This window comes from Curtobacterium sp. MCPF17_018, from assembly GCF_003234135.1.
Lineage (GTDB): Bacteria > Actinomycetota > Actinomycetes > Actinomycetales > Microbacteriaceae > Curtobacterium > Curtobacterium flaccumfaciens.
The window spans coordinates 1-54595 of record NZ_QKSJ01000016.1 but is presented as its reverse complement, the minus strand read 5'-3'; the positions used below and the strand labels follow the sequence as shown (position 1 = coordinate 54595).

The following is a 54595-nucleotide window of genomic DNA, read 5'->3' as shown; positions in this document are numbered from 1 at the left end:
AGCAGCGCGTCCCAGGTGTCCGGGGCGGTCGCGGCGAGGGGTGAGATCGCACCGATCCCGGTGACGACGACGGTCTTCTTGGTCATGGGACGACGTGTTCTTTCGTTGGGGTGAACAAGATGAGCGCCGTGGCCCGCAGGGGTCCGCGGGCCGCGGCGCTCAGGAAGCTCGTGTCAGGCCTGGGCCTTGACGATGTAGTCGACCGCGTTGCCCACGGTCTTGAGGTTCTTGACCTCTTCGTCCGGGATCTTCACGTCGAACTTCTCCTCGGCGTTGACCACGATGGTCATCATCGAGATGGAGTCGATGTCGAGGTCGTCCGTGAAGGACTTGTCGGCGGCGACGGTGTCGGTGGCGATACCGGTCTCGTCGTTGATCAGCTCGGCCAGGCCGGCGAGGACTTCTTCGTTGGACAGGGCCATGAGTGTTCTCCTTGAAGGGGGGTGTCGTTTGACCGTTGACCAGCCTAGGGCACGCGGGGTCCGGGTGCGCGGAGGCTCGTCGGGATGGGGACCGGGCGCGCGGTTGCGCGACCGGGCGGGGATCAGGGGAGGACGACCACCTGCGCGCCGAAGACGAGTCCGGCGCCGAAACCGATCTGCAGGGCGAGGCCGCCCGACAGGTCCGGGTGCTCCTCGAGCAGGCGGTGCGTGGCGAGCGGGATGCTCGCGGCGGAGGTGTTGCCGGTGGTGGTGATGTCGCGGGCGATCGTCACGGTCTCGGGCAGGCCGAGCTGCTTGGCGAACTCGTCGATGATGCGGATGTTCGCCTGGTGCGGCACGAAGGCGGCGAGGTCCTCGGGGCGGACCCCGGCGGTCTCGAGCGCCTGGCGGGCGACCTTGACCATCTCCCAGACGGCCCAGCGGAACACCGTCTGCCCGGCCTGGCGCATCGTCGGACGGGGGGCCCCGGCCTCCCACTCGTTGTAGGTCGCGGTCATGCCGATGGCGTCCCACTTCGAGCCGTCGGAACCCCAGATGGTGGGGGCGATGCCCGGGAAGTCGCTCGGGCCGACCACGGCGGCGCCGGCACCGTCCCCGAGCAGGAACGAGATCGAGCGGTCGGTCGGGTCGACGACGTCGCTGAGCTTCTCGGCCCCGACGACCAGCACGTGGTCGGCGAGCCCGGACTTGATGAACGAGTCGGCCTGGGCGATGCCGTAGGCGTACCCGGCGCAGGCGGCGCTGATGTCGTACGCGGCGGCCGGGGTGGCGCCGATGCGCTCGGCGAGCAGCGACGCCATCGACGGGGTCGCGACCGTGTGCGTGACGGTGCTCACGAGCACGACGCCGATCTGGGACGGCTCGATGCCGGCCTTCTCGATGGCCTCGCGCGCGGCGGCCTCGGCGAGGTCGACGGCCTCGACGTCCTTGCCGGCTCGCTTGCGGGTGATGATGCCGGTGCGCTGCCGGATCCACTCGTCGGACGAGTCGATCGGGCCGACGAGGTCGTCGTTCGGCACGACGTTCTCGCCGCGGGCGGCGCCGAACGCCAGGATCCGGGTGAACTCGTGGCCGCGGCGCTGCTGGAGCAGCGGGCGCGCGGACCCGGTCGGGAGGCCCGTGGGGGCGTCCGTCGGGGTGGTCGGGTCGGTCATGCGGTTGCGTCTGCTTCCTGGCCCGCGCGCTGCAGCAGGTCGATCGCCGCAGGCAGGTCGTCGGGGGTCTTGATGGCGACGGTCGGTGTGCCGCGGAGGCCGCGCTTCGCCAGGCCGACGAGGGCACCGGCGGGTGCGAGCTCGATGATGCCGGTCACGCCGGCGGTGGAGAAGGACTCCATGACCGCGTCCCAGTGCACGGGGTTCGCGATCTGCTGGACCATCAGGTCGACGAAGCGGCGACCGTCGTCGACCCGGGAGCCGTCGGCGTTCGTCCAGATCGGCAGGGTCGGGTCCTGCACCGTGGCGGTCGCCGCGACCGGGGCGACCCGCTCGACGGCGGGGGCCATGTACCGCGTGTGGAACGCACCGGCCACGGCGAGCGGGATCACTCGGGCCTTCGCGGGCGGGTCGGCGGCGAGGGCCGCGATGGCGTCGGCCGCACCGGCGACGACGGTCTGGCCGCCACCGTTGTGGTTCGCGGGCACCAGGCCGTGCTCGGCGAGGGCTGCGGTCACGGCGTCGGCGTCGCCACCGAGGACGGCGGCCATCGAGGTGGGCTCGAGCGCTGCGGCGTCAGCCATGGCCCGGCCGCGCTCGGCGACCAGGGCGACGGCGTCGGTCGGCTCGAGGATCCCGGCGACCGCGGCGGCGGTGAACTCGCCCACCGAGTGTCCGGCGACCCCGCCCACCAGGGCACGACGGCCCTCGGCGAGCAGCGCGTCGGCGGTCACCAGGCCGGCGGCGACGATGAGGGGCTGTGCGAGCGCGGTGTCCTTGATGGTGTCCGCGTCGGAGTTCGTGCCGTGCTCGGCGAGGTCGACGCCGATCGACTCCGACCACTGCCCGACTCGTTCACGAACGGCGGCGTCCTCGAGCCAGGGGGCGAGGAAGCCGGGGGTCTGGGAGCCCTGTCCGGGCGCGACGACGACGATCACCGGACAATCCTCGCGTTCTCGCCCCGCGGGGCCCGTGTGGACTTCCCACACGAATCCCCGCGCGACATTGTCGGGTCTCTACCGTCCGGCGGGTTCGGCCGGCTGGCGATCTGCCGCGGGGCGCTCCAGCGCGGGGTGCGCTACCGCCGTGGGGTGCTCCAGCGCCGGGGCGCGCTACCGCCGTGGGGTGCTCCAGCGCCGGGGCGCGCTACCGCCGTGGGGTGATGCGGCGGCGTCCGGTCGCGGACTCGGACATCGCGCCGAGGATGAGCGCCGACTGCACGATCAGGGCGTCGCGCGCGTGCGTGGCGTCCCACCCGATGATGTCGGCGACCCGGCGCAGGCGGTAGCGCACGGTGTTCGGGTGCACGAAGAGCTCGCGCGCCGTGGCCTCGAGCGAGCGGCCGGTGTCCAGGTAGCACCACAGCGTCTGCAGGAGCTCGGTGGACTGGTCCTTGAGCGGGACGTAGATGCGCTGCACCAGGGCCGACCGGGCGAGCGGGTCGCCGGCCAGGGCTCGTTCGGGCAGCAGGTCGTCGGCCAGGGCCGGGCGGGGCACGCCGCGCCAGGCACGCGCGACGGCGAACCCGGCGAGGGCGGCCTTCGCGCTGGTCGACGCGTCGACGACGCCGGGGACCTCGTTGCCGAGCACCAGGTGGCCCTCGCCGAACAGCGGTTCGAGGGCCTGCGCGATGGTCGTGAAGGAGACGGGCTCCTCGCCCTCGGGGACGTCGTCGCGCGGGGTGGCGCGGCCGATCACCACGACGAGCCGCGATCCCTGGACCCCGACCAGCACGTCGGCGTCCATGTGCCGTGCGGTACGGCGGACCTGGTCGACCTCGAGCTGCTTCGGTGCGGTGCCGACGAGCACCGCGACCTCGCCGTGGCCGTGCCACCCGAGGGCGGCGATGCGGGACGGCAGTTCGTCGTCGTACTCGCCGGAGAGGATCGAGTCGACCACGAGCGCTTCGAGCCGGGCATCCCACAGGCCACGGGCCTCGGCCGCGCGGGCGTAGACGTCCGCGGCGGCGAACGCGATGTCGCGGGAGTACTTGAGGATCGCCTCCTGCAGCATCTCGTCGTCGGCGGCGCGTTCCTCGACCACGGTCACCACGACGCGGATGAGCTGCAGTGTCTGCTGCAGGCTCACCGAGCGCAGGAGTTCCCGCGGGGCGGACCCGAAGACGTCGGCTGCGGCGATCCACGGCGTCGACGCGGTGCCCTCGAGCCAGCTGATGAACGAGGTGATGCCGGCCTGGGCGACGAGGCCCACGGCGGAGCGACGCCCCGGCGGCATCTCGCTGTACCAGGGGAGCGTGTCCTCGAGCCGTTTGATCGTCGCGGTGGAGAGTTCTCCGGACACCTGACGGAGCCAGGAGAGCGCACGCTCGCGCGCGCTCTCCTGGCTCTCGTGGTCCGGGCGGACCGTCGTCACGGGTTGATCAGCTCTCGCCGCCCGCGCTGCCGGTGGTGCCGGCGGTCACGTCGTGCAGGCGGTACTTGTCGATCGCCTGCTGGACGAGCGCGCCGTCGACCTTGCCCTGGCGGGCGAGCTGCTGCAGCGTCCGCACGACGACCGAGGGGCCGTCGATGTGGAAGAAGCGGCGAGCGGCCGGACGGGTGTCCGAGAAGCCGAAGCCGTCGGCGCCGAGGGTGGCGTAGTCGGTCGGCACGAACGGGCGGATCTGCTCCTGCACCAGGTGCATGAAGTCGCTCACGGCGACGACCGGCCCCTCGGTGTCGAGCAGACGCTCGGTGACGAACGGCGTGCGGGCGGGCTCGTTCGGGTTGAGGAACGCCTGCTGCTCGGCGGCCACACCATCGCGGTACAGCTCACCCCAGCTCGTGACGCTCCAGACGTCGGCCGACACGCCCCAGTCCTCGGCGAGGAGCTGCTGCGCCTCGAGGATCCACGGCACGGCGACACCGGACGCGAGCAGCTGGGCCTTCGGGCCGTCGTGCTCGCTCGGCTTGAGCAGGTACATCCCCTTGAGGATGCCCTCGACGTCGACGCCCTCGGGCTCGGCCGGCTGGACCAGCGGCTCGTTGTAGACCGTCAGGTAGTACATGACGTTCGGGTCGGCGTGCTTCGGCGAGCCGTCCTCGTTCGTGCCGTACATGCGGTCGAGGCCGGCCTTGACGATGTGGCCGATCTCGTAGCCGTACGCCGGGTCGTACGAGACGACGGCCGGGTTCGTCGTGGCGAGGAGCGGCGAGTGGCCGTCCGCGTGCTGCAGACCTTCGCCCGTCAGCGTGGTGCGCCCGGCGGTCGCGCCGATCATGAAGCCACGGGTCATCTGGTCGCCAGCGGCCCAGATGGCGTCGCCGGTGCGCTGGAACCCGAACATCGAGTAGAAGACGTAGACCGGGATGAGCGGCTCGCCCTGTGTCGAGTACGAGGTACCGACCGCGGTGAACGCCGCGAGGGCGCCCGCCTCGTTGATGCCGACGTGGATGATCTGGCCCTGCGGGCTCTCCTTGTAGGCCAACAGGAGCTCGCGGTCGACCGACGTGTAGTGCTGGCCGTTCGGGTTGTAGATCTTCGCCGACGGGAAGTAGGCGTCCATGCCGAACGTGCGTGCTTCGTCCGGGATGATCGGGACCACGCGGTCACCGAAGTCGGGCGAGCGCAGCAGGTCCTTCAGCAGGCGCGCGAACGCCATGGTGGTGGCGACCTCCTGCTTGCCGGAGCCCTTCTTGACGACCTGGTACTTCGAGTCGTCCGGCAGCGTGAACTGCGTGTACTTCGTGCGACGTTCCGGCACGTAGCCACCGAGCGCGCGACGACGCTCGTGCATGTACTGGATCGCCTCGTCGTCGTTGCCCGGGTGGTAGTACGGCGGCGTGTAGGGGTTCTCTTCCAGCTGCGCGTCGGAGATCGGGATGCGCATCTCGTCGCGGAACTGCTTGAGGTTGTCGAGCGTGAGCTTCTTCATCTGGTGGGTCGCGTTGCGGCCCTCGAAGCTCGGGCCGAGGCCGTAGCCCTTGACCGTCTTCGCCAGGATGACGGTCGGCTGGCCCTTGTGCTCGGTCGCGGCCTTGAACGCGGCGTAGACCTTGCGGTAGTCGTGGCCACCGCGCTTGAGGTTCCAGATCTGGTCGTCGGTGTAGTCCTTGACGAGCTCGAGCGCCTTCGGGTCGCGCCCGAAGAAGTTCTCGCGCACGTAGGCACCGTTCTCGGCCTTGTACGTCTGGTAGTCGCCGTCCGGCGTCTGGTTCATCAGGTTGAGGAGCGCGCCCTCGGTGTCACGGGCGAGCAGGTCGTCCCACTCGCGGCCCCAGACGACCTTGATGACGTTCCAGCCCGCACCGCGGAAGAACGCCTCGAGCTCCTGGATGATCTTGCCGTTGCCACGGACCGGACCGTCGAGTCGCTGCAGGTTGCAGTTGATGACGAAGTTCAGGTTGTCGAGGCCGTCGTTCGCGGCGACCTGGAGCTGCCCGCGGGACTCGACCTCGTCCATCTCGCCGTCGCCCAGGAACGCCCAGACCTGCTGGTCCATGGCGTCCTTGATGCCGCGGTTCGACAGGTACTTGGCCTGCTGCGCCTGGTAGATCGCGTTGATCGGACCGATGCCCATCGACACCGTCGGGAACTGCCAGAAGTGCGGCATGAGGCGCGGGTGCGGGTACGACGACAGGCCGCCGCCGGCGTGCGACTTCTCCTGCCGGAACCCGTCGAGCTGGTCCTCGGAGAGGCGCCCTTCCATGTACGCGCGGGCGTACATGCCGGGGGACGCGTGGCCCTGGAAGAAGACCTGGTCGCCACCGGAGGGGTGGTCCTGCGCGCGGAAGAAGTGGTTGTAGCCGACCTCGTACATCGCGGCGCTCGACGCGTACGTCGAGATGTGCCCGCCGACGGCGATGCCGGGACGCTGCGCGCGGTGCACCGTGATGGCCGCGTTCCAGCGGATCCAGCGGCGGTACCGGCGCTCCAGCTCTTCGTCGCCGGGGAACTCCGGCTCGTTCTCCGGCGCGATGGTGTTCACGTAGTCCGTCGTCGGGACCATCGGCACACCGAGGTGCAGTTCCTTGGACCGCTTGAGCAGGCTCAGCATGATCTCGCGACCGCGCTGGTGTCCGTGGGTCTGGACCAGCCCGTCGAGGGACTCACGCCATTCGGCGGTCTCCTGCGGATCCTGGTCGTTCGCCCCGGTGCTGTACGGGTCCTGGTCGTTCACCGTCACCCTTGACCTCGTTCGTTCTCGTGGTGGTGGACATGGTGGCTCCGGTGGTCGGGTCGCGACCGGCTGGGGCCCCGTCCACTCTAGGCCCCAGGACCGACGCTGATGCTGATGGTGACGTGCAGGTGGACGGGTGCTTGCATTCGCGTGTCGTCGGCGTAGCATGGCCGATCGTGCACAAGCGATCTGCGGCGCACGGACCCGACGGGCACACCCCACGCTCGAGGAAGAAGCACACGTAGCGATGGCACTGGAGATCGGCTCACTCGCGCCGGACTTCGAGCTCCCGAACCAGTTCGGCGAGCACGTCCGACTCAGCGACTTCCGCGGCAACCGCCCGGTCGCACTCGTCTTCTTCCCGCTGGCGTTCTCGTCCGGCTGCACGAACGAGCTCTGCACCCTGCAGGACAACATCACGATGTTCCAGGACCAGCGCATCGAGCTCCTCGGCATCTCGGTCGACTCGAAGGCGACGCTCCGGTCGTTCGCCGAGACGAACGGCTACGACTTCGAGCTGCTCGCCGACTTCTGGCCGCACGGCGCGGTCTCGAAGGAGTACGGCGTGTTCCTCGAGAAGAAGGGCTTCGCCACGCGCGCGACCTTCGTCATCGACGTGCAGGGTCGGATCAAGGCCTCGATCATCACCGAGCCCGGCCTGCAGCGGGACGTCGCCGAGTACAAGGCGGCCCTCGACCGGCTCGCCGCCTGCTCGGCACCCGTCCCCGTCGGCTAGCGTTCCGAACCCCTCCTGACGGACGCGTCCGCGTCGACGGTCGGACAGGAGGCCCGGTGCACGCCATCGACACCGACCCACGTGGTCACGGCGTCGCCGCTGATGCGTACGCCCCGTACCCGGTGCGCGTCACGCCCGGCGCCTGGGGGCTGACCCGCACGGTCGTGGAGGCCCCGACCGGGCCCGTCGTGGTGCACCACCGCGCCGGCCCGGACCCCGTCCTGCTGCTGCACGGCGTCGCCGGCTCCTGGTCGACGTGGACGCCGCTGCTGCAGGCCGCACAGGGTGTCGGCGTCCGCGGGCTGGTGCTCGTGGACCTGCCGGGCTGGGGGTCCTCGCCGGCTCCGGACGGTCCGCTCGACCTCGACGTCGTCGCCGAGGCGCTGACCACCGTCCTCGACACGCTCGGGGTGCACCGCGTGGACGTCGTCGGGCACTCGCTGGGGGCGTTCGTCGGCATGCACCTCGCCGTCGTGGCGCCCGAGCGTGTCCGCTCCGTCGGCCTCGTGTCCGGCACCACGGTCGCGACCGCCGCCGCCGCCCGTCACCCGCTGCGGGGGCTCCGGACCCTGCCGGCGTTCACGCTCCTGCGCGCAGGACTCACCGTCACCGGTGAGGCCGCTGGGCGCATGCTCCGCGGACTCGCGCGGGTCGGGCTGCTGCCGCTCGTCGCCGCGCCGGTCTTCACGCACGTGCGCCGGCTCGACGCGAGTGTCCTCGACGCCTTCGTCGAGGAGCTCCGGCCGACCCGCTTCACCGACGCGGCGCGGGCGGCGGGCGAGTACGACCTCCAGCGCTGGCGGTCGGTGTCCTGTCCGGTCACCGCCATCGCCGGGCGCGACGACGTGTTCGCGCGGGTCTCGGACCTGGAGGCCCTGCGGGAGATCGTGCCGCAGGTCCGGACGGTGCTGCTCGACGACTGCGGGCACTTCGCCCACGTCGAGCACCCTGCCGCGGTCGCCAGGACACTCGCCCTCGTCTGACCCGCATTGCATGCGTGTGCATCTGGCGACAGACCACGAGTCGTTCGACACGTGGATCGTCGGAACCTGCACCCGCACGGACTGCCCGCCGGGCGGCCCTCGTCAGGTGTGGACGGGGAACGTCGCCGCGACGCGGGAGCGCACCTCGGTGACGACGGCCTCGCGCATCGTCGGGGAGAACAGCGCGTGGTCGCCGTCCTCGACGCGGACGACGGACACCGAGCCGCGACGGTCGTCACCGGGCCAGCGCCGGACGGCCTTCTGCCCGCCGAGCCGGTCGAACAGGGCTGCGTCCTCGGGAGCGACGATCACGACGACGTCGGTGCCGTGCTCGACGAGCGGGCGGACGTGGCCGACGACCCCGCCCATCCGGTCGCGACGGGCGATCCGGTCGCGGACGGCCTTCGGTACGAACCGGTTGTACCGCTCGCGCACCCACATCCGGGCGGGCGACGGGGCGTCGACAGCCCGGACCCCGTCGGCGTACGAGCCGGGCTCGGCCGGGACGCGACGGTAGTCGTTCGGGCTGATCTCGACGACCAGGCGCGGGGCCTCCTCGACGGCGCGGCCCGCGACCCAGGCGCCGGCGCACATGCCGACGAGCACGAGCCGGTCCGAGGGCGTGGCGAGGGCGGTGACGACGGCGGACTGGTCCTCGACCCACTCCTGCGCGAACAGGAAGCTCCGCTCGTCCTCGTGCACGCCGGTGCTCTCGCCGGTGGCACGGCGGTCGACCCGGACGACCCGGGCGCCGTCGCGGGCGAGGGCGCGGGCGAGTTCGACCTGGTAGTCGGTGGCGCCCACCCGGTGCTCGGCGCCGCCGCTGTGGAGCACGACGACGGGGGCGTCGTGGTGCTGGGCGGACGAGACGGTCTCGATCCCGAACAGCCCCTGATCGCCGAGGTGGACGATCCGCTCCGACACGCGGCCGTCGACGTCGAGGACCTCGTCGAGGACGGGCACGCGGACGGGCACCGCCGTCTCGGGTGCCCAGGTGTCGAGCCAGGCGACGACGGTGTCGACGGCGGCTCCGGGGATGCGGGCGTGGATGCTCGTGCCGTCGAGGAGCTCGGCGTTGCCCGTGACCTCGGTCACGTCGACGCCACCGAGGGCCTTCGGCGGCCGGGCACCCGGACGGACGAGCGCGACGGTGGGCCCGGTGCGCGCAGCGAAGGCGAGGTCCGAGAGTGCGGCGGCCTCGTCCGGCTCGACGTCGAACCCGATCAGGCTCTCGACGCCGTCGACCACGCGGTCGGCACCGATCGTGATGGTCGCGAGGGCGCGCTGCCGACGGAGCCACCCCTTGCCCGATGCCGGGGCGTCCCAGACGACGAGGCCGTCGGTGTCAGCGGCCGCGTTCGCCGCGACGAGGGCGGCCGAGGCCAACCCGACGAAGGCGACGTGCTGCACCCCCGTCGAGCGGAGCACGGCGGCGGCGTGGCGCGCGGACCGGACCTGCGCGTCCGGTGTGGTGTCGGGGGCGCCGTCACCACGTCCCGACGGGTCGTAGCGCACCGAGGCGATGCCACGGGCCTCCAGGCGGTCGGCCAGCAGACGGAGCGTGCGGTACGCGATGACGCCCTCCTGCCCGAGCGGCGGGCAGATGACGACGCCGGCGCGCGCGGCGGCGTCGGGGAGCTGGACCGCGGCGCGGATCGCCGGCGATCCGGACCAGCCGTGCAGCGTGGTCACAGGGCGAGGGCGGCGCGGGCGGACGCCGGCCAGGCGTCGAGGTCCGTGCCGTGGGCGGCGAACAGGGCGATGGTGATGCGCTCCAGGCCGAACGCGATGCAGGCGCTGTGCGCGACCTGTCCGTCCTCGGTGCGGAGGCCGAACGAGGTGCCGAAGTGGTCCTCGTGCAGGTTCGCGGAGCTGATCGCGGTGGCGTCGTGGTCGGGTCCGTAGACCTTCGTCACGAACTCGAACTTGAGCGCCTGCTCGACCTGGTTGCGGGCGAGCATCTGCCCGACGCGGCCGAAGAAGGGGTCGTTCGCGGGGACGACGTCGATCTCGAGCCCGAACGACTCGAGCAGCGCGCGCATCACCGGGATGCTGCCGTCCCGGTGGGCCGCCGCGGACGCGGAGGTGCCGACGTGCACGAACTCGTGCATGTGGAAGGCCTGCAGGCGCATCGGGTCGAGCGAGGGCTCACGGCGGAAGGAGTCGCCGAGGACGTCGAAGGCCCGGCCCTGCTGGGGCACGGTGTCGCCGATCAGGCCGTAGACCGGGTGGCAGACGGCGGGGGTGAGCATGAGGTCGGCCGGCTCGAGGAACCCCTCCCAGCGCTCACCGCGCTCACGGGCGGCGAGCAGTGCGCGGTGGGTGCGGTCGTCGCCGGTGAACCCGGAGATCGACGCGGCGAGGTCCGGGAACGACGCGATGTAGTCGGTGCGCTCGAACGACGCGAGCGGCTCGACCGGCGGGAAGCGCAGCACCTCGGCGCCGAGGTGCTGCTGGCTCCGCACCGCTGCGGCGTCGACCGCGGCGTAAACGCGCTCGAAGACCCCGGTGCGCCCGTAGAGGCCGGGCGTGCCGAGGTCGAGGAGGACGCCGTCGGTGAGCAGGCGGGCGCGGAGGGCGGCGCGTGCGGCGTCGAGTGCGGCGGCGGTGTCCGCGGTGGTGGTGTCCGTGATGGTCACAGGATCACTCCCGTCATGATGGCCAGGTCGGCGTCGTTCTTGAGGAGACGGTCGTTGCTCACCATGACGGCGGCACCGTGGGCGTCTCGGAGGTGTCGGGCGATGCTCATCGGACCCGAGGCGGCGTAGCCCGCGATCCCGACGATGCGCAGCGCCTTCGTGACGATGTCGGTGACGCGCTCGGACGCACCGATCTTCAGGGCGTTCGCGGCGAGGGCGTACGCGCTCGAGGCCAGCACGTCCGGGTCGTCGGCGGCGGCGTCGAACCGTTCGGCGGCGTGGCGCACCGAGTCGGCCAGGGCCTGCAGGTCGACCAGGAGCTCGGCCAGCCGGAGGGCACCGGGCGGGGTCGTCCCGACGGCGGCGCGGGCCTGCTTGCGGACGGCGCTGCGGGCACGTTCGGCGGACGATACCGCGATGCCGAGCCAGACCGAGGCCCAGAGCACGTGCGACACCGGCAGGACGGTCTGGGCGGAGATCGTGGCGTAGTCGTCGCGGAACACCCGGTCGGTCGTCGTCTCGGTGTCGAGGATCCACCCGTTGCTGCACGTGCCGCGGAGCCCCATGGTGTCCCAGGTGGACGTCTGCGACAGGACCATCGTGTCGGTGCGGCAGATGAGCAGTCGCTGGTCCGACGCCGGGGCGTCCGGGTCGCGGCGGGCGGTGACGAACACCGCGTCGGCCTCGGTGGCGTACGAGATCACCGGCGCGTCCTTGCGCAGGCGGATCCGGCCGTCGTCGGTGGGCTCGATGGAACAGGTGGAACGCCGGGCGTCGCCGCCGACGCCGCGCTCGGTGGTGGCCGATGCGACGAGCGCCCCGTCACGGACGGCCCCGATGGTCTCGAGCACGCCGGCACCGTCGCCGCCGTGCCGCCAGAGCGCCATGACCTGGCCCTGGTGCATCGCGAACACCATGCCGGTCGCGGCACAGGCCCGGCCGAGTTCGGTCGCGATCGTGGAGAGCTCGGACACGGAGGCACCCTCGCCACCGTGCTCGGTCGGCACCGCTGCCGCGAGCAGGCCGTACTCCCGCATCGCGGCGATGGCCTCGCGCGGGGGCCGGGCGTCGCGGTCGACCTCGTCGGCGAACTGTGCGGCGACCTCGGCCACCGCGCTCGCACGCTCGGCGAAGCGGTCGATGACCGACGGTGCGGGCAGGACCAGGGTCACGAGGCGAGCTCCGCGGCGGCGGTGATCGACTCGACGCTCGCGAAGGTGGACCGGTTCAGCACGGAGTCGGGGAACTCGACGTCGAGGTCCGACTCCACCGCGAGCATCACGTTGACGGTGGCGTGCGAGGTCAGGCCGAGGGCGTAGAGGTCGGCGATCGACGCGACGTCCCACGCGTCGACCGTCAGCCGGCCGTGCTCGGCGAGGGCGCGACGGACGGCCCGGTCGGTGGCCGGGTCGGCGATCGTCGCGGTGGTGCTGGAGGGGTTCGGGTCCTGTTCCATGACGGCAACCATAAAGAGGAACGGCCCTCGGGAAACCGCCGTGCGGGTGCGGGAAACCGCACCCCTGTCCGGAGCACCGGGTCAGCGCTCCGAGAGGGCCACCGCCGTCGCCACCGCGAGCCCCCGTTCGTGTGCCAACGAGACCGCGATCGGGCCGCACCCGATCGACTCCGCCAGGGCCGCGGCCGCCCCGGACAGCTCGACGGTCGGGGCCCCGCCGGCATCGAGCACGACGGCGACGTCACGCAGCGGGATCGCCTGGTCCGGAGCCGGCCGCAGCAGCTTCACGACGGCCTCCTTGCCCGCGAACCGGGCAGCGAGCCGCTCCGGGTCGTCGCCGGTGTCGGTGCGCTCCCGAAGGGTGAACACCCGGTCCAGGTACCGCTCGCCGTGCGCCGTCACGGCGTCGACGACGTCCTCGACCGCGGCGAGGTCGGTGCCGGTGCGGATGGTCATCACGAGGAGCAGGCTACGCACGAGTTCTCCACAGCGCATTCCCCGAGGGGCATGGGGCGCCGAGGGGATTCGTATGATCGTCGCCAGGGACCACCGAGGGGGAACGATGGCATCACCGTGGACGGGCATCATCGAGGACGCGCGGCACTACCCGTCGCCGCACAACTCGCAACCGATCGTCGTGCGCGTCGAGGACGACCGCACCGCGACCGTGTTCTACGACCTGCGACGGGGGTTGCCGGCGGAGTCGTTCGGCATCCCGTTCGGGCACGTCTGCGCCGGGGTGTTCCTGGCCGGGCTCGACGTGGTGGCACGGGCGCACGGGTTCACCGTGCAGGAACGGCTCGACCACGCCGAGATGGACTTCGGTCGGCTCAGCGCGGGTCCGGGTGACGACGGTCCGGGGCACGACGGGACGGCGGACGACCACCTGCACCGGCTGGGCACGGTGACGTTGCGTCCGCACGTGGTCACCGCGGACGACCGGGAGGCCCTGGCCGGCTTCCTCGCACGGCGCACCTCGCGCAGGCCCTACGACGCGACGCTCGTCGACACCGACGCGATCGAGGCCGCGTCCGACATCGCGTCGGCAGCCGGGCAGCGCTTCCGGACCACCGACGACCGGGCCACCGTCGACGAGATCGTGCGCGTCAACCAGGAGACCCTGTTCGACGACCTGCAGCACGACGCCGTGCACCACGAGATCCTGCACTGGCTGCGGTTCTCGAAGCGACAGGCAGCGGCCACCGGCGACGGGCTGTCCGCCGAGACGATGCTCATGCCCGGCCCGGTGCTCCGGTTCGCCATGGAGCACCGCGGACTCTGGCAGGCCCCGGGCATCGGCGGGGTCTTCCGCAGGGTGTACCTGTCCACCATGCGGGGCGTCCGACAGCTCGCCTGGCTCGAGGGACCGTTCAGCACCCCGGCCGAGTACGTCGAAGCCGGACGGGTCTTCATGCGCATCTGGCTCGAGTTCTCCGCACGCGGCATCGCCGTGCACCCCTTCGGGACCGTGATCACCAACCCGCGGTCACACGCCGCGTTCGTGGAACGCGCGGGCGTCGACGAGTCCGACGGGCGGATGGCCTGGATGCTGTTCCGCTTCGGACACAGCGACCCGCCACCCCTGGCACACCGCCGACCCGCAGCAGCGATGACCGTCGGGCGGACCCGGTGAAGCGCGCCGCGGTGTTCTCGGTGGTGAGGATCGTCGAGACCTTCGTCGCGCTGTTCATGCCCCGCGTCGGCACCCACAAGCTCCTGCTCACACCGGGCATCGAGCCGCTCCGCTGGACCCTCGGACGCTGGCGCGCATGGCGAACCGCGGAACGGGCTGCGAAGCGGGTCCCCGCGTACCGCGCGTTCCTGGCGGAGTCCGGACGCGCCTCCCGGCTCGACACCCGTGGCGGGATCGCCGCGGCGATCTCGGGACTCCCCGAGATGGACAAGGACTCCTACGTCAAGCGCTGGAGCATCCCCGAGCGCTGCATCGACGGACGCCTGCCCCGACGCGGAGTCGTCGTCGACGAGTCCAGCGGGTCGAGCGGCACCCCGACCAGCTGGGTGCGCGGCCCCGACGAACGCCAGGCCACCCGACAGCTGCTGCAGCTCGGGTTCTCCCGCACCGCGAAGGACCTGTCGAAGCAGCCCTTCGTGCTCAACGCCTTCTCGCTCGGGGCATGGGCCACCGGGATGAACGTGACCGCCTCGCTCACCGAGTCCTCCATGATCAAGTCGATCGGCCCGGACCGCGACAAGATCGTGCAGACGATGCGCGAGTTCGGCACCGACTTCACCTACATCATCTGCAGCTACCCACCGTTCCTGAAGGCCCTGTTCGAGGACGACCGGCTCGACTGGAGCCGGTACACGATCGTCGCCGCGTTCGGGGGCGAGGGCATCAGCGAGAACATGCGCGCCCACATCGAGCAGTACGCGCAGGCCGTGCTCGGCTCCTACGGGGCGAGCGACCTCGAGATCAACCTCGGCATCGAGACACCGTTCAGCGTGCAGCTGCGCCGGGCGATCGCCGCGTCACCGGAACTCTCCGCCGCCCTGACCAAGCAGGGCGAGTACGGGGTGCTGCCGATGGTCTTCCAGTTCAACCCGTTCGGCTACCTGATCGAGACGAACGACCTCGGCGAACTCGTCGTCACCATCGCCCGCTCCGAGAACATCAGCCCACGCATCCGCTACAACATCCACGACCGCGGACACGTGGTGCGGATGAAGGAGCTGCGGTCCGTGCTGCGGGCGACCGGACACGCGGCGCTCGCCGCCGAGGCCGAGCTCGACCTGCCGTTGCTGTTCCACTACGGCCGGTCCGACCTGTCGGTCGACTACAACGGGGCCGTCGTCGCACCCGACGTGGTGCGGGACGTCGTGTACGGCGACCCGGAGCTGCTCGAGGCCGTCGAGAACCACCGGCTGATCAGCTACGAGGACGACCGCGGTGACCGGCAGCTGCACATCGCGTTCCAGCTCGCCTCGGGTGCTGGCGGGTTCGACGCGGATGCCGCCCGGGGTGAGGTGATCGCGGAGCTGCGCCGGCTGAACAAGGACTTCTCGAACGCGATCCGCACGGCGCCGCCCGGCACGCTGCCGACGGTGGCGTTCTACCCGTACCGGACGGGGCCGTTCCGCGAGGACGGCAAGAAGCTCAAGAACGAGTACGTGTGGCAGCTGCCGGCCGGGTCGGTCGCGCAGTGGGACCTCGACCTGTCGTGGGTCGCGGCGAAGGAGGCCTGAGCCGAGCCGGTTCCGGCGCTAGTCGTACTGGGGCGGCCAGTCGAAGGGCGCCGGCAGGTGCGGGACCTCGCCGACGGTCGTGACGACGAGGACGATCTGGCGCAGGTCCGTCAGCTCGATCGAGCGCGGGTTGCCGATCCGCCGGTGCCCGTCGACCCACACCGTCAGTTCGCCGCGCAGGCCACCGACGTGCTCCGGACCGAGCGAGACGCCCCACTCGTCGAAGAACTGCCCGAGCGTGAACGTCTGCTCCGTCGGCGACTCGACGTGCACGATGCCCGACGTGTCGTGCGTGTGGATCTCCGCGGCGAACTTCCGGCTGTCCGAGTGCCCGACGTTCGCGGGGACGGTCACCGGTTCGTCGCCGTCCAGGATCGTCAGGTGCGTGTGCACGTGCTCGGCGAGTCGTTCGCCCCAGACGTTCCGGAGCCCGGCGGAATCCGCGCGACCCGTCAGGTCGGTGGGGCGTGGCCAGGGCGGAGCGTCGTGGGCGGTGACCTGTCCGGGTGCGGCACACCCGGACACCAGCAGGAGTGCGGCCGCCGTGACCGCGACGCTCCGCAGGTTCACCAGCGTTCGTGGACGCTCGCGCGGAACCAGGTGTCGTACAGGTCGTGCACGGTGGCGTCCAGTCCCTCGATCGGCGGCAGGTCGCCGGCTGCGGCGTTCGACCGGGCCTGCTCCGGATTGCGGGCGCCGGGGATCGCCGCGGTGACGCCGTCCTGCGCGATGATCCACGCGAGCGCCGCCTGCGGGACCGAGACGGCGTCCGGCAGGGACGCCGCGAAGGTCTGCGCGGCGCGCACCCCGTCGTCGTAGTCGACGCCGCTGAAGGTCTCGCCCTGGTCGAAGGCCTCGCCGTGGCGGTTGTAGTTGCGGTGGTCGCCCTCGGCGAACGACGTGTCGGTCGTGTACTTGCCGGAGAGCAGCCCCGAGGCCAACGGGACGCGCGCGAGGATGCCGACCCCGGCCTCCAGGGCCGCCGGCAGCACGCGGTCGAGCGGCTTGAGCCGGAACGCGTTGAGGATGATCTGGACGCTCGCGACGCCGGGCCGGGCGATCGCCGTGAGCGCCTGGTCGGCGGTCTCGACGCTGACGCCGTAGGCGGCGACCGAGCCGTCGGCGACCAGCGCGTCGAGGGCGTCGTAGACGGCGTCGTCCTCGTAGACCGGGGTCGGCGGGCAGTGCAGCTGCACGAGGTCGAGGGTGTCCTGCCCGAGGTTGCGGCGCGAGCGGTCCACCCACTCGCGGAAGTTCGCGGCGACGTAGTTCTCGGGGACCTGGTCGGCGCGACGGCCCATCTTCGTGGTGATGGTCAGCGGCACGTCGGGGTTCGCGGCACGCCACGCGCCGATGAGCTGCTCGCTCCGGCCGTCGCCGTAGACGTCGGCGGTGTCGAACAGGGTGACGCCCGACTCGACGGAGGCGTCCATCACGGCGTTCGCGTCGGCTTCGGAGACGGGGCCCCAGTCACCGCCGAACTGCCAGGTGCCGAGACCGATGGGGGAGACGGAGCGGCCGGTGCGGCCGAGGGTGCGACTCTGCATGGGTCCGAGCGTAGTCAGGCGCGCGCGGGCGGGGTTCAGCCGGGCGGGGTTCAGCCGAGCGGGGTTCAGCCGATCGTGGAGACGCCGCGGCGCAGGAGCGCTCGCGCCGCCCGGGCGCGGGGGATGACCCACACGGCTGCCCACAGGGCCATCGCGCTCCACAGCAGGATGAGCATCGTCGTGATGAGCGTGCCGTGCTGGTCGCGCATCGACCAGGTCATCGCGATCCACAGCACGCCGAGGACGACCTTGCCCCAGCCGGCGCCTTCACGGTCGGCTTGGGCCTGGACGAGCGGGATCCACTGGTCCGCCGGGACGCCCGCGGGGACCTCGCCCTCGGCGATCCACTCGCGCACCGCGATCGAGCGTTCGTAGCCGCCCTCGGCGCGCCAGGCGCGGCGCTGCAGGACGACGGCGATCGCGGCACCAGCGACGGCGGTCGGGATGCCGACCGAGACCAGGACGGCGGTGGTCGCCTCGGTCCACGAGGACAGGACCAGCATGACCAGGACGACGGCGAAGGCCGCGCCCGTCACACCCGCACCGAGCAGGCGGAGCCGCCCGGCTTCGTCGAGGACACCGACTCCGACACCGTTCACGGGGGAGAGCGTACCTGCGGTGATCGGGGGCCGGGTGCGTTCGTCAGCCCAGTGCCAGCAACCAGCACATGCCTGCGGCGGCGAAGGCCATCGCCCAGCTCACCAGGCTGCCGATCAGGAAGTACTCGGCCTGGTACCCGGTCGTCTCGCGGCGGATCTCGGGGAAGCGGACGATCCCCTTCGCGGCGATCAGCGCGGCGACGACGGGGAAGGCGCCGGCCAGCGAGAACCCGGCCAACAGCAGGCGCTCGATCGGGCCGATCATGCGTCCGCCCTTGAGGGTGACCGTGCCGTCCGTGTCCGTGTCCGTGTCCGTGTCCGTGTCCGTGTCGGCGTCTGCGTTCCCGTCGGCTCCGCCTGCCCGGGTGGTGCGGCGCCAGCCGAAGCGCTTCCGGCGGGTCGGTTCGGCCGCCACCGCGCCGGGCCGTGCGTCGGGCGACAGCCCCGGCGGCAGCGCCTGGGCGACGACCACGTTGGCCGAGTCGACCAGGAACAGTGCGGAGCCGATGCCGGCGACGAGCGCCGCGAGCGGGACCGCCCCGACGAACGCCTGGCCGGCGTCACGGTGCCAGTCGACCACGAAGCCGGACGCGTCGGCAGTCGGCGCCCCGAGCAGCAGCACGGCGACGGCGACCGCGAGCAGGACGGCCGGCCAGGACCCGGAGCGGCGGAGCCAGGGGAGTGTCCGAGCGCCACTGCCGGGTGCGCCCCCGGACCGCACCGGGATCGTGGTCGCGACCCACAGGGCTGCGAGGACGACCGTGACCAGCACCGACCAGACCGCGAGGCCGAGGCCGAGCACCGCCACAGCCGTCACGGCGGCCCAGAGCAGGACGATCACCGTGGTGGTCAGCACGCGCCGTGGTGCCGCGTCGGTCCCGGTCCGTGCGCGGACGACGTCGGCGAGCCCGACGAGGGTCAGGAGGACTCCGGCGAGCATCAGCGGCCCCCGTCCCCGAGGACGCGCAGGCCCTCGACCAGGGCGGCGACGCCCGACTTCTGCACGGACTGGGACACCGCCGACGGGGTGATCCCCTCGTCCGCGGCGATCTGCGCCTGCGTGCGGCCCTGGACCAGACCGAGTGCGATCCGGCGCGCGCGGGGTGCGAGTCGCGAGACGACGTGGTCGCGGCTGAGGAAGTAGGCGTTCACGAGTCGCTCCGTCGTTCCGTGGCGGTCGTCGGCGTCGTGGTACCAGGACCGCAGGAACGCGGTCCGGCCGTCCTCGCGCCGGTGGGTCTCGTTGATGGCGTCCCGCGCCGACCACCAGCCCGGACCGTCCTGCAGCGGCCCGGCGCCGCCGGTGCCGATCGTCCGGACCTGCCCCCGGCCGATGCCGAGGCGGATCTGCACGGTCGGGGGGAGTGCGAGGGTCGCGGCCGTCGTCGCCACGAGGGCGTCGGTGAGCGTGCCGTAGATGACCTGGAACTCGTCGCCGACGGTGGCGCGCAGGGGATCGAGCGCGGTGACCTCAGCGGTACTGTCGAACGCGCGCTCCACGTCGTGCTGGGCTGCGGAGCGGTCCTCGAGCGTGCGGGAGTCGACCAGGTCGACGATCACGGCGATCACGGGCTCGGACTGCATTGGTTAAGCGTAGAGCTTCATATCGTCGAAAGTAAGTCTGGGGCTAAACCTCATCGGCCGCCGTGACGCTCTAGGATCGTCGTGAGGGCCTTTAGCTCAGCTGGTAGAGCGCCACGTTTACACCGTGGATGTCGTCGGTTCGATCCCGGCAGGGCCCACCGAGAAGACCCGGGTTCAGCGCGTGGCCGGTCCGCCACCGGGACCGGCCGACGATCCGTCAGTCGCTGAGGGGGCGCGGCCAGTCGGCTTCGAGGTCGCCGCCGGCTCGTTGATCCTCGATGTGCTTGCCGTGCCGGTGGACAGCAGGATCAGCGCGCGCGCCGTTGCCGAGCCGGCCTCGCAGCCGTAGACGACGAGCTGCAGGCCGGGTGACCCCTGGACGGCGAAGGTGTGGGCGTCGAACTCCAGCCGCCCGACCTCCCCGTGCTCGAACCGCTTCGCGGTGGTCGTCTTGCGCTGTACCCGTTGCGTGCTCCACCGTTCGGCGAACTCCGGGCTGGCGTCGTTCACTTCCGCGACGAGACGAAGGAGGCGCGGGTCGCTCCCGAACTCCGCGCTCGCCGCCCGCAGGCTCGCGACGGTTGCGTCGGCGGCGCGGGCCCAGTCGGCGTGGAAGTGCCGCGCCGTCGGGTCGAGGAAGGTCATCCGCACGAGGTTGTCGAAGCGTCCGAAGGTCGCGTACACCGCACGGGCCAGGGCGTTCGCGGCGACGACCTCGTGCGCGGGGTCGATCACGAACGCGGGGTGTGTCGACCACGAGTCGAGCAGCTGCCCGAGAGCCGGCGTCACCGACGTCGCCACGCGGGGGACTCGCGGCGAAGCAACCAGCCCTGCCAACGAGAACAGGTGGTCGCGCTCGTCGCCCTCGAGTTCGAGCCCGTCGGCGATGCCCTCGAGCACGGCGGCGCCGGGACTCACCTCCCGCCCTTGCTCGAGGCGCGTGTAGTAGTCGACGCTGAGGCCGCCCAGCACGGCGAGTTCCTCGCGGCGGAGCCCGGGCACGCGGCGGACACCTCCGCCTGGCAGTCCGAGCGACTCCGGGGCGAGTCGGCCGCGGACCGCGCGCAGGTACGCGGCGAGGGTGAGGTCGTCGGCGGGCATGGGCACGGGACCAGGGTAGGTGGCAGGAGCTCCGCCTCCCTGGTCCTGCCGCACCCCGGCAGGACAGGGCGATGGTCGGGGGCTGCACGGCGTCGAGGCTCGGAGCATGGACACCAGCAGCGCACCCCAACCCGTTCACCCATACCTCGGCCTCTGGGTCACCGCCGATGGCCGGATCCGCCACGAGCTGCGGCCCGACGGCCGCTACGTGGAGGCCCGAGGTGACCGTGAGGCGGCCTACGTGGGCACCTACGAGGTCGACGGAGACCACATCGACTACCGAGACGACACCGGCTTCACCGCGGACGGCGACTTCAGGGACGACGTCCTGCACCACGCGGGCATGGTGCTGCACCGACGGAAGGTCGTCCTCGTGACGGGCGCCTCGAGTGGCATCGGTCGCGCGACGGCGATCCGCCTCGCCGCGGCCGGCCACCCCGTCGTGCTCGGGGCCCGGCGCACCGACCGGCTCGACGAACTCGTCACCGAGATCGAGGGGGCGGGCGGTACGGCGATGGCAGTGCCGCTCGACGTCACCGCCCTCGCCTCGGTGCAGGAGTTCGCGGCTGCTGCCCGGGCACGCTTCGGGCGGATCGACGTGCTCGTCGCGAACGCCGGCGTGATGCCGTTGTCGCCCCTTGCCGCAGGCCTCGTCGACGAGTGGGACACGATGATCGACGTCAACGTCCGCGGCCTCCTCCACAGCATCGCGGCGACACTGCCCACCATGCTCGCGCAGGGCACGGGCCACGTCGTGACGATAGCGTCCGTCGGCGCCTACGACGTCTCGCCCACGGCTGCCGTCTACTGCGGGACGAAGTTCGCAGCACGGGCGATCACCGAGGGGCTGCGTCAGGAGTCACCGCGTGGAATCCGTGTCACCACCGTGTCGCCCGGAGTCACCGAGTCCGAGCTCGCCGCAACGATCACCGACGCCTCCGCCGCCGCCGCGATGGTCGTCTACCGTGCCGAGTCGATCTCCGCCGACGCGATCGCCCGGGCCGTCTCCTACGCGGTGGCCGAGCGACCCGACGTCGACGTGAACGCGATCGTCGTGCGGCCTGCGGCCCAGCGTTGAGTTGCTCCCCAGTGTCGCCGCGAGCCGCCGGGCGCGGCCCGACGCGTTGCCGTCACCCCGGGAGGGCCATGTCTCGATCGGCGATCGTCATCGAACGCGAGAGGCTCTGCGTGTCTGGTAGGTCAGAGTGATCGCGGCGAGAGCGAGGACGACCGCTGCGGCTGCGGCAAGCCGGCCCACCTGCCGAGCGGCCAGCGCCAACTCGTACTGTCGTTTCGTCAGGACCACATCGGCGCCCTCGGGGGGGGGGGGGGGAGAAGAACACCGGCGCAACCTGGCCGGCCGGTGCCGGACGCCGCGCGAGCGAACGCCCGGCACCGCGGATCACCCCGAGATCTGGTCGAGTTCCCGCACGTCGTCCTCTGACAGCGTGATCGCCGCACCGGCGATGTTCTCGCGCAGGTGCGCCACCGAGGACGTGCCCGGGATGAGCAGCACGTTCGGGGAGCGCTGCAGCAGCCAGGCGAGCGCGACGGACATCGACGTTGCTCCGAGCCGGGCGGCGACCCGTGCGAGTGCCTCGGACTGCAGCGGCGCGAAGCCGCCGAGGGGGAAGAACGGGATGTAGGCGATGCCGTCGGACGCGAGCCGGTCGATGAGTTCGTCGTCCTGGCGGTTCGCCAGGTTGTAGCCGTTCTGCACCGACACGATCGGGGCGATCGTCCGTGCTTCCGCGACCTGGTCGGCAGTCGCGTTGCTCATCCCGAGGTGCCGGACCACCCCCTGCTGCTGCAGGTCGACCAGCGTCTCGAAGGCCTCGGCGATCCGTTCCTCCACGGGTCCCTGCGCGTCACCTGCTCGCAGGTGCACGAGGTCGAGCACGTCGACTCCGAGGGTCTCGAGGTTGTCGTCGATCTGCGCCCGGATCTCGTCCGGCTTCCGGGCGGCCGGCCAGCCGCCCTGCGGGTCCCGTCGCCCGCCCGCCTTGGTCGCGATGAGCAGGTCGGACCGGTAGGGGTGCAAGGCCTCGCGGATCAGGTCGTTCACGACCCGTGGGCCGTACGTCTCGGAAGTGTCGACGTGGGTGATGCCGCTTGCGACTGCTTCGCGGAGGGTCGCGATCGCGCCGTCGTGGTCTTTCGGCGGGCCGACGACCCAGGGGCCGGCGAGTTGCATCGCGCCGTACCCGAACCGGCTGACGACGCGATCGCCGAGTGTCCAGGTGCCGCCGGGGAGTCCCGCGGTGGTGGTGTTGGTCATGGGGTGCCCTTCACGGTCTTGTGGATCTGCGGTACGTGATCCACTCTGGGCAAGCTGCTTCCTGATGGGAAGGAGTTACCCAGAAGTGCGTAGGTACCCGGAGGACGCCATGGCGACGATGACCGCAGCGGAGAAGAAGGCCACGGCGAAGGCGGAGTACAACGCGTTCCTCGCGGCGTGCCCCAGTCAGCAGCTCCTCGGCAGGGTCTCCGGAAAGTGGGTCACCCTGGTGCTGTCCGCACTCGGGAGCGGTCCCGACTGCGACGGCGACCCGCGCCCGATGCGGTACTCCGAGCTCGCGCGGGTGCTCGCCGGGGTGAGCCCGAAGATGTTGACGCAGACGCTCCGGTCCCTCGAGCGCGACGGCCTCGTCGCCCGGACCGCGATCGCGACGGTCCCCGTGTCCGTGACCTACGAGCTCACCGCACTCGGACTGTCGCTGCACGAGACCGTCCGCCAGCTCAAGCGCTGGTCGGAGGCCCACCGTGACGACGTCACCGCGCACCAGGCACGGTTCGACGCCGACGAATGACCCGTGGTCACGTGGTGGCCGCAGTCCTGTGCACCGTAGGCTTCCAGGCGGACCGACCGGTGCACGGGGCGCACGGTGTGATCCGAGGGGGAACCACATGTCCATCACATCCAGGATCACCACCGCGGGGACGGCGACCGTGATCGTCGTGCTCGCACTCTCCGGCTGCGCCGGAACCGGCACCACGGCACCGGGGACGGAGCGGGCCGCAACGCAGTCGCCGGCGCCGACACAAGCGCCGACACAGGCACCGACGGAGACGCCGACCGCGCCAGCCACCGCCGACTCCGCCACGAAGGACCTCACGTTCGAGGACGGCGACGCGCTCTCGGCGAGCATGCTGCCCGCGTTCGGGCTCCAGGTCTCGGCGCTCGACGGCTGGGAGCAGACCGGCGAGGACCCGACCACCGGGTCGCGGGAGTACACGAACGCAGAGGGCTCCGTGGCGACGATCACGCAGCAGCGGCTCACCGACCTCGACCCGACGATCGGGGACCGTGCAGCCACCGAGCAGCTGTTCACGGCCGCGGGGCTGCCGGCCGACCGGCTCGAGGAGCAGCTCCTGCCGACGATCACCGGCGGGACCGCGCAGTTCCTGTCGATCGCCGGGCACAACACGGACGGGTCCTGGTCGGCGACCGTGGCGCGGGCGTTCGCCAAGCCCGGCGCAGCACTCATCGTGAAGGTCCGGACGACCTCGCAGGATGCGCTCCGTCCCGACCTGCACGACATCCTGGTCAACGCGCAGGTGGTCGTCGCCTGACGGAGCAGGAGACGGAAGACGACACGGACCGGAGGCCCGGTGCCAGCTGGCACCGGGCCTCCAGTCCGTGTCGTGCCGACCCCGGGACGGTGGCCGGCCTGTCGAGTTCGTCGAGCCGGGCGAGCGGCAGCGTCGATCCGATGTGCTCGCGGGGGTCGCCACGGACGATGACCGCAGCGGGAGCCGCAGCGGATCCCGGTTCGGTCCCCGCGGCGGGTCGCCACACCACGTCGTCCAGGAACTCGACCTCGTCGTCGATGCGGAACCAGCCGCCTTCGAAGCCGTCGACAGCGGCGTCGGGATCGGCGCGGCGCGTGGTCGTGGTCACGTCGGTCATCCCGGCAGCAACCGGGCGCGCATCGGCACCGCCGCTTCGGGGGCCGGTGCTGCACGTCGTGCGCTGGACGGTGCTGATCGGCGTGTCCCTGGCGCGTGGAGATCGCGCCGACGCGGACACCGGTTCGTCGGGAGCGGTACTGTTCCCCTTCGTGAGTGTTCGTCGCCGTGCTTCCCGTGTCGTCTCCATCGGGGTGGTCGCAGCCCTGGCAGCGTCGTTGACCGGGTGCGGCGAGGGAGCCGGCGTCGACAGCGACTACGCGAAGATCTGCCGCGACAACGCGACCGAGAAGCGGTTGCCGGACGACGACTGCAACAACCACGGCGGACACGCCGGCTGGTACTTCCTGCCGCTCTTCGCCAACCGTGCCACCAGGGTCCCCGGTGTGGGGGAAGCGGTCTCCGGCGGCACGAGCGCCCTGCCCGCCGGGAAGACCGCGAAGGCCGGCGTCTCGTCCCGTGGGAGCTCCGTCACCAAGGGTGGCTTCGGCGGAGCCGGCGGACACGGTGGGTTCGGCGGCTGATGGAGCGCATCGAGTTCCCCGAGCGTCCGGACTGGCGGCGCCGGATCCAGCAGACGGGGCTGATCTACTCGCGGTCCGTCCGCGACGACGGCACGCCCGTCGAGTACTGGAACGAGACCGCCGCGTACGTCTTCACGCTGCCGGAGGTCGAGGCGCTCGAGCGGCAGACCGAGGAACTGCACCGGATGTGCCTCGAAGCCGCGCGGTACCTCGCCACCGGCGCCCTCGGCACGCTGGGCCTGACACGAGCCGGGTTCGACCTCGCCGCCTGGTCGCTCGAGCACGAGGAGCCCGACCTGTACGCGCGGTTCGACCTGGCCTACGCCGGGGACGGTTCACCCGCCAAGATGCTCGAGTACAACGGGGACACCCCGACCGGGTTGATCGAGGCATCGGTCACGCAGTGGCACTGGATGCAGGACCGGCTCGCGACCGGCGAACTGTCCGCCGGTACCGACCAGTGGAACGGCATCCACGAGGCGATGGTTGCGCGCTGGCGGACACTGCTGCACGAGTCCCTGCGCGCCGAGGACGGCGGCCGACTGTTCGTGGCGCACTCCGACCTCGACACGGCGGGCGAGGACTGGGACACGGTGGCCTACATGCGCGACCTGGCGGGGGAGGCCGGGTGGGAGCACACCGGCATCGAGATGAAGGACATCGGCTGGCACGCGACGGCCCGTCAGTTCGTCGGCGACCAGGAGCCGGCCGGTTCGTCTCGGAGCGTGTTCACGCTGCCGGGGGACGAGCCGGGGACCCAGTACCCGGTGATCCGCAACCTCTTCAAGCTGTACCCGTGGGAGGACCTCGTCTCCGGGGACGACCGGGCGCAGGGCGACCAGGAGTTCGGCGCCTTCCTGGTCAGCGACCGCGGGCGGCTCGGCCGCTGGTACGAGCCGGCGTGGAAGATGTTCCTGTCGAACAAGCTGCTGCTCGTCGCGCTCTGGCGCTTGTTCCCCGGCCACCCGAACCTGCTGCCGGCCTTCGCGGACGGTCCGAACGGCATGCGCGACTTCGTCGTGAAGCCCGTGTTCGGGCGCGAGGGCGACGGCATCGCGGTGCACCGGGCCGACGGTTCGGTCACGACGAACGGTCGCGAGTACCGGCGCGCCGGCACCGGGGCCGAACGGGTGTGGCAGCAGTACCACGAGCTCCCGGACTTCCCGGGGTCGAACGGGCACAACCACCCGGTGCTCGGGTCGTGGGTCGTCGGCGGCGAGTCCTTCGGCGTCGGCATCCGTGAGTCCGACGGGCCGATCACGGACTACTGGTGCCGGTTCGCCCCGAACGTCATCGCGGTCTGACGCCGGTCAGTCGACGATCTCGCCGCGTTCCTCGGGCGGGAGCGCGACGAGCCGTTCCCGCCACCGGCGCAACGCCTCCGGGGTGAGCCGCGTCCACTGGGTCTCCTCGCCGACCACACGGAGCGGGAGGGCTTCGGCCTGCTGCTGCCATGACGACAGCCGACGAACGGCTCAGCGACCGCGGCCGACCAGAGCCCGCCACCGCGGCTGTTCCGAGACGACGACGGCGATGCAGAGGACCGTGACGGCGATCGCGACCGCTGTCGGCCACACGGCCCAGGCCGCGACGACGGCCCCCACCAGGTGCGCGAGGACCGACCCGATCGTCACCGCTCCGGGTGCCGCGACGGGCGGGTCGCCGCCGGGGCGATCGCCCGGGGTGCCGAAGACCGCGGGCGGCACGACGAGGACCAGGACGGCGGCGATCGCGAGCACCGGCGAGTGGGGCCAGAGCGTCCACGGCACGGCCACCCACGCGACGAGCTCCGCCAGGAACCGCAGGCCGCCACGGAGCGGGTCGTGACCGACGGGCCTCGACGGGCGCGCCGCCGTGGTCACGGTCACGGTGTCGTCGCGGCACGGAACCCGCGATCCAGGAAGTCGACCATCCACGTGGCACTCGCGTCGACGTCCGTGTCCATCTGGAATCCGCCCGATGCCTCGATCGTGGCGAACCCGTGCAGCACGCTGCGGAGCACCCGGAGCGCGTGGACCTCGTCGCCCGGGTCGAGCGGGTAGTCGCGGAGCGCCGCGGCGAAGGACGCCAGGGTGCGGCCGAGTGCGACCGCCAGGGGGTCCTCGGCGCCGGTCGGCCGGATGCTGACGGCCGCCTGGTACCGCGCCGGGTGCTCCTGGACGCTCCGGCGCACGGTCTGCACCGCCGCCTCGAGGGCCCTGCGACCGCTGCGCCCCTGCATGGCGTCGCGGAGTGCGTCGCCGAGCTCGTTCGCGCCGAGGATCGCGATCCTGCGGGTGAGGTCGCCGAGTCCGTCGACGTGCTTGTACAGCGACGGCGCCTTCACCCCGAGGCGGTCGGCGACGACGCTCATGCTCAGCTGGGCCAGGCCGATCTCGTCGGCCAGCGTCGCCGCGGCCTCGGTGACGGTTGCCGGGTCGAGCCCCGCCCTAGGCAACGGGACCTGCGACGGGCAGCGTGCGGGCGAGGAACGGCAGCAGCAGGGTGAGGACCGCAGTCGGGGTCTCGGTGTGGGGGTAGTGGCCGGCACCGTCGATCACGGCGAGTTCCCCGAGGCCGTCCGGCAGGTCGGCGACGATCCGCTCGCCCTCGGCGCGGGGCACGGCCCAATCCGGATCGGCACTGCCCTCGACGACCAGCACGGGGCACCGGACGGCGCCCAGCTGCTCGCCGGCGTCGGCGGGTGAGGTGCGGGTCATGGCACGGAGGACCGCCATCCTTTCCGGCTTCCGCAGGGTCGTTTCGATGCGGCTGCGCTCCGTCGCCCAGTCGGCGGGCTTGGTGGGGACCGCGATGTCGAGGTACGCGAGCCAGCCGGGCAGGCTGCCGTTCGTCATGACCCGCGCGAGCTGGACGGTGCCGGCGCGGTGTCGGCGGTTGCGCAGGAGTCCGCCCAGGTCGACGGACTGCTTGCGCGTGAACGGCGCCAGTTCGACGATGCCCGCCACCAGGTCCGGGGCGGTCGCCGCGGCGATCGTCGCCGCACCTCCGCTGATGGACTGCCCGACGACCACGGCCGGGCCACCGAGGTGACGGGCGACCGCGACGAGGTCGCGTGCGATGTCGGCGCGCTCGTAGCCGGCCCACCCGGTGCTCGAGTCGCCGCACCCGCGGAGGTCGACGTTCGCCACCCGGTAACCGGCCGCGACGAGCTCCGGCACGACGAAGCGGTAGGAGTGGCGGCTGTCGCCCATGCCGTGGGCGAGGACCACGAGCGGCCCTGATCCGGAGAGGTCGTAGGCGATCGTGCCGCCCTCGGTGTCCAGGTGTTCGAGCATGACGTGGCTCCTTCGGCTACGGGTAGTAACTCAAAGGCTAATGGCCGTAGCCAAAAAGTCAAGACCACCTCGTCGGCGGGAACGTGCCGGTCCTGATCACGGTGTTCCTGTTCAGGAGGGCAGGCGGACGGACGTGGATCAGTCGCGGACTCGGATGGTCGCGGCGCCGGACGGCAGGTCGCGCACCGCTTGGACGTCGTCGACGGCGCCGATCGGCACGATCCCCGGGAAGCTGCCGACGTCCGTGTAGTACAGGACGATCGACTGGTCCGGCACGTAGTAGGCGATGGTGCCCACCGGCGCATCGCTCGTGCTCGGGGCGCCGGTGGTGTCGAGCGGCGCGGGGAGCCGAGCGATCTGCTCCTGCCCGCCGTGGTCGGAGAACGTCAGCGTCGCCGGCAGCTGGGCGGCCAGCGCGCGCGCCGTCGCACTCTCGGTCAACCGGCCGGTGAGGGTCTCGCCGTCGAGTTCGATGGTGATGCGCACGGGGTCGGCCTCCGTCGGGGTGGTGATCGTGGGAGCTGTCGTTGCCGACGCAGACGCAGGCGTCTCCGCGTGCTCGACGCCGCTGCACCCGGCGAGCGCCCCCACCACCAGCGCGAGCGGGCTCAGCGCGACCAGCGGACCCAGGGGGGTCCGGCGTCTGGTGCGGATGTGCATCGGGGCTCCCTTCGTTCGTGGACACCACCATCGAAGCTCCACCACCACCCACGCAGTGAGGCTCCGGCGAAACGGGGTCCTGCAGAACCTCCCTGTCCGCCGGACGATGCCCCTACCGTCGGTCCGTGACCACGACGACCTCCGACCTCCCCACGACCGACCGGGCGACCGACGGCCGACTGCCCTGGCTACCGCTGTCCCTGCTCGCCGCGATCGGGTTCCTCCTCGTCGCCATGGAGACGATGCCGGCCGGGCTGTTGCCCGCGATCGCCGACGGGATGGGCACGAGCGAGGGCACGGTCGGCCTGTTCGTCAGCGCGTACGCGATGGGCACGGTCATCGCCACGGTCCCGGCGATCGCCCTGACCCGCGGGTTCCGTCGCAAGCCGCTCATCGTGGCCGCCATCGCCGTGCTGCTCGTCGCGAACACCCTGACCGCGTTCGCGCCGGACGTCGCGGTCGCGCTGGTCACCCGGTTCGTCGCCGGCGCGATGTCGGGGACGATCTGGGGCATGTTCGCCACCTACGCCCGGCGGATCAGCCCGGCCCGCTCCGCCGGGGTGTCGCTCGCGATCGTCTCGACGGGCGCGCCGGTGGGGTTCGCGCTGGGCACCCCGCTCGGGTCCTTCATCGGCAACGCCCTGGGCTGGCGGTCGTCGTTCATCGGGCTGAGCCTGGTCGGCGTGGTGGTCCTGGCGCTGATCGCGCTGTTCGTGCCGGATGCCCGGGGGCAGACGAGCGCCGCGAAGCTGTCCGTCGTGAAGGCGTTCCGGATCCGCGGCATCGCGGTCATCCTCGCGGTGATCGCGACGTGGATGGTGGCGCACAACACGATCTACACGTACATCTCGCCGTACCTGCGGGCGACCGGCACCGACCTGAGCGCCGGGCTGGTGCTGCTGGTCTACGGGATCGCCGCGATCCTCGGCGTCGTCGTCACCGGCGCCCTGCTCGACCGGCACCCCCGACCCCTGCTGCACGGCAGCGTCGGCCTGTTCGTCCTGGCCGGCGTGGTGCTGCTCGTGGGGCACACGTCGCCGGTCGCGGTCCTGGTGGCCGCGGGCCTGTGGGGCATCGGCTTCGGCGGTTCGTCGACGCAGCTGCAGGCCGCCCTGACGACCGCCGGCGGCGAGGACGCCGACGTCGCGAGCGCGTTCCTGCCGGTCGCGTTCAACATCGCGATCTTCGCGGCCGGTCTGTTCGGTGCCGCCCTGCTGACGGCTTTCGACGGGCTGGTGCTCGCCGTGGTGATGATCGTGTTCGGGGCGGTCGCGGCGCTCCTCACCGTCATCGGTCGCGGATCGGCGTTCCCCGCGAAGCTCTGACGCGCTCGATGAACGCGACTGCGACCGCCGGCTGCGATCATGGCCGGGTGCAGCACCACGACGAGGACCACACCCGCCCGGACGTCACGACCGTCGAGGTCATCGGCGGCCCGGAACCGGTCACCGTGACCCTGCACCACGCCGACAGCGGGTGGGCTGCGGTCTTCGATGACCACCGGCGACGCATCCTGGAGGCCCTCCCCGGCTCCGGCGCGGACGCCCCGGTCGTCGAGCACATCGGATCCACGGCCGTCCCCGGCCTGGCCGCGAAACCGATCGTCGACATCGTGGTCGCCGTCGCGGACGTCACCGCCGAGGCCACGTACCTCGACCAGCTCCTGGCGGCCGGGTACGAGCTCCGTGTCCGCGAGGCGGGCCACCGCCTGGTCCGGACGCCGGCCCGTGACGTCCACGCGCACGTCTACGAGCGGGGCGCGACGGCGGTCGACGAGTACCTGCTCCTCCGTGACCACCTGCGCGCCGACGCCTGTGACCGGGCGCTGTACGAGCGCACCAAGCGGGAGCTGCTCGGCCGGAGTTGGGACGACATGAACGCCTACGCCGACGCGAAGACGGCCGTCATCACCGCGATCAAGGAGCGGGCGCGTCGGAGCCGCGCGTCCTGAGACGCGGGGTCGCCGCCGGTCAGGAGATCGCCAGCCCCGCGAGCAGGTCCTGCACCCGCGCGCGCACGTCGTCGCGGATCGGCCGGACGGCGTCGAGGTCGAGCCCCGCGGGGTCGGTCAGCTCCCAGTCCTCGTAGCGCTTGCCCGGGAACACCGGACAGGCGTCCCCGCACCCCATCGTGATGACGACGTCGGCGGTCCGGACGGCATCGGTGCTGAGCCGGGCCGGCTGCTCGTTCCGGATGTCGATGCCCTCCTCGAGCATCGCCGCGACGACCACGGGGTTGAGCTGGTCGGCCGGTTCGGAGCCGGCGCTCCGGACGTCGACGCGGCCGTCGGCCAGGTGCTGCAGGAAGCCGGCGGCCATCTGGGAACGGCCGGCGTTGTGGACGCAGACGAACAGGACGGTGGGCATGCGAGGTGCTCCGATCAGAGGACGACGGCGCCGAGCATGCCGGCTCCGATGACGACCGCCCACGGGGGAGCGGACCAGCGGGTGAGGGCGATGAAGGCGGCCACGGCGAGCGCCAGTGCGGGTGCCGAGCGGACCCCCTCGGTGATGACCGGGTCCCAGAGCGCCGCGGCGAGGAGCCCGACGACCCCCGCGTTCACGCCAGCCAGCACGCGCCGGGCCCACGGCAGAGCGCGGAGCACGTGCCAGAACGGCAGTGCGCCGACCACCAGGAGTGCCGCCGGCAGGAAGATCGCGACGAGTGCCACCGCGGCGCCGACGAGCCCGCTCGGACTGCCGTCGGCGACGGCGCCGAGGTAGGCGGCGAAGGTGAACAGCGGCCCGGGCACGGCCTGTGCGGCGCCGTACCCGGCCAGGAAGTCCGCATGGCCCACCAGGTGGGTTGTCACGGTCTGCGACTCGAGCAACGGCAGGACGACGTGGCCGCCGCCGAAGACGAGCGAGCCCGCCTGTGCGAAGACCCCGAACAGGCGCACGGCCCCGGTGCCGCTCGCGGCGACGGGTGCCGCGACGAGCAGGGCGGCGAACGCGACGAGCGCCGACACGGCGACCCAGCGGGGGAGCCGCACGGCGACCTCGGTGCCTGTGACCTCCTCGACCGGTCCGACCACCCGACCGAGCCACAGCACGCCGGCCACGCCGCAGGCCGCAATGACCGCGACCTGCGGCCCCGGGCCGGGGACGAGCAGCACCACGATGGCGGCGGCGGCCGCGATGGTCGCCCGACGACGGTCCGGTGTGAGTGTGCGCGCCATGCCGAGCACCGCCTGCGCCACCACCGCGGCAGCGGCCGCCTGCAGTCCGAGCAGCCACCCGGCGTCGGCCAGGTCGGGCGTGCCGGAGACCAGCAGGGCGAACGCGACGAGCAGCACCGCGGACGGCAGGGTGAAGCCGCACCACGCGGCGAGGAGTCCGAGCAGTCCGGCGCGCTGCAGCCCGAGTGCCATCCCGACCTGGCTCGACGCCGGTCCGGGCAGGAACTGGCACAGTGCGACGAGGTCGGCGTAGGCATCGTCCCGCAGCCAGCGGCGACGCACCACGAAGGCCTCGCGGAAGTACCCGAGGTGTGCGACCGGCCCGCCGAACGAGGTCAGCCCGAGCCGCAGGAACACCAGGAACACCGATCCCGCGGACGACCGCAGGGGCTCGAGGCTCGTCGTCACCCGCTCATCTTGACGACGGCAGATGGTTCAGTCAACATTGAACCGATGAACACTCGGCGGCAGGACCTCGAGCGGCGTGCGGCGCAGCATGCCGCCCTCGGCGACGTCGCCCGCCTGGCGATCGTCGACCTGCTCGCCGCGTCCGACGCCAGCCCGAGCGAGGTGCGGGCCGCCCTCGGGCTCTCCGGGCCGCTCCTGGCGCACCACCTGCGCGTCCTCGAGCAGGCCGGTCTGGTCACGCGACGCCGCTCCGACGGCGACGGGCGACGCAGCTACCTGCACCTCGAGCCGAGCGGTGTCCCGCACGGTTCGGCAGCGGTGCCGGGCCCGGTGTCCCGCGTGCTGTTCGTCTGCACCGGCAACTCCGCGCGCTCCCCGCTGGCCGCGGGCGTCTGGACGCAGGTCAGCGAGATCGGCTCGCTGTCGGGCGGGACGCGTCCCGCGGCCGCCATCGCACCCGGGGCGGCCGCCGTCGGCGAACGCCACGGCCTGGACCTCGGCCGCCACGTCCCGCGTGCCTTCCGCGACCTCGTCGCCGACGGCGACCTGGTCGTCACGGTCTGCGACCGCGCGCACGAGTCGATCGACGACGGCGACAGCCTGCACTGGTCGCTGCCGAACCCCTCGCGCGTCGGCACGGCGGACGCGTACGAGGCCACCTACGCGGACCTGAAGTCCCGCGCCACCGCGCTCGCTGCGCGCCTCGCCGCCTGACGCGGCCCACGAACGGAACGCCCCGATGAGATCCCCCTCCTCATCGGGGCGTTCTCCTTGCTCCGCCGACTGCGGACGGGAGGCACGGGGCGGGCCTGCACCGAGCCTCCCGTCCGGTCCGTGGTGTGTGCACGGCGGCGCGCGCGTTCCTGGGAGCGCCGGAGGTGAGGGCGGTTTACCTTGTCGGCCAACGGGGCAGGCAGGGGCCCCGAGGGCGAAGGCGGCCGCATGGCCTGGATCAGGGACACCGTGACGGCGCGAGAGCGCCACGGGGCCGCGGTGCTCGGTGTCGCCGCACTGCTCGTTCCGGCAGCCCTGGTGGTGCCGGCAGCCCTGCTCGTGTCCGAGCCGGCCGCGGCGGCCGACGTCCCGCCCGTCAACCCCGTCACCGTGCCGGTGGACGGGCACCCGGCGAACCAGGGGTTCCTGGTCTTCGTCGAGGGCGACGTCGAACTCGCAGCGGACGAGGCCGAGGGCACGCTCGCCGCCGGCGGTGACCTGGCCTTCGAGACCAGCTACAACATCGGTGCGGGCAACCCGCCCGCGAACGCCCTGACCCTGCCGGGGGAGAGCCGTCCCACGTTCCTGTACGTCGACGGCGGCATCCGGTTCCCGTCGGAGCAGTCGGCCGTCCTCCGCGTGCTGAACGGCGGGTACGCCCACGTCGGCGACACGGCGACCTACGACGCCTTCGACACCGACCAGAACGGCGCGACGATCGACTACCGGCTCGCTCCGGAGGGCACCACCGCCGAGACGTTCCCCCGCATCGAGGGGACCACCCGGCAGCCCGCGAGCTCCGTCCCGACGATGGCCGACCCGTCGGTGCTGGACTTCGCGTCGTCCTTCGCCCGCTACCGGTCCCTGTCCGCCGACCTCGGGACGTGCCCGGTGACGACCGTGCTCCACGACGCCGCAGGCGCGCCCCTGGCGACGCCGATCGCGCCGGGGACGGCCGCGTACGCCGACGTCCAGCCCGGCGTCACGAACGTGCTGACGGTGGCGGCCGAGGACCTCGACGCCCTCGACCTGCTGACCTTCGACGGTCTGCCCGGCCCCGGATCGCCGCTCGTCGTGAACGTCACCGGGACGACCTTCGACGGTTCCGTCCCGAACCTGGCGAACCTGACGAACGCGCACGCGCCGTTCGTGCTCTGGAACTTCCCGGATGCGACCACCGTGCACGTCACCGGTGCCGACGTCCTCGAGGGCACGATCTACGCTCCCCGGGCGCACCTGCGGTGGGACGTGACGCAGAACGTCGAGGGCAACGTCGTCGCGGCGTCGTTCACGCACGGGGTCCCGACCGCCGCCGGTCCGGTGCCTCGCGAGATCCACGGGTTCCCGTTCTCGACGACGGTGTCCTGCCTGTCGACCGACGCCGTCGAGGGGGACCTCACCCTGGTCAAGCAGGTCGTCGGCGGCGACGCGGACCCGGGCGACTGGACCCTGACCGCGACCGGACCGACCACGGTCTCCGGCACGTCGGGCAGCGATGCGGTGACTGGTCGACCGGTGCCGCCGGGGGACTACACGCTGACGGAGTCGGGCGGCCCCGACGGCTACGAGGCGGGGGACTGGACCTGCACCGGCGCGCCGGTGACCGACGGGGTCGTCACGGTCGCGGACGGCGATGACGTGGTCTGCGCCATCGTGAACACGGCGGTGCCGGACGACGGGGGCGGAGGCGACGGCGGTGGTCCTGGCACCGGCGACCCCGGTGACGGCGAGCCCGGTGGCGGTGGCGGTGGCGGCTCCGGCGGCCCGACCCCCGGACCGGGAGGGATCGGCACGGGCGACCAGGGCGACGACGGAGGACCCGGCACGGACGGTGGCGTCGACACGGCGCCGAACGCCGGTGTCGAGCCCGGTGGCGGGACGGGCGCCCTGGCCGCCACGGGAGCCGATCCGCTGCCCGTCGCGGTGCTCGCCGTCGCGATGCTCACCGTCGGCGGGACGCTCGCGGTCGTGCGTCGGCGTGGACGGCGGATCGGTGCGCCGGACCCTCGTCGATGAGCGCGGCGACGGATCGGGACGGGTCGGTCCTGTCCGGTTCCGGCGGATGCTGTGCACGTCTGAGTCGTGGTCGTCGTACAGTCTCCGGAAGCTACCCCGCCGGACCCTACCGGCGGGTGCCCGACCCCCCGTTACCGGGCTGGCCTCGTCATGACCACCGCGTCGAACCCGACGGCGTCGTAGCGCGAGGACGTCTGCTCCTGACCCGAACTCGTGGCAGACGTCCTCGCACCTTCGACCGCGTCGTCCGCTCCGGTCAGCGGTGCCCGATCCCGGGAGCCGCAGGCGCCGACGGCGGCGACGACCACCACGTGGACGTGGAAGTGGCCGACCAGCCCGAGGGCTGATCGGCCACGTTACGTCGTTCGACGACTAGCGGTCGGACGCCTCGACGACGCAGCTCTCGACCTGCTCGGCGGCCTTCGAGTCGTCGGCGAACGGCGTCGGCGCGTCCGAGGTGGTGGTCGTCTCATCGGCGACGGCCTGCTTGGCGATGTCGTTCACGGCGTACAGCGGGCCGTCGAAGTCGTCGGCCGTGGGGTCGGCGGTGGTCGCCCAGATGGTGACCTCGTCGTCGTTCGAGTCGTTGCTGTCCGCGGGGACGATCGCGGCACCGAGGTACCAGCCGCCGTCACCCTTCTGGATGTTCGCGAACTCGGTGGTGTCGTGCGACCCGACCGCCTTGTCGATCATGTCGACGGCGGCACTGGCGGCCACGTCGCACTGGGCCGACTGGGACTTCTCCTCGGAGCCGGGGACCTTGCCGACGGGGTTGATGTTCTGCGCTCCGCCGGGGTCGCAGGCGGTGAGCAGCAGGGCTACGGTGGCGGCGCCGAACAGCGCCGTGACGGTCTTCGCTCGCGTGGACATGGCCCTGAACGTAGGCCGCCCGCGGTGGACGGCGATTCAGCCAGGAGCGTCCCCCGACGACGGACGGGAGGCCCGGCGCACGTCGTGCCCCGGGCCTCCCGCCCGTCACCTGGTCCCGTTGCCGGACCGGCGTCCCGTCACAGGATCGGGGTGCCGCCGGTGACGGCGACCCGCGCGCCGGAGACGTAGCTGCCGTCGTCACTGGCGAGCAGCACGTAGACGGGTGCGAGCTCGGCCGGCTGGCCGGGACGGCCGAGCGGCGACTGCTTGCCGAACTGCTCGACCTCCTCCGGCGGCATGGTCGACGGGATCAGCGGCGTCCAGATCGGCCCGGGGGCGACGCTGTTCACGCGGATCCCGCGGTCCCCGAGCAGCTGCGCGAGCGCTGCCGACAGGTTCGCGACGCCGGCCTTCGTGACGTCGTAGGGGGCGAGGTTCGGCTTCGGGTTGTCGGAGTTCACCGAGCTGGACCCGATGATCGACGACCCCGGGCCCAGGTGCGGCAGTGCAGCCTTGACGAGGTGGAAGTAGGCGCTGAGGTTCGTCGCGAGGGTGTGGTCCCACTCCTCGTCGCTGATCTCCTCGATCGTCTCGTGGGTCATCTGGTAGGCGGCGTTGTTCACGAGGACGTCGAGCCCGCCGAGCTCCGAGACCGCCTGGTCGATGACCGATCGGCAGTACGCGGGATCGCTCACGTCGCCCGGGAACAGCACGGCCTTCCGACCGGCTTCCTCGATCCAGCGCTTCGTGTCCTGCGCGTCGTCCTCTTCTTGCGGCAGGTAGCTGATCAGGACGTCCGCACCCTCGCGGGCGAACGCGATCGCGACGGCCTTCCCGATCCCGCTGTCCCCGCCGGTGATGACGGCACGCTTGCCGGTGAGCTTGCCGGAGCCGCGGTACGACTCCTCGCCGTGGTCGGCCTTCGGCGTGAGTTCCTGCTCGCTCCCCGGGGGCTGCTGCTGCTCGGTCATGTCTCTCCCTGTGGTCGGTTTCCCTGGACGTCCCCGATCGTCTGCGACCCCCACTGGGCACCGGCTCAGGCTCCGGGCGTACCCCATCCGGAAAGCGAAGATGTGTGCCGCGCGCGACGGCGGCCTACCGTGGCACCGGATCAGGGAACCGTCACCGCGACGGATGCTCCTCTTCACCAGGGAGCAAGTGTGAAGTACGTGAACTACGCGGGCACCGTCCGTGTCCTGACGAGCGACACGATCGCGGAAGCGGTGATCCGGTACGCGGCCGCACTGCACCAGAGCCGGCTGAGCGACGTCGTGTCGATCCCGACCGCGGACGACTTCGGGGTGGCGAGCACCGTCGAGGTGCTGCTGGCCCCGGCGATCCCGGTCGCCGTGGAGCCCGCGCCGGACGACGTCCTCGAACCCGAGGGCGAGGCCTTCCTGCTCGAACTCGGTCGGCGCACCGAGGCCGTGCTCGCCGTCGACACCAACGCGTCGCCGCCGGACTTCGGGCGCTGAGCCGGCGCTGCGCAGGCGCTCCGCAGGGTTGCTCCCTACGCCACCGGCCCCTCGGTCAGGTCCGACCGGGTGTCCGCGTGGATCACCTCGTCGTGGTCGAACGTCAGCGCGGCGGCGCGCAGCCGCGCCACGAACACGGTGTCCTCACCCTCGAGTTCGTCCTCCTCGGCGTCCTCGACGACGAGCTGGCTCGACGGACCGATCAGCACCTTGGTGGTCGTCATGGTGCCGTCGGCGGCCACGGCAGGGATCGCCACGGTGTCCGCCCGGCTCCCCCCGGCCAGGGCAGCGGCGTACTCGATCACGGCGTCGGCCACGTCGTCGCTCGTCAGGATCGTCGAGCGGTCGTACTGGATGTACTTCATGTTCGACCTCCTGCAGCACAGCCAACAGCGCGCCGGCTGGTCGCCGTACAGGAACGCGGCGCGTCGCGCGTTGCGCAGACGCCGAGTTGTCGGGAGGATCGTCACGTGCCCGAGACGATGCACCGCATGCAGCGGGAGATCCAGACCGCCGAGCCGTCGGTCGCGGCCGAGGCGATGGCTCGGACGCACATCACCCACGGACTGTCGGTCGAACCGACGGACGCCGAGTTCGTGTTCGAGGAGCGCGTGCGCGGGACCGCACTGCTGTCGCTCGAGTCGACCCGCTGCACCGGGGTCCTGAGCGGCGCGATCGAGCCGGGCAGCGCGGTGATGATCTTCTGGATGAAGTCCGGGGTCGCCCAGCTCGACGAGAACCCCGTGAAGATCGGCCGCCCGACGCTCTTCCGCCAGGGCCCCCAGCGCTTCCGCTGGATCGCCTGCAACAAGGACGTCCTGCGCATCGACCGCTCGATCGTCGAGCAGGTCGCGGCCGAGCGCGGCGACTGGGCCCCCGGTCCCATCGAGTTCCGTCCGCGGCACGTCCCCGAGGGCGCGCCGCTCGCTGCCTGGTGGCTCATGGTCCGGTCCGTCGCACAAGAGGTGCTGGCCGGACCGGACGCCGTCCCGATCGAACGCGAGCGGGAACTCGCGCGCTTCGCCGCCGGTGGTCTGCTCACCGCGATCCCGCACTGGCCCGTCGGGCAGTACGAGCCGGCGATGGCCGCCACCGCCCGCTTCGCCCGTGCCGAGACCTTCCTGCTCGAGCACGCCACCGAGCCGATCACCGTCGACGACGTCGCCGAGGCCGCCGGCCTGAGCGTGCGCGGCGTGCAGGCGGCGTTCCAGCGGCACCACGGCATCACCCCGACCATGTACCTGCGCCGCATCCGGCTGCTGCTCGCCCGCGAACAGCTCGAGTCGGGCGACGGGCGGAGCATCGCCGAGATCGCTCGGGCCACCGGGTTCGCCCACCTCGGCCGGTTCGCGGGGAGCTACCGCGAGGAGTTCGGCGAGCTGCCCCGGCACACGGCGTCCACCGCGCGCGACGGCGCCCGCCCGTAGACGAGCAGCCGCGCGGCCCCGCAAGAATCCCGCAACCGCCCGCCGTCCGGCCGATCGCCGATGATCGTCGCCCTACGTTTGCGCTGCACGGACACGCAGCCACGACGGATCCGCGAGCTCGCCCCGTCCGCGCGACCGGCGGTGGTGGACCCCGCCGCGTGACGGACTGGAGGCGCGTGGCGGCGCCGCCACGCGCCTCCCGTCCGGCGCTGGTGCTGCTTCGGACACGCCGGCGTGTTGCTGCGACGCCGTGCCGTCGTCGAGACGCCGCCGAATGTGGAGGCGTCTCGACGACCTGGCGGCGCCGAAGGAAGACGACGGCGTCTCCTTCCGCGGCGACGCGCGCTCTGCCACGATGATCACGACGCGGGCGACGGCGCCCGCGCAGGACGAGGGAGACCGTCATGACCGTTCGCCTCAACCCCTACCTCGGGTTCCGGAGCGGCGCCCGCGAAGCGCTCGAGTTCTACCACTCGGTCTTCGGCGGCACGCTCACGATCGGCACGTTCGGTGAAGCCGGCATGAGCCAGGACCCCGCCGACGCCGACAAGGTGATGCACGGCCAGCTCGACGGCGACCAGGGCCTGCTCCTGATGGCCTCGGACGCGCCGTCCGGCATGCCCACGCCGGCCGAGAGCAGCATCTCGCTGTCCCTCAGCGGTGACGACCACGAACTGCTGACACGCTGGTGGAACGGCCTCGCCCAGGGCGCCACGATCGTCGAACCGCTCACCGCGGCGCCCTGGGGTGACACGTTCGGGATGCTGACCGACCGCCACGGGGTGTCGTGGCTCGTCAACATCAGCGGCGCGACGAGCTGAGCGGCACCGAACCCACGCGCGCCGGCACCGGCCACCGCGGCACCCAGCACCGGACCTGCTCGGCGTAGCGGCGGAAGTCGTCGCCGAACCGTTCCTGAAGGTCGGATTCCTCGAGCGGGCGGACGATGCAGTTCCAGACCACGGAACCGGCGACCGCGTAGACGACGACCAGCCACGACGACAGCAGCAGGCCGACGGCGACCCCCTGGGCGATGCCGGCCAGGGCCATCGGGTTCCGCACCGACCGGTACGGCCCGGCGACCACCAGGCGGTTCGCGGTGGCCGAGGGCAGCGGCGTGCCCTCGCCCTTCGTCGACATCGCCGCTGCCGACGCGATGCCGAGCGCACTCGCCAGCAGGAGCACGACCACACCGACGACGGTGAGGGCGGTGACGGAGGGTGTCGGCAGGCGAAGGTGCAGGCCCCAGCGGTGCTCGGCGAACGCGATCACCAGGGGGAACACCCCGAGGAACAGGCCCCAGAAGACGACGATCTGCAGCACGGTCGCGGTGACGTGCCGGGAACGCGGGGCCGCGGCGTCAGCGGTGCGGATCCGCAGCGGACCGCTCGTCACCCACTCCGTCGGGACCCGTCCGAGCAGGACGAGGGCGAGGGCGAGGGTCGATCCGATCGTGGCGGCCAGCATGACCAGCACGCCCCAGCCGGCCTCGCCGATCGCGGTGGCCCAGACGCTCAGGGCAACGAGCACCAGCGCGGTCCACACCGTCGTGGCCACCGCGGCGGTCCGAACTCCCGCGGCGGCGAGGGCCGAGGCGACGACGAACAGCGGGACGTCGAACACGGCGACCAGCACCGGGTCGAGCGAGCCGAGCGTCGCCGTGCGGATCCACGGCAGCGTCGCGACGGCGATCCACCAGGCCGCTCCGCCGACGGCTTGCAGCGCGTAGTACCGCCGGCCCCAGGACATGGGTGCACGGTAGCAGTGCGCGGCGAGGGTCCGGGCGGTGGGTGCCCTCGCTCCGCTGGTGGGTCAGTCGGTGTGGTTGATCTGGCCGAGCCAGCGGCCGAAGGACGGGGTGCGCTCGTCGTGCAGGCTGGGCAGGACGGGCTTCGGCAGGCAGGCGCGCTCGTCGGTGACGGTTCCGGCGCCGGTGCTCTTGTGGAGGTCGAGGCTCATGGTGGGCTCCTTCGTGGTCGGTGCAGAGTTCGACACCGGGCGGGGACGTTCCATTCCCACCCGGTGTCGTCGCGGTCCGGTGCAGCGCGTTCCGGTCAGGAGGTGCCGAGCTCGACCTTGATCCAGCCGGGTTCGCGCCGGTCGAACGCCTCGTAGGCACCGATCGCGTCGGTGATCGGCTCGTGCTCGGTGATCAGGGCCGTCGGGTCGAACTGTCCGGCGGCCACCATGTCGATCAGCGGCGGGGTGACGGAGTGGTGGTCGCAGTTTCCCATCCGCACGGTCAGGTTCTTGAGCATCGCCTCGCCGATCGGGTAGTGCTCGGCCGTGGGTCCGTACACCCCGATGATCCCGATGCGGCCGTACTTCGCCACGCTCGACACCGCCCAGCGAGCCACCTGCGAGGGGCCGTCACCGGGCTTCCACTGCTGCTGCTCACCGAAGCCGTCGGGTGCGGCATCGGGCGCGACCGCGGCGACCTCGGCGTCGAACGCCTCCGCCTGGTCCTGGTCGACCGCCGCCGGGCCGCGCTTCGGGCGCTCGGCGTCCACGCCGACTGCGTCGATCACGCAGTCCGCGCCGATGCCGTCGGTCAGCGACATGATCGTCTCGACCGGGTCTTCGGCGTTGTAGTCGACGACCTCGCAGTGCTGGGCGAGCGCGGCGGCGAGCCGGGTCTCCTCGCCGTCGACGACGATGACGCGGGCCGCGCCCTGCTTGTACGCCGAGGCTGCCGCGAACTGTCCGACGATCCCGGCGCCGAACACCACCACGACGTCACCGCGCGTGACGCCCGCGAGCTCCGCGCCGAACCACCCCGTGGGGAAGATGTCGGACAGCAGGATCGCCTGCTCGTCGGAGACGGTGTCCGGGAGCGGGTGCATGGTGTTGCGGGCCCACGGGACGCGGACGTACTCCGCCTGCATGCCGTCGACCGGTCCGGTCGAGGCGGGGCCGCCGAAGAACGCGGTGCCCGCCTGCGGTCCGTTGCTGTTCGAGCGGTCGCACTGGGCGGTCCTGCCCATCCGGCAGTACCGGCAGGCACCGCAGGACACGGTGGAGTTGATCACGACGCGGTCGCCGGGGCTGAAGCCGCGCACCGCGTCCCCGACCTCGGTGACGACGCCGACGGCCTCGTGGCCGAGGATCGTGCCCTCGACCATCGGTGCCATGGTGCCGCGGACGAAGTGCAGATCGGTGCCGCAGATGGCACTGCGGGTGATCCGGACGATCGCGTCCTCCGGGTCCTGGATCGTCGGTTTCGGGACCTCGTCGAGCCGGATGTCGCCGATGCCGTGCCACACGACTGCGCGCATGTGATGCCTCTTCCTGTTCGGGTGCGGGGTTCGCAGGGTCAGGAAACGCGTGAGGGGCTGGGCACGGTCGGAGCCGCGTCCGTCCTGCGCAGTCGTCCAGCACCGCCGGGTTGGCTCGACCGCATGAGCGAGCACGACGACGAGCAGACCCGGGCCGACTTCGACGACGTGGTGAACATGACCGCCACCGAGCTGCGGAAGTGGCTCGACACCGACGAGTCGAAGGCCGTCGGGCAGAAGCCCTCCGGCGGGGGCGAATCGACCGGGCACGAGAGCGGTCGGCACATCATCCGGATACTCGAGAAGCACCGGGCCGACCGCACCGACGACGACCTGGCGCACATGCGGAAGGTCGTCGGCTACGTCGCCCGGCACTCGGAGCAGCGGCCCGAGGGCGACGTGCACGACACCCCCTGGCGGTACTCGCTCATGAACTGGGGCCACGACCCGGAGAAGCACTGACGGCATCGGGCAGAATGGGTGGCGTGAACGAGACGGGCATGCCGCGCTTCCGACGGATCTGGTCGACCGTGCAGGTCGGTGTCCTCGCGATCGCCGTCGCGTTCTGCGTCGTGATGCTCGTGATCGGGCAGGGCAAGCTCGACCGGGTCTACGCGGTCGCCGCGGTGTTCTTCGGACTCGCCCTGGTCGGGCACAGCACCTACCTGTGGCTCGTCGCCCGCGCGAACCGCCGTCCCTGACGCGGACGAGCGCGGCCTGACGGGGACGAGCCCGGTCACGGCGTGGGCGACCCGGCTAGCCGTTCTGGTGGACCCGCAGCCAGTCGACCGTCATCGGCTGCGGGAACCGCGTCGAGGCGTCGGGCGATCCCGGCCAGTTCCCGCCGACCGCGACGTTGAGGATCACGAAGAACGGCTTGTCGAACACCCACGGGTCGGAGCCGATGTCGGCCCGGGTGACCGTCCGGTACGCGACACCGTCGACCGTCCAGGTGATGGAGCCGGGGCGCCAGTCGACCCCGTACACGTGGAAGTCGTCGGCGAACGCTGCTCCGGACGGAGCCGTGTACGCCGCCGAGATGCCCTGTGCTCCTGAGTACCCGGGCCCGTGCACCGTGCCGTGCACGATCCCCGGCTCGTACCCGACGTTCTCCATCACGTCGATCTCCCCGCACGCCGGCCACCCGACCCGCCCGATGTCCGCGCCGAGCATCCAGAACGCCGGCCAGATGCCCTGGCCGCGGGGGATGCGGATCCGCGCCTCGATGCGGCCGTACTGCGCGGTGTAGGTGCTCTCGGACTTCAGCCGGGCCGACGAGAACGAGCCGTCGGCCTCGCGGCGTGCGGTGATGACGAGGTTGCCGGCACCGTCGAGCGCCGCGTTCCGCCGCGAGTCCGTGTAGGTCTGCAACTCGGCGTTGCCCCAGCCGCCGGCACCCAGGTCGTACCGCCAGATCCCCGGGTTCGGCGCGCTGCCGGCCGGGCCGTCGAACTCGTCGGCGGCGAGCAGCACGGGGGCGGCAGCCGCCGCCGTGGTCGCCGCCTGCGCCGACCCGTCCGCGCCGATCGCGGTCGCGCCGAGGGCGGTCGTCGCGGCTCCGGCGAGTCCGAGCGTCATGAAGCGCCGTCGATCGATGTGCTGGTCCATGTCGTGCTCCCTGCAGCGCGATGGTGGTGTGGTCGTCGGATCATGCACCATCCGGACGAGTCAGACCAGGGCCGCACCGTGATTGATCCGCCCCGCGCACACCGCAGCCGGCGCCGACGGACCCGTCAGCCGAAGCGCATCGCCAGCGGCACGAGCAGTCCCGCGACCCAGACGAGCACCATCACGAGGGCCCCGACCGCGATGAGTCGTCGGCGACGCCGCAGCTTCGGGCTCCGCTCCTCGCCCCACATCTGCGCACGGACCAGTACCCGGTTCGCCTGCTCGACGACCTTCCGCACCTCGGGGTCGTCGACGTCGAGGGCACCGGAGCGGGCGTGCTCGGCGATGACCGCGGCTTCGTCGACGGTCAGGTCGTCCTTGCGCATGCTCCATCTTCGCACCGCGTGCAGGGGTACGACCCGGCTGTGCGGGAACGGACCACGGCCGGGTACCAAGGACACATGGGACATCGGTACCGCGGGAAGATCGTCGTCATCACCGGAGCATCGAGCGGCATCGGGAGGGCCGCCGCACACGAGTTCGCTCGCCAGGGCGCCACGCTCGTGCTCGCCGCACGCGGGCAGGACTCGCTCGAGGCCGCAGCCGCCGAGTGCCGGAAGCTCGGCGCCGAGGCGACCGCGATCCCGACGGACGTCGCCGACGAGCACCAGGTCAAGGACCTCATCGGCACGGTGACGACCCGCTTCGGTCGCATCGACGTCTTCGTCGGCAACGCGGCCCTGTTCGTCTACGGCCTGTTCGAGCAGACCCCCACCGAGGCGTTCAAGCGCGTCGTCGACACGAACCTGTACGGGCACCTCAACGCCATCACGCACCTGCTGCCGCACTGGAAGCAGCGCGGGAAGGGCACCTACGTGCTCGTCGGCTCGATCCAGTCCCTGCTCTCGGCGCCCTACCAGTCGGCGTACGTGACGAGCAAGCACGCGGCCCTCGGCCTGGTCGACGTGCTCGGCGACGAGTTCGCGGGCACCGGCATCCGGTTCACCGCGCTGCTGCCGTCCACGATCGACACCCCGATCTACCAGAACGGTGCCAACTACACCGGCAAGACCTCGCACCCGCTGCCGCCCACCGTCTCGGTCGAGCGGGCCGGCCGTGCCGTCGTGCAGGCCGCCACGCACCCCAAGCGCTACCGCTTCGTCGGACGGATCCAGGCCTCGCTCGTGCCGCTGCAGTACGTGTTCCCGGGCCTGTTCCACAAGATCACGAAGCCGATGGTGGAGACGTTCGCGCTCCGTGGCGAGGGCGCCCCGACCGACGGGAACCTCTACGCCCCCGCCGACGCCGCGAACGCGACGAACGGCGGCTGGGTCGCGAAGCGTCGGCGCGTCACGCGCCCCGTGCTGTGGGCCGGAGCGCTCGTCGCGGTCGCGGCCGTCGCCCTGGGCCGACGCCGCTGACGGACGGGAGGCACGGTGCCAGCCCGCACCGTGCCTCCCGTCCGTCCGTGCGTGCGTTCCCGAACCGGGCGTACCTGCACGAAACGGGCGTACCTGCACGAAACGGGCGTACCTCCCGGAAACGGGCGTACCTCCCGTGTTCTTCGTGGCAGGTACGCCCGATCTCGCCAGGTATCGCAGCCGTTCTGGGAAGGAACGGGCGGCTAGAACAGCTTCGCGCTCGCGCGCCGGGCACCCTCACCGAGGGACTCGAGCTTCGCCGCGGCGATCTGCGGGTGCACGCGGCCGCCGAGCCCGCAGTCGGTGCTGGCGATGACGCGCTCACGCCCGACCACCGAGGCGAACCGCTCGATGCGCTGCGCGACGAGGTCGGGGTGCTCGACGACGTTCGTCGCGTGGCCGACGACACCGGGGACGATGACCTTGCCCTCGGGCAGGGCGACGTCCTGCCAGACGGTCCACTCGTGCTCGTGGCGGGCGTTCGCGGCCTCGAACGAGTACGCGCCGGCGTCGATGTCCAGCATCAGGTCGACGATGTGGCGGAGTTCGATGTCGGTGGTGTGCGGGCCGTGCCAGGAACCCCAGCACAGGTGGAAGCGCACGCGGCTGGTGTCGAGGCCCCGCAGCGCGTGGTTGAGCGCCTCGACACGGATGCGGGTGAAGGCGCGGTAGTCCTCGATGCTCGGCTCGGGGTTGATCTGGTCCCAGTTCTCGGCGATCGAGGGGTCGTCGATCTGCAGCAGGAGGCCAGCGTCGAGGATCGTCGTGTACTCCTCGCGCAGGGCATCGGCCCACGCCCAGATGTGTTCTTCCTCCGTCGCGTAGTACTCGTTCGCGATGCGGGCGGCGGAACCGGGGGAGAGCGCCGTGATGAAGCCGTTGTCCGCGCCGGCGGCCTCGACCGCGTGCTTGAGGTTCGCGGCGTCGGTGGCCGCGGCCTCGTGGCCGGTGTAGGTGATCGGACCGGTCGTGGTCGGGAACGCGGTGGCGTTCTTGCCGGTGCCGATGCCCGACTCGGGATCGGTGTAGGCGTCGTGGAAGATCGTCCAGTCGCGGCGGTCCGGGAAGCTGGTGAGCCGGATGTGGCCCGGGGTGGACCGGACCGGCTGCTGCGAGAAGACGTTCTCGTCGGTCAGGCTCAGGCCGCTGACGCGCTGGAACGAGTAGCCCCACCAGGCGCCGTAGTCGACGCTGTTCGACATCGCCTTGCCGAACTCGCCGTCGCCGGGCTGCGTGATGCCGAGCGCGGTCTGCCGGGCGACGACGTCGTCGACGGCCGCGCTCGTCAGGGCCCGGACCTCGTCGGTGGTCTCGAGCGTGAAGCCGTCGGCGCCCACGGGCCGCGCGGCGTTCGCGGCGATGAGCTCCGGGGTGCGGGGGAGCGATCCGGCGGTGGTGGCCTGGATGCGGTCGGTGTTCTCGAAGGGCATGCGCTGCCTTCCTCTCGATGGGTGCGGACTGTCGGGAGTCGGGGGCCGCGCGCGAGGCTTCGCGGTGCGCTGCAGTGCCACTCTCCCACGAGGGGTCGGACCCGTTACGTTCCGCGTCGCGCCCCCGGTCCGCGCGTCGTACGGTCGACCCATGAGCACGACGACCCCGGCGAACGCGACCACCCCGACCACCACGACCCCGACCACCCCGGCCGTACCGAACTTCGCCGGAGCGTGGACCGCCTGGCACGACGACCACGAGCAGGCCCGGGCGAGCGAGAACGGGTTCCTCGCGATCACGAGCATCCGCTGGCTCACCGCCACGCCGGAACGGTTCGACGACGCTCCGGGCAGCTGGTCGACGGACGAGCACGGCCCGGTGGTCGCACTGGCCGACGACGAGACGATCGAGGTCGACGGGCAGCCGGTCACCGGGACGCACCGGTTCGGCCCGCTGCCGGAGCGCTCGAGCACGAACGTGGTGTGGCGCGACGGCGACGAGACCGTGGTGATCGAGGTCGCCCGGCGCGGAGGCAGTGACCTGCTGCGCCCGCGGCACCCGTCGAACCCGACCCGCGTCGGCTACCGCGGCACCCCGGCGTACGCCCCCGTTGAACGGTTCGTCGTGGACGCGCACTTCGAGCCGTTCGACACCCCGCGCGAGGTCACCGTGGGCAGCGTCGTCGACGGTCTGCTGCACGTGTACGAGGCCCCCGGCGTCCTGACGTTCGACCTCGACGGGCCGCGGTCGCTCCTGGCGTTCAACGGGCACGCCGGCGGCCTGCACGTGCTCTTCACCGACCACACGAGCGGGGTCACGACCTACGCCGCGAACCGGAGTCTCGACATCGCCGCACCGGATGCCGACGGTGCCACCCGCATCGACTTCAACCGGTCCACGAACCTGCCGTGCGCCTACACCCCGCACGCGACCTGCCCGCTGCCGCCCGCCGAGAACCGGCTCGACGTAGCGATCGAGGCGGGCGAGCAACTGCCCGCAGCCTGACCGCGGAGCACGCACGGCCCCCGGGCGCGCACTGGGGCAGCCGACACGTCCGGAAGAATGGGGGAGCCATGCCACGACCCACCTCCCGCATCCCGCTCAACACCCTCGCCGTCCCGTTCGGCCTCGCCGGCTTCGCCGAGACGTGGTCGTACGCCGCCCCCGTGCTGCACCTGCCCGCCGTGGTGCCGCAGGTGTTCTGGGCGATCGCCGCCGTCGCGTCGGTGTGGCTGCTCGGGGCGCACGCCGTCCGGGGCGCACGCGTCGGGGAACGGCTCGTCGACCAGCTCCGCCACCCGGCGCAGGGGCCGATCGCCGCGCTCGTGCCCGCGACCGCGATGCTGCTCGGCGTCGACCTGGCGCGGTTCGCCCCCGTCGCCGGGCAGGTCGTCGTGCTCGCCGCCGTGGCCACCGCGGCCGGGTTCGCCGCCTGGCTGCTGAGCACCTGGTTCGAGGGCCGGCTCGCCCTGGAGTCCGTGCACGGCGGCTACCTGCTGCCGACCGTCGCCGCGGCCCTGGTCGCCTCGGTCGCCACGCACGAGGTCGGCGTCGGTTGGCTCTCCTGGCCGGCCCTCGGCGTCGGTGTGTTCTTCTGGGGCGTCATGACCGGCCTGCTGCTCATCCGGCTGGCGTTCCGACCGGCGCTGCCGGGGCCGCTCGTGCCGACGATGGCGATCCTGGTCGCGCCGCCGGCGGTCGCCACCCTGTCGGTGTTCGCCCTCACCGACGGAGCGGTCACCCTGCCCGTGCAGGCCATCGCGGGGCTCGGCGTCCTGATGGTCCTCGTGCAGCTGGCCCTGCTGCCGCGGTACGTCCGCCTGGCGTTCTCGCTCGGGTTCTGGTCGTTCGTGTTCCCGGCCGCCGCGGTCGCCACCGCTTCGGTGGAGTGGTTCCGGGCACTCGCGCTGCCGTCCGCCTGGATCCCCACCGCCGTGTTGTTGGCGCTGCTGAGCGTGCTCGTCGCGGTCGTCGGTGCCCGTTCGATCGGCCTCGCCGTGCACCACCTGCTCGGACAGGCCGAGCGGACCCTGCACGACGCCGACGACGAGGACGCCGCCCCCGGCCCCGTGACGGGCGCGACGCGCGTGGTCTGACGAGCGGGGCGCTCGGGCCGCGCAGGCGACGGACGGGAGGCCCGTGGCGGCCCCGCCCCGCGCCTCCCGTCAGGTCGCGGGGACGCGTCTCCAGCCGCTGGTCGCCCGCCAGGCGGGCGCGTCGAAGCGGAAGACGCTGCCCATGCCGGGCTGGTCGAGGGCGCGCGTGATCGGGACGCCGCGCAGGTGGGCCAGGAGCAGCGCGCCGACCGCACCGTGCGAAACGATCATGACGTCGCCGGTGGCGCAGTGCCGGCGCACGGCCGCGACGATGCGCTCCTGGGCGTCGATCGCCCGCTCCCAGCCGCGGACCGACTGCTCGGGTGCGGCGAAGAACGCGTCGACGACGGCCTCGAACTCGGACGGCGGCAGGTACCCGGTCGCGCTCCGGTCGATCTCGCCCAGCAGGGGGTCGTGCTCGACCGACAGCCCGACGGCGCTGGCGAGCAGGCCGGCGGTCTCGACGGCCTTGCGCTCGGTGCTCGAGACGATCCGCCGGGAGCCCGGAGTCCACGCGAGCCGGTGTGCGGCGGCAGCCCGGACGCGTCCCTCGGGCGACAGCCCCCACGATTCGATCGTGACCGCGGGGTCGACCACCACTTCAGCGTGGGTCAGGAACGACGAGACCATCCGGCGATCCTCGCACGGCGCGAGGTGCGCACCGAGCGACGCCGCCGTGCGGTCCGCCCCCGCCGCGCGTCACACGGCGACACCGTCGGTCACGTTCCGCAACACCGCTTCGCCGCCCGGCCGAACCGTCCTAGCGTCGCCCCATGACCGTGCCCGACCGCATCACCCTCGTCACCGCGCTGCAGGGCGCCGGCTGGCATCCCGCCGCCTGGCGCGTCGCCGGCCCGGCAGCACAGCGCCTCACGAGCCTCCGGCACTGGCGGGACGTCGTCGTCGAGCAGGACCGGCTCGGAGTCGACGCCGTCACCCTCGAGGACTCCTTCACCGCCGGCCCCACCGACCCCGACGGCGACCTCGACACGTCGACCGTCGTCGGCCGCCTGGACGCCCTCCTGGTCGCGAACGCGGTCGCCCCCGCGACCCGCGCGATCGGTCTGGTGCCGACCGTCTCGGTCACGCACACCGAACCGTTCCACGTCGGCACGGGCCTCCAGACCCTCGACCACGTCTCGCTGGGGCGGGCCGGATGGCGGATCCAGGTGAGTCCGACGACCCGCGAGGCCGCGCTGTTCGGCCGCCGACCCGGAGGCGACGACGCGGCCACGCTGTTCGACGAAGCCCGCGAGGCCGCCGAGGTCGTCTCCCGCCTCTGGGACAGCTGGGACGACGACGCGATCATCCGTGACGTCACGACCGGCCGCTTCATCGACCGCGACCGCATCCACGACGCGGCGTTCTCCGGTTCGTTCGTCTCGGTGCACGGCGCGTCGATCGTGCCGCGGTCCCCGCAGGGTCGACCGCCGGTGTTCGCGCTGGCACACCGCGCCGACGCGGCCGCGTTCGCCGTGGACGCTGCGGACGTCGTGCTGGTCACGCCCGGCTTCGACGGCAGGGAGGCGCGGGAAGCGTTGGCACTCGTCCGTGACGCCGAGCAGGCGGCCGGATCCGACCTCCGCCGTCCGGTCCTCGCCGACCTCGCCGTGCTCATCGGGTCGTCACCGGCCGCCGCCGCCGACGAGCTCGCCGCGCTCGACGCGGCCGCTGGCGCCCCGTACGCCGTCGGTACGGGGTCGGACACGTCCGTCCTCGCGACGACGGCGCCGGAACTCGTGTCGCTGATCGCGGACCTGCGGGCCCTCGGGTACGCCGGCGCCCGGCTCCGTCCACTGCGCATCCCGGTCGACAGCACCGCCATCGCGCGGCAGCTCGTCCCGGCGCTCGTCACCGCGGGGCTCCGCGCCGACGTGGCATCCCGTCCCACCGCCGACCTGCGCACGCGGCTCGGCATCGCGCCGGCGGTCAGCCGGTACTCGCGCCCTGCCGTCACCGGTGCCGGTGTCGGTTCCGTCTCCTCGGGGGTCTCAGCATGAGCGCCAAGCGTCAGGTCCACCTCGCCGCCCACTTCCCGGGCGTCAACAACACCACCGTCTGGAGCGACGACCGAGCCGAGAGCCAGATCGCGTTCTCGTCGTTCGAGCACTTCGCTCGGAACGCCGAGCGAGGGTTCTTCGACTTCCTGTTCCTCGCCGAGGGCCTGCGGCTCCGCGAGCAGAAGGGACGCGTCCACGACCTCGACGTCGTCGGGCGCCCGAACACGCTCGCGGTCCTGGCCGCGCTGGCCGGGGTCACCGACCACATCGGGCTCGTCGGCACCCTGCAGACGACCTTCAACGAGCCCGTCGAGCTCGCGAAGCAGCTCGCCACGCTCGACCACCTGACCGACGGCCGCGCCGGCTGGAACGTCGTGACGAGCTCGGACGCGTTCCACGGTGCGAACTTCCGCCGTGGGGGATTCCTCGACCACGCCGACCGGTACACGCGAGCCGCCGAGTTCGTGGAGCTGTCGCGCGAACTCTGGGACTCGTGGGAGTCGGACGCGATCGTGGCGAACGGGTCGGGCGCCGCCGGGACCCTGGCCGCTGGGGCCTTCGCCGACCGGTCCCGGATCCACGACGTCGACCACCACGGCCCGCAGTTCGAGGTGTCCGGCACCTTCCCGGTCCCGCGCAGCCCGCAGCGGCACCCGGTGATCGTGCAGGCGGGTGACTCGGACGAAGGCCGCGACCTCGCCGCCGCCCACGCCGAGGTGATCTTCTCGCTGCACACCGAGTTCGACGACGCACGGAGCTTCTACGGCGACGTCACCGAGCGCCTGGAGCGGGTGGGGCGGTCGAAGGACGAGCTGCTGATCCTGCCCGGCGCGACCTTCGTGCTCGGCGAAACGGCGGACGAGGCCGAGGAACGTTCCCGGGCGATCCGCCGCGCCCAGGTCAGCCCGGCGACGGCGATCGCGTTCCTCGAACAGGTGTGGAACCGTGACCTGTCGTCGTACGACGTCGACGGGCCGTTGCCCTCGATCGAGCCGGACCTGGAGGGCGCCGACATCACCCGTGGCCGCGTCCGCCACACCCGCGACGTCCCCGCGCTGGTGCAGTCGTGGCGTGACCTCGCCGCGGCCGAACACCTGTCGATCCGTGACCTGGTCATCCGCGCCTCCACCCGTGGCGGCTTCGTCGGCACGCCCGCGCACATCGCCGCCGAGATCGACCGGTACGTGCAGGAGCGCGCCACCGACGGCTTCGTCGTCGTGCCGCACACCAACCCGTACGGGCTCGACGAGTTCGTTGACCGGGTCGTCCCGCTGCTGCAGGAGCGCGGCGTGTACCGGCAGTCGTACGACGAGGGGGCGACGCTCCGGCAGACGCTCGACCTTCCCGGACGGGTCCTCGACCGGCAGCGGGTGCTCGCATGAGCCGGGTCCCGCTCTCCGTCCTCGATCTCGTGCCGGTGAGCAGCGGGTCGACCCCCGCCGAGGCCCTGGCGAACACGGTCGACCTCGCACAGCGTGCCGAACGTGCCGGGTACGCCCGGTACTGGCTGGCCGAGCACCACCTGAACCCCGGGGTCGCCGGCAGCGCACCGACGATCGTCATCGGTGCGGTCGCCGCCGCCACCTCGACCATCCGGGTCGGCAGCGCCGCGACCCTGGTCGGCAACGTCCGCGGGTTGCAGATCGCCGAGACCTTCGGCACGCTCGCCGCGCTGTACGGTGCCCGGATCGACCTCGGGCTCGGCCGCTCAGGAGCGCCAGCACCCGGCACCCCGAAGCCGCCGTCGCTCGCCCCGCGGACCGACCAGGTCGTCGACGGCCTGCTCGTCCCCGCGCCGTTCGAGTTCCGCTTCGAGCCGGGCAGCCGGTTCGCCCTGCAGGGGGAGCTGCTCGGCCGGGTGCCGGGCGACGTCGACCGGTTCGCGGGCGAACTCGACCTGATCCGCGGCCTGTTCGCCGGCACGTGGTCGCGGGACGGCGCGCTGATCGAGGCCCCGCCGGCCGGGGGTGCCGCTGTCGAGCTGTGGATCCACGGCTCCACCGGCGGCGAGAGTGCCCGGATCGCCGCCGCGCTCGGGCTGCCGTACGGCGCGAACTACCACACGTCGCCCGGCACGGTCCTGGCGTCGGTGCAGGCCTACCGCGACGCGTTCCGCCCGGGTGTGCTCGACGCGCCGCACGTGATCGTGTCGGCCGACGTGCTCGTGGCGCCGACCGCGGCCGAGGCGGACGAGCTCGGGCTCGGGTACGCCGAGTGGGTGCACTCGATCCGCTCCGGCGTCGGGGCGATCGAGTACCCCACCCCGGACGAGGCTCGAGCGGTTCGGCTGCCGGACGATGCCGCCGCGTCGGTGGCGGACCGGCTCGCGACGAGGTTCGTCGGCGACCCGGCACACGTCGCGGAACGGCTCGAGACGCTCCGGCGGGTCACGGGAGCGGACGAGTTGCTCGTCACGACGATCGCGCACGACCACGACGCCCGGGTGCGCTCCTACGAGCTGCTCGCCGCGGAGTGGGCGGCGCGTGTCGTCGAGGGGGAGTCCGCTCTGGCTGCGCGGTAGGTCGCTGCGTGTGCATGTTCCGACATCCCACCTGTCGTTCGACGGGTGGGATGTCGTTCGTTGCGCACACATCGGGTGCGTGTGCGAGAAACCGACGACAACCCCGCGACCACGACGGTCACGGGGGTGTCGCGGCACGCCTCAGCTGTTGTCGAGCGGCAGACCCTCGGGGTTCACCTCGGACGTCTTCACGGCCTCGTTCGACAGGTTGTAGGCCGCGAGCCACTTCGCGTAGGTGCCGTCCTCGATGAGCTCGTTGATCGCGGCCGCGACGGGCTTCGCGATCCCGCTGCCCTGCTTCGTCGTCGCTGCGATGAGCCCCTGCAACGAGGAGCCGGCGCCGGAGTACGTGCCCGCGGTCTTCGTCGGCTTCGCGGTGCTCCCGCTCTGCGTGTTCTGGTAGGCGATCGTCGGGTTCGGGCCGAAATAGGCGTCGATCTTGCCCGAGTCGAGCGCGAGCCTGACCGCGTTGCCGTCCGGGTAGTACTTGATCGTGAAGTCCTCGCCCTTCGCCCGGAGCTCCTCCTGCCACTCGAGCAGGATGTTCTCCTGGTTCGTGCCGGAACTCACGGACAGGGTCTTCCCGGCGAGCACGGACGGGTCGCCGTCGAAGCGCAGCGAGCTCGAGGCCAGCACCTGGAAGGCCAGGTTGTCCTGCCGGTACGAGGCGAAGTCGTACTTCTCCTTGCGCTGCTCGGTGACCGTGACGTTCGAGAAGCCGGCGTCGTACTTGCCGCTGTCGATGCCGACGAACAGGTTGTCCCACGTCGCGTTCTGCACGTCCGCGCGCAGCCCGAGCTTCGCGGCGACGAGTCGTCCGAGGTCGGGCTCCGAACCGGTGATCGTCTTCTGGTCGTCACCGGTGAAGGCGAGCGGCGGGAACCCGGCGGGCAGGGCACCCACGCCGATCGTCAGCTTGCCGGACTCCCGGACGGCGGCGGGGAGCGCGTCGTGCAGCTTCGTGTCCTCGGTGACCTCGAGGGTCGTCTCCTTCGCCGCACCGTTCGAGGCGGCGCCGATGGTGACGGAACCGTCGGGTGCGCCGCTCGTGTCGGCGGAAGCGCCCGCGGAGCACCCGGCGAGGGCGACGACGACGCCGGCTGCCAGGACGAGGAAGCCAGCGCGGGTGCGCCAGCGGGACGGGGTGATCGTGGACATGGTTCTCCTTGGGGTGGGTGAAGGGCGAGGACTTCACGATCAAGTACTACCCGGACGGCAA

The 54595-nt window shown here is 72.1% G+C and carries 60 protein-coding genes and 1 tRNA gene (1 of these 61 cut by a window edge); 25 read left to right on the top strand and 36 right to left on the bottom strand.

Annotation, left to right across the window (positions count from 1 at the left end; translation table 11 throughout):
- The 6 genes from DEJ27_RS15805 to aceE form a co-directional block, all read right to left on the bottom strand.
- Positions 1-86, bottom strand: the 5' portion of a protein-coding gene (locus DEJ27_RS15805) for a beta-ketoacyl synthase (protein WP_111091400.1). It extends 1159 nt beyond the left edge of the window; only the first 86 of its 1245 coding nucleotides appear in the window; it begins with the start codon at positions 84-86; its stop codon lies off the left edge, out of view.
- Between the two features lie 87 nt (positions 87-173).
- Positions 174-422 carry an acyl carrier protein gene (locus tag DEJ27_RS15800; protein WP_017886710.1) on the bottom strand — a complete coding sequence of 83 codons (249 nt, stop codon included), beginning with the start codon at positions 420-422 and terminating at the stop codon, positions 174-176.
- Positions 423-544: 122 nt separating this feature from the next.
- On the bottom strand, positions 545-1597 hold the full coding sequence (locus tag DEJ27_RS15795; protein ID WP_258370377.1) for a beta-ketoacyl-ACP synthase III: 1053 nt from the start codon (positions 1595-1597) through the stop codon (positions 545-547).
- On the bottom strand, positions 1594-2535 hold the full coding sequence (locus DEJ27_RS15790) for an ACP S-malonyltransferase (protein ID WP_111091399.1): 942 nt from the start codon (positions 2533-2535) through the stop codon (positions 1594-1596). The genes DEJ27_RS15795 and DEJ27_RS15790 overlap by 4 nt, the downstream gene beginning before the upstream one ends.
- Positions 2536-2743: 208 nt before the next feature.
- A complete protein-coding gene (locus tag DEJ27_RS15785; protein ID WP_027465341.1) occupies positions 2744-3970 on the bottom strand; it encodes a CdaR family transcriptional regulator in 1227 nt (408 codons plus the stop codon).
- 7 nt (positions 3971-3977) lie between these two features.
- A complete protein-coding gene (gene aceE, locus DEJ27_RS15780) occupies positions 3978-6722 on the bottom strand; it encodes a pyruvate dehydrogenase (acetyl-transferring), homodimeric type (RefSeq protein WP_110862103.1) in 2745 nt (914 codons plus the stop codon).
- Between the two features lie 241 nt (positions 6723-6963).
- On the opposite strand from aceE, the gene DEJ27_RS15775 reads away from it, so the two are divergent.
- Entirely contained in the window at positions 6964-7452 is a 489-nt protein-coding gene (locus DEJ27_RS15775) for a peroxiredoxin (RefSeq protein ID WP_110862105.1), read from the top strand.
- A gap of 56 nt (positions 7453-7508) precedes the next feature.
- Complete coding sequence (locus DEJ27_RS15770; RefSeq protein ID WP_181420137.1) at positions 7509-8435, top strand: alpha/beta fold hydrolase; 927 nt, start codon at positions 7509-7511, stop codon at positions 8433-8435.
- A gap of 102 nt (positions 8436-8537) precedes the next feature.
- On the opposite strand, the gene DEJ27_RS15765 is transcribed toward DEJ27_RS15770, so the two are convergent.
- From DEJ27_RS15765 to DEJ27_RS15745, 5 genes are all read right to left on the bottom strand, one after another.
- Positions 8538-10127, bottom strand: coding sequence for an alpha/beta fold hydrolase (locus tag DEJ27_RS15765; RefSeq protein WP_110862108.1), 1590 nt, complete (start codon positions 10125-10127; stop codon positions 8538-8540).
- Positions 10124-11074, bottom strand: coding sequence for an amino acid--[acyl-carrier-protein] ligase (locus tag DEJ27_RS15760; protein ID WP_110862110.1), 951 nt, complete (start codon positions 11072-11074; stop codon positions 10124-10126). The genes DEJ27_RS15765 and DEJ27_RS15760 overlap by 4 nt, the downstream gene beginning before the upstream one ends.
- Complete coding sequence (locus DEJ27_RS15755) at positions 11071-12246, bottom strand: acyl-CoA dehydrogenase family protein (RefSeq protein ID WP_111091398.1); 1176 nt, start codon at positions 12244-12246, stop codon at positions 11071-11073. The genes DEJ27_RS15760 and DEJ27_RS15755 overlap by 4 nt, the downstream gene beginning before the upstream one ends.
- Positions 12243-12530 carry an acyl carrier protein gene (locus DEJ27_RS15750; protein ID WP_051596691.1) on the bottom strand — a complete coding sequence of 96 codons (288 nt, stop codon included), beginning with the start codon at positions 12528-12530 and terminating at the stop codon, positions 12243-12245. The genes DEJ27_RS15755 and DEJ27_RS15750 overlap by 4 nt, the downstream gene beginning before the upstream one ends.
- A gap of 81 nt (positions 12531-12611) precedes the next feature.
- A complete protein-coding gene (locus DEJ27_RS15745) occupies positions 12612-12986 on the bottom strand; it encodes a holo-ACP synthase (protein WP_171907809.1) in 375 nt (124 codons plus the stop codon).
- A gap of 106 nt (positions 12987-13092) precedes the next feature.
- On the opposite strand from DEJ27_RS15745, the gene DEJ27_RS15740 reads away from it, so the two are divergent.
- Positions 13093-14163 carry a hypothetical protein gene (locus DEJ27_RS15740; RefSeq protein WP_110862255.1) on the top strand — a complete coding sequence of 357 codons (1071 nt, stop codon included), beginning with the start codon at positions 13093-13095 and terminating at the stop codon, positions 14161-14163.
- Complete coding sequence (locus DEJ27_RS15735; RefSeq protein ID WP_258369940.1) at positions 14160-15734, top strand: phenylacetate--CoA ligase family protein; 1575 nt, start codon at positions 14160-14162, stop codon at positions 15732-15734. Before DEJ27_RS15740 ends, DEJ27_RS15735 begins: the two co-directional genes overlap by 4 nt.
- 18 nt (positions 15735-15752) lie before the next feature.
- Here the strand turns inward: DEJ27_RS15735 and DEJ27_RS15730 are convergent, their stop codons facing one another.
- The 5 genes from DEJ27_RS15730 to DEJ27_RS15710 all read right to left on the bottom strand — a co-directional run bounded on the left by DEJ27_RS15730 (position 15753) and on the right by DEJ27_RS15710 (position 19464).
- Positions 15753-16304 carry a hypothetical protein gene (locus DEJ27_RS15730; RefSeq protein WP_110862117.1) on the bottom strand — a complete coding sequence of 184 codons (552 nt, stop codon included), beginning with the start codon at positions 16302-16304 and terminating at the stop codon, positions 15753-15755.
- Complete coding sequence (locus tag DEJ27_RS15725) at positions 16301-17281, bottom strand: aldo/keto reductase (protein WP_111091397.1); 981 nt, start codon at positions 17279-17281, stop codon at positions 16301-16303. The genes DEJ27_RS15730 and DEJ27_RS15725 overlap by 4 nt, the downstream gene beginning before the upstream one ends.
- Before the next feature lie 65 nt (positions 17282-17346).
- A complete protein-coding gene (locus DEJ27_RS15720) occupies positions 17347-17880 on the bottom strand; it encodes a hypothetical protein (RefSeq protein ID WP_111091396.1) in 534 nt (177 codons plus the stop codon).
- A gap of 43 nt (positions 17881-17923) precedes the next feature.
- Positions 17924-18820, bottom strand: a complete 897-nt coding sequence (locus DEJ27_RS15715; RefSeq protein ID WP_111091395.1) for a hypothetical protein — start codon at positions 18818-18820, stop codon at positions 17924-17926.
- Positions 18820-19464: a SatD family protein gene (locus tag DEJ27_RS15710; protein WP_111091394.1), complete on the bottom strand. Its 645-nt coding sequence runs from the start codon at positions 19462-19464 to the stop codon at positions 18820-18822. The genes DEJ27_RS15715 and DEJ27_RS15710 overlap by 1 nt, the downstream gene beginning before the upstream one ends.
- An 85-nt stretch (positions 19465-19549) precedes the next feature.
- Here DEJ27_RS15710 and DEJ27_RS15705 point away from each other — a divergent pair.
- Positions 19550-19622: transfer RNA gene (locus DEJ27_RS15705), tRNA-Val, on the top strand.
- Positions 19623-19638: 16 nt separating this feature from the next.
- Here DEJ27_RS15705 and DEJ27_RS15700 read toward each other — a convergent pair.
- Positions 19639-20565, bottom strand: a complete 927-nt coding sequence (locus tag DEJ27_RS15700; RefSeq protein ID WP_111091393.1) for a helix-turn-helix transcriptional regulator — start codon at positions 20563-20565, stop codon at positions 19639-19641.
- A gap of 106 nt (positions 20566-20671) precedes the next feature.
- Here DEJ27_RS15700 and DEJ27_RS15695 point away from each other — a divergent pair, with 106 nt between their 5' ends.
- Positions 20672-21643, top strand: a complete 972-nt coding sequence (locus tag DEJ27_RS15695; protein WP_111091392.1) for an SDR family NAD(P)-dependent oxidoreductase — start codon at positions 20672-20674, stop codon at positions 21641-21643.
- A 324-nt stretch (positions 21644-21967) separates the two neighbouring features.
- Here the strand turns inward: DEJ27_RS15695 and DEJ27_RS15690 are convergent, their stop codons facing one another.
- Positions 21968-22843, bottom strand: a complete 876-nt coding sequence (locus DEJ27_RS15690; RefSeq protein WP_111091391.1) for an oxidoreductase — start codon at positions 22841-22843, stop codon at positions 21968-21970.
- Positions 22844-22928: 85 nt separating this feature from the next.
- Here DEJ27_RS15690 and DEJ27_RS15685 point away from each other — a divergent pair, with 85 nt between their 5' ends.
- Together DEJ27_RS15685 and DEJ27_RS15680 are read left to right on the top strand one after the other, a co-directional pair.
- On the top strand, positions 22929-23375 hold the full coding sequence (locus DEJ27_RS15685) for a helix-turn-helix domain-containing protein (RefSeq protein WP_258370376.1): 447 nt from the start codon (positions 22929-22931) through the stop codon (positions 23373-23375).
- Between the two features lie 97 nt (positions 23376-23472).
- Positions 23473-24138: a hypothetical protein gene (locus DEJ27_RS15680; RefSeq protein ID WP_110862137.1), complete on the top strand. Its 666-nt coding sequence runs from the start codon at positions 23473-23475 to the stop codon at positions 24136-24138.
- Here the strand turns inward: DEJ27_RS15680 and DEJ27_RS15675 are convergent.
- Positions 24113-24466 carry a hypothetical protein gene (locus DEJ27_RS15675; RefSeq protein ID WP_110862139.1) on the bottom strand — a complete coding sequence of 118 codons (354 nt, stop codon included), beginning with the start codon at positions 24464-24466 and terminating at the stop codon, positions 24113-24115. The genes DEJ27_RS15680 and DEJ27_RS15675 overlap by 26 nt on opposite strands.
- A 160-nt stretch (positions 24467-24626) precedes the next feature.
- Here DEJ27_RS15675 and DEJ27_RS15670 point away from each other — a divergent pair, with 160 nt between their 5' ends.
- Both DEJ27_RS15670 and DEJ27_RS15665 read left to right on the top strand, forming a co-directional pair.
- The gene (locus tag DEJ27_RS15670) at positions 24627-24998 is read left to right on the top strand and encodes a tRNA-dihydrouridine synthase (RefSeq protein ID WP_258369942.1); all 372 of its coding nucleotides are present in this window, start codon (positions 24627-24629) and stop codon (positions 24996-24998) included.
- Positions 24998-26302 (top strand): glutathionylspermidine synthase family protein, encoded by a 1305-nt coding sequence (locus DEJ27_RS15665; RefSeq protein ID WP_111091388.1) that lies wholly within the window; start codon positions 24998-25000, stop codon positions 26300-26302. Before DEJ27_RS15670 ends, DEJ27_RS15665 begins: the two co-directional genes overlap by 1 nt.
- Before the next feature lie 171 nt (positions 26303-26473).
- On the opposite strand, the gene DEJ27_RS15660 is transcribed toward DEJ27_RS15665, so the two are convergent.
- From DEJ27_RS15660 to DEJ27_RS15645, 4 genes are all read right to left on the bottom strand, one after another.
- On the bottom strand, positions 26474-26866 hold the full coding sequence (locus tag DEJ27_RS15660; RefSeq protein WP_111091387.1) for a hypothetical protein: 393 nt from the start codon (positions 26864-26866) through the stop codon (positions 26474-26476).
- A complete protein-coding gene (locus tag DEJ27_RS15655) occupies positions 26863-27435 on the bottom strand; it encodes a TetR/AcrR family transcriptional regulator (protein WP_111091386.1) in 573 nt (190 codons plus the stop codon). The genes DEJ27_RS15660 and DEJ27_RS15655 overlap by 4 nt, the downstream gene beginning before the upstream one ends.
- Positions 27428-28276: an alpha/beta fold hydrolase gene (locus DEJ27_RS15650; RefSeq protein WP_110862150.1), complete on the bottom strand. Its 849-nt coding sequence runs from the start codon at positions 28274-28276 to the stop codon at positions 27428-27430. Before DEJ27_RS15650 ends, DEJ27_RS15655 begins: the two co-directional genes overlap by 8 nt.
- 138 nt (positions 28277-28414) lie before the next feature.
- On the bottom strand, positions 28415-28936 hold the full coding sequence (locus tag DEJ27_RS15645) for a cyclophilin-like fold protein (RefSeq protein ID WP_111091385.1): 522 nt from the start codon (positions 28934-28936) through the stop codon (positions 28415-28417).
- A gap of 125 nt (positions 28937-29061) precedes the next feature.
- Here DEJ27_RS15645 and DEJ27_RS15640 point away from each other — a divergent pair, with 125 nt between their 5' ends.
- Both DEJ27_RS15640 and DEJ27_RS15635 read left to right on the top strand, forming a co-directional pair.
- Positions 29062-30261 carry an MFS transporter gene (locus DEJ27_RS15640; RefSeq protein WP_258370375.1) on the top strand — a complete coding sequence of 400 codons (1200 nt, stop codon included), beginning with the start codon at positions 29062-29064 and terminating at the stop codon, positions 30259-30261.
- A gap of 47 nt (positions 30262-30308) precedes the next feature.
- Positions 30309-30887, top strand: a complete 579-nt coding sequence (locus tag DEJ27_RS15635) for a GrpB family protein (protein WP_111091383.1) — start codon at positions 30309-30311, stop codon at positions 30885-30887.
- Between the two features lie 19 nt (positions 30888-30906).
- On the opposite strand, the gene DEJ27_RS15630 is transcribed toward DEJ27_RS15635, so the two are convergent.
- Together DEJ27_RS15630 and chrA are read right to left on the bottom strand one after the other, a co-directional pair.
- Complete coding sequence (locus tag DEJ27_RS15630; protein ID WP_111091382.1) at positions 30907-31302, bottom strand: arsenate reductase ArsC; 396 nt, start codon at positions 31300-31302, stop codon at positions 30907-30909.
- A gap of 14 nt (positions 31303-31316) precedes the next feature.
- A complete protein-coding gene (chrA, locus tag DEJ27_RS15625) occupies positions 31317-32522 on the bottom strand; it encodes a chromate efflux transporter (RefSeq protein WP_111091381.1) in 1206 nt (401 codons plus the stop codon).
- 45 nt (positions 32523-32567) lie between these two features.
- Here chrA and DEJ27_RS15620 point away from each other — a divergent pair, with 45 nt between their 5' ends.
- Positions 32568-33236, top strand: coding sequence for an ArsR family transcriptional regulator (locus tag DEJ27_RS15620; RefSeq protein WP_111091380.1), 669 nt, complete (start codon positions 32568-32570; stop codon positions 33234-33236).
- Positions 33237-33464: 228 nt separating this feature from the next.
- Entirely contained in the window at positions 33465-35252 is a 1788-nt protein-coding gene (locus tag DEJ27_RS15615; RefSeq protein ID WP_111091379.1) for a collagen-binding domain-containing protein, read from the top strand.
- Positions 35253-35624: 372 nt separating this feature from the next.
- On the opposite strand, the gene DEJ27_RS15610 is transcribed toward DEJ27_RS15615, so the two are convergent.
- On the bottom strand, positions 35625-36122 hold the full coding sequence (locus DEJ27_RS15610) for a hypothetical protein (protein ID WP_110862165.1): 498 nt from the start codon (positions 36120-36122) through the stop codon (positions 35625-35627).
- A 137-nt stretch (positions 36123-36259) separates the two neighbouring features.
- A complete protein-coding gene (locus tag DEJ27_RS15605) occupies positions 36260-37093 on the bottom strand; it encodes an SDR family oxidoreductase (protein ID WP_110862167.1) in 834 nt (277 codons plus the stop codon).
- Between the two features lie 189 nt (positions 37094-37282).
- Here DEJ27_RS15605 and DEJ27_RS15600 point away from each other — a divergent pair, with 189 nt between their 5' ends.
- Entirely contained in the window at positions 37283-37597 is a 315-nt protein-coding gene (locus DEJ27_RS15600) for a hypothetical protein (protein WP_110862170.1), read from the top strand.
- Between the two features lie 35 nt (positions 37598-37632).
- Here the strand turns inward: DEJ27_RS15600 and DEJ27_RS15595 are convergent, their stop codons facing one another.
- Positions 37633-37962 carry a hypothetical protein gene (locus tag DEJ27_RS15595; protein ID WP_110862172.1) on the bottom strand — a complete coding sequence of 110 codons (330 nt, stop codon included), beginning with the start codon at positions 37960-37962 and terminating at the stop codon, positions 37633-37635.
- Between the two features lie 105 nt (positions 37963-38067).
- Here DEJ27_RS15595 and DEJ27_RS15590 point away from each other — a divergent pair, with 105 nt between their 5' ends.
- Positions 38068-39024 (top strand): AraC family transcriptional regulator, encoded by a 957-nt coding sequence (locus tag DEJ27_RS15590; RefSeq protein WP_110862174.1) that lies wholly within the window; start codon positions 38068-38070, stop codon positions 39022-39024.
- 404 nt (positions 39025-39428) lie between these two features.
- Positions 39429-39845 carry a VOC family protein gene (locus DEJ27_RS15585; RefSeq protein WP_110862180.1) on the top strand — a complete coding sequence of 139 codons (417 nt, stop codon included), beginning with the start codon at positions 39429-39431 and terminating at the stop codon, positions 39843-39845.
- On the opposite strand, the gene DEJ27_RS15580 is transcribed toward DEJ27_RS15585, so the two are convergent.
- The 3 genes from DEJ27_RS15580 to DEJ27_RS15570 all read right to left on the bottom strand — a co-directional run bounded on the left by DEJ27_RS15580 (position 39826) and on the right by DEJ27_RS15570 (position 42299).
- A complete protein-coding gene (locus tag DEJ27_RS15580; RefSeq protein WP_111091378.1) occupies positions 39826-40773 on the bottom strand; it encodes an isoprenylcysteine carboxylmethyltransferase family protein in 948 nt (315 codons plus the stop codon). The two genes, DEJ27_RS15585 and DEJ27_RS15580, sit on opposite strands and share 20 nt — an antisense overlap.
- Before the next feature lie 63 nt (positions 40774-40836).
- Entirely contained in the window at positions 40837-40983 is a 147-nt protein-coding gene (locus DEJ27_RS17845; RefSeq protein ID WP_181420139.1) for a hypothetical protein, read from the bottom strand.
- Positions 40984-41078: 95 nt separating this feature from the next.
- Complete coding sequence (locus tag DEJ27_RS15570; RefSeq protein WP_110862186.1) at positions 41079-42299, bottom strand: alcohol dehydrogenase catalytic domain-containing protein; 1221 nt, start codon at positions 42297-42299, stop codon at positions 41079-41081.
- 123 nt (positions 42300-42422) lie between these two features.
- Here DEJ27_RS15570 and DEJ27_RS15565 point away from each other — a divergent pair, with 123 nt between their 5' ends.
- Positions 42423-42761: a DUF3140 domain-containing protein gene (locus DEJ27_RS15565; RefSeq protein ID WP_110862188.1), complete on the top strand. Its 339-nt coding sequence runs from the start codon at positions 42423-42425 to the stop codon at positions 42759-42761.
- Between the two features lie 23 nt (positions 42762-42784).
- Complete coding sequence (locus DEJ27_RS15560; RefSeq protein WP_138803199.1) at positions 42785-43000, top strand: hypothetical protein; 216 nt, start codon at positions 42785-42787, stop codon at positions 42998-43000.
- Between the two features lie 55 nt (positions 43001-43055).
- On the opposite strand, the gene DEJ27_RS15555 is transcribed toward DEJ27_RS15560, so the two are convergent.
- Both DEJ27_RS15555 and DEJ27_RS15550 read right to left on the bottom strand, forming a co-directional pair.
- Positions 43056-43907 carry a family 16 glycosylhydrolase gene (locus tag DEJ27_RS15555; protein WP_181420140.1) on the bottom strand — a complete coding sequence of 284 codons (852 nt, stop codon included), beginning with the start codon at positions 43905-43907 and terminating at the stop codon, positions 43056-43058.
- A gap of 125 nt (positions 43908-44032) precedes the next feature.
- Positions 44033-44293 (bottom strand): hypothetical protein, encoded by a 261-nt coding sequence (locus DEJ27_RS15550; RefSeq protein WP_110862190.1) that lies wholly within the window; start codon positions 44291-44293, stop codon positions 44033-44035.
- 75 nt (positions 44294-44368) lie between these two features.
- On the opposite strand from DEJ27_RS15550, the gene DEJ27_RS15545 reads away from it, so the two are divergent.
- The gene (locus tag DEJ27_RS15545; protein WP_110862192.1) at positions 44369-45328 is read left to right on the top strand and encodes an SDR family oxidoreductase; all 960 of its coding nucleotides are present in this window, start codon (positions 44369-44371) and stop codon (positions 45326-45328) included.
- A gap of 203 nt (positions 45329-45531) precedes the next feature.
- Here DEJ27_RS15545 and DEJ27_RS15540 read toward each other — a convergent pair whose 3' ends face one another.
- Positions 45532-46758 (bottom strand): cobalamin-independent methionine synthase II family protein, encoded by a 1227-nt coding sequence (locus DEJ27_RS15540; RefSeq protein WP_111091376.1) that lies wholly within the window; start codon positions 46756-46758, stop codon positions 45532-45534.
- A gap of 151 nt (positions 46759-46909) precedes the next feature.
- On the opposite strand from DEJ27_RS15540, the gene DEJ27_RS15535 reads away from it, so the two are divergent.
- Both DEJ27_RS15535 and DEJ27_RS15530 read left to right on the top strand, forming a co-directional pair.
- The gene (locus tag DEJ27_RS15535; protein WP_258370374.1) at positions 46910-47764 is read left to right on the top strand and encodes a DUF1684 domain-containing protein; all 855 of its coding nucleotides are present in this window, start codon (positions 46910-46912) and stop codon (positions 47762-47764) included.
- Positions 47765-47832: 68 nt separating this feature from the next.
- Complete coding sequence (locus DEJ27_RS15530) at positions 47833-48855, top strand: transporter (RefSeq protein WP_110862197.1); 1023 nt, start codon at positions 47833-47835, stop codon at positions 48853-48855.
- A 69-nt stretch (positions 48856-48924) separates the two neighbouring features.
- On the opposite strand, the gene DEJ27_RS15525 is transcribed toward DEJ27_RS15530, so the two are convergent.
- The gene (locus DEJ27_RS15525) at positions 48925-49485 is read right to left on the bottom strand and encodes a histidine phosphatase family protein (RefSeq protein ID WP_110862199.1); all 561 of its coding nucleotides are present in this window, start codon (positions 49483-49485) and stop codon (positions 48925-48927) included.
- A gap of 143 nt (positions 49486-49628) precedes the next feature.
- Between DEJ27_RS15525 and DEJ27_RS15520 the strand changes: the two genes are divergently transcribed.
- From DEJ27_RS15520 to DEJ27_RS15510, 3 genes are read left to right on the top strand one after another with little or no spacing between them, the layout of a single operon-like run.
- Positions 49629-50855: an LLM class flavin-dependent oxidoreductase gene (locus DEJ27_RS15520; RefSeq protein WP_110862201.1), complete on the top strand. Its 1227-nt coding sequence runs from the start codon at positions 49629-49631 to the stop codon at positions 50853-50855.
- Positions 50852-52237, top strand: coding sequence for an NtaA/DmoA family FMN-dependent monooxygenase (locus DEJ27_RS15515; protein WP_110862203.1), 1386 nt, complete (start codon positions 50852-50854; stop codon positions 52235-52237). The genes DEJ27_RS15520 and DEJ27_RS15515 overlap by 4 nt, the downstream gene beginning before the upstream one ends.
- On the top strand, positions 52234-53376 hold the full coding sequence (locus DEJ27_RS15510) for an LLM class flavin-dependent oxidoreductase (protein ID WP_111091375.1): 1143 nt from the start codon (positions 52234-52236) through the stop codon (positions 53374-53376). Before DEJ27_RS15515 ends, DEJ27_RS15510 begins: the two co-directional genes overlap by 4 nt.
- Positions 53377-53517: 141 nt before the next feature.
- Here DEJ27_RS15510 and DEJ27_RS15505 read toward each other — a convergent pair whose 3' ends face one another.
- Complete coding sequence (locus tag DEJ27_RS15505; protein WP_111091374.1) at positions 53518-54534, bottom strand: transporter substrate-binding domain-containing protein; 1017 nt, start codon at positions 54532-54534, stop codon at positions 53518-53520.
- Positions 54535-54595: the final 61 nt, after the last annotated feature.

What these genes read in the sequence shown, in the direction of transcription:
- DEJ27_RS15800 (WP_017886710.1), bottom strand. Translation starts at nt 422, where the DNA reads ATGGCCCTGTCCAACGAAGAAGTCCTCGCCGGCCTGGCCGAGCTGATC.
- DEJ27_RS15795 (WP_258370377.1), bottom strand. Translation starts at nt 1,597, where the DNA reads ATGACCGACCCGACCACCCCGACGGACGCCCCCACGGGCCTCCCGACC.
- DEJ27_RS15775 (WP_110862105.1), top strand. Translation starts at nt 6,964, where the DNA reads ATGGCACTGGAGATCGGCTCACTCGCGCCGGACTTCGAGCTCCCGAAC.
- DEJ27_RS15750 (WP_051596691.1), bottom strand. Translation starts at nt 12,530, where the DNA reads ATGGAACAGGACCCGAACCCCTCCAGCACCACCGCGACGATCGCCGAC.
- DEJ27_RS15745 (WP_171907809.1), bottom strand. Translation starts at nt 12,986, where the DNA reads ATGACCATCCGCACCGGCACCGACCTCGCCGCGGTCGAGGACGTCGTC.
- DEJ27_RS15740 (WP_110862255.1), top strand. Translation starts at nt 13,093, where the DNA reads ATGGCATCACCGTGGACGGGCATCATCGAGGACGCGCGGCACTACCCG.
- DEJ27_RS15725 (WP_111091397.1), bottom strand. Translation starts at nt 17,281, where the DNA reads ATGCAGAGTCGCACCCTCGGCCGCACCGGCCGCTCCGTCTCCCCCATC.
- DEJ27_RS15715 (WP_111091395.1), bottom strand. Translation starts at nt 18,820, where the DNA reads ATGCTCGCCGGAGTCCTCCTGACCCTCGTCGGGCTCGCCGACGTCGTC.
- DEJ27_RS15710 (WP_111091394.1), bottom strand. Translation starts at nt 19,464, where the DNA reads ATGCAGTCCGAGCCCGTGATCGCCGTGATCGTCGACCTGGTCGACTCC.
- DEJ27_RS15700 (WP_111091393.1), bottom strand. Translation starts at nt 20,565, where the DNA reads ATGCCCGCCGACGACCTCACCCTCGCCGCGTACCTGCGCGCGGTCCGC.
- DEJ27_RS15695 (WP_111091392.1), top strand. Translation starts at nt 20,672, where the DNA reads ATGGACACCAGCAGCGCACCCCAACCCGTTCACCCATACCTCGGCCTC.
- DEJ27_RS15690 (WP_111091391.1), bottom strand. Translation starts at nt 22,843, where the DNA reads ATGACCAACACCACCACCGCGGGACTCCCCGGCGGCACCTGGACACTC.
- DEJ27_RS15680 (WP_110862137.1), top strand. Translation starts at nt 23,473, where the DNA reads ATGTCCATCACATCCAGGATCACCACCGCGGGGACGGCGACCGTGATC.
- DEJ27_RS15665 (WP_111091388.1), top strand. Translation starts at nt 24,998, where the DNA reads ATGGAGCGCATCGAGTTCCCCGAGCGTCCGGACTGGCGGCGCCGGATC.
- DEJ27_RS15650 (WP_110862150.1), bottom strand. Translation starts at nt 28,276, where the DNA reads ATGCTCGAACACCTGGACACCGAGGGCGGCACGATCGCCTACGACCTC.
- DEJ27_RS15645 (WP_111091385.1), bottom strand. Translation starts at nt 28,936, where the DNA reads ATGCACATCCGCACCAGACGCCGGACCCCCCTGGGTCCGCTGGTCGCG.
- DEJ27_RS15630 (WP_111091382.1), bottom strand. Translation starts at nt 31,302, where the DNA reads ATGCCCACCGTCCTGTTCGTCTGCGTCCACAACGCCGGCCGTTCCCAG.
- DEJ27_RS15620 (WP_111091380.1), top strand. Translation starts at nt 32,568, where the DNA reads ATGAACACTCGGCGGCAGGACCTCGAGCGGCGTGCGGCGCAGCATGCC.
- DEJ27_RS15615 (WP_111091379.1), top strand. Translation starts at nt 33,465, where the DNA reads ATGGCCTGGATCAGGGACACCGTGACGGCGCGAGAGCGCCACGGGGCC.
- DEJ27_RS15610 (WP_110862165.1), bottom strand. Translation starts at nt 36,122, where the DNA reads ATGTCCACGCGAGCGAAGACCGTCACGGCGCTGTTCGGCGCCGCCACC.
- DEJ27_RS15605 (WP_110862167.1), bottom strand. Translation starts at nt 37,093, where the DNA reads ATGACCGAGCAGCAGCAGCCCCCGGGGAGCGAGCAGGAACTCACGCCG.
- DEJ27_RS15595 (WP_110862172.1), bottom strand. Translation starts at nt 37,962, where the DNA reads ATGAAGTACATCCAGTACGACCGCTCGACGATCCTGACGAGCGACGAC.
- DEJ27_RS15585 (WP_110862180.1), top strand. Translation starts at nt 39,429, where the DNA reads ATGACCGTTCGCCTCAACCCCTACCTCGGGTTCCGGAGCGGCGCCCGC.
- DEJ27_RS15580 (WP_111091378.1), bottom strand. Translation starts at nt 40,773, where the DNA reads ATGTCCTGGGGCCGGCGGTACTACGCGCTGCAAGCCGTCGGCGGAGCG.
- DEJ27_RS17845 (WP_181420139.1), bottom strand. Translation starts at nt 40,983, where the DNA reads ATGAGCCTCGACCTCCACAAGAGCACCGGCGCCGGAACCGTCACCGAC.
- DEJ27_RS15570 (WP_110862186.1), bottom strand. Translation starts at nt 42,299, where the DNA reads ATGCGCGCAGTCGTGTGGCACGGCATCGGCGACATCCGGCTCGACGAG.
- DEJ27_RS15565 (WP_110862188.1), top strand. Translation starts at nt 42,423, where the DNA reads ATGAGCGAGCACGACGACGAGCAGACCCGGGCCGACTTCGACGACGTG.
- DEJ27_RS15555 (WP_181420140.1), bottom strand. Translation starts at nt 43,907, where the DNA reads ATGGACCAGCACATCGATCGACGGCGCTTCATGACGCTCGGACTCGCC.
- DEJ27_RS15550 (WP_110862190.1), bottom strand. Translation starts at nt 44,293, where the DNA reads ATGCGCAAGGACGACCTGACCGTCGACGAAGCCGCGGTCATCGCCGAG.
- DEJ27_RS15545 (WP_110862192.1), top strand. Translation starts at nt 44,369, where the DNA reads ATGGGACATCGGTACCGCGGGAAGATCGTCGTCATCACCGGAGCATCG.
- DEJ27_RS15540 (WP_111091376.1), bottom strand. Translation starts at nt 46,758, where the DNA reads ATGCCCTTCGAGAACACCGACCGCATCCAGGCCACCACCGCCGGATCG.
- DEJ27_RS15535 (WP_258370374.1), top strand. Translation starts at nt 46,910, where the DNA reads ATGAGCACGACGACCCCGGCGAACGCGACCACCCCGACCACCACGACC.
- DEJ27_RS15530 (WP_110862197.1), top strand. Translation starts at nt 47,833, where the DNA reads ATGCCACGACCCACCTCCCGCATCCCGCTCAACACCCTCGCCGTCCCG.
- DEJ27_RS15525 (WP_110862199.1), bottom strand. Translation starts at nt 49,485, where the DNA reads ATGGTCTCGTCGTTCCTGACCCACGCTGAAGTGGTGGTCGACCCCGCG.
- DEJ27_RS15520 (WP_110862201.1), top strand. Translation starts at nt 49,629, where the DNA reads ATGACCGTGCCCGACCGCATCACCCTCGTCACCGCGCTGCAGGGCGCC.
- DEJ27_RS15515 (WP_110862203.1), top strand. Translation starts at nt 50,852, where the DNA reads ATGAGCGCCAAGCGTCAGGTCCACCTCGCCGCCCACTTCCCGGGCGTC.
- DEJ27_RS15510 (WP_111091375.1), top strand. Translation starts at nt 52,234, where the DNA reads ATGAGCCGGGTCCCGCTCTCCGTCCTCGATCTCGTGCCGGTGAGCAGC.
- DEJ27_RS15505 (WP_111091374.1), bottom strand. Translation starts at nt 54,534, where the DNA reads ATGTCCACGATCACCCCGTCCCGCTGGCGCACCCGCGCTGGCTTCCTC.